45 protein-coding genes and 1 tRNA gene (2 of these 46 only partly in view) are annotated in these 57,671 nt (G+C 67.7%); 20 read left to right on the forward strand and 26 right to left on the reverse strand.

Annotated features, from left to right (window positions below):
• The 7 genes from BWQ92_RS03660 to BWQ92_RS03690 form a co-directional block, all read right to left on the reverse strand.
• A protein-coding gene (locus BWQ92_RS03660) for a LuxR C-terminal-related transcriptional regulator (RefSeq protein WP_083706207.1) crosses the window boundary here: on the reverse strand, window positions 1-2,306 show its 5' portion. It extends 418 nt beyond the left edge of the window; the window shows 2,306 of its 2,724 coding nt (coding positions 1-2,306); the start codon lies at window positions 2,304-2,306; its stop codon lies off the left edge, out of view.
• Window positions 2,284-5,022, reverse strand: a complete 2,739-nt coding sequence (locus BWQ92_RS03665) for a helix-turn-helix transcriptional regulator (RefSeq protein WP_076798339.1) — start codon at window positions 5,020-5,022, stop codon at window positions 2,284-2,286. The genes BWQ92_RS03660 and BWQ92_RS03665 overlap by 23 nt, the downstream gene beginning before the upstream one ends.
• A gap of 175 nt (window positions 5,023-5,197) precedes the next feature.
• Window positions 5,198-5,782, reverse strand: coding sequence for an aminoacyl-tRNA hydrolase (gene pth, locus BWQ92_RS03670; protein WP_076798340.1), 585 nt, complete (start codon window positions 5,780-5,782; stop codon window positions 5,198-5,200).
• Window positions 5,783-5,902: 120 nt separating this feature from the next.
• Window positions 5,903-6,517 carry a 50S ribosomal protein L25/general stress protein Ctc gene (locus tag BWQ92_RS03675; RefSeq protein WP_076798341.1) on the reverse strand — a complete coding sequence of 205 codons (615 nt, stop codon included), beginning with the start codon at window positions 6,515-6,517 and terminating at the stop codon, window positions 5,903-5,905.
• A gap of 350 nt (window positions 6,518-6,867) precedes the next feature.
• Window positions 6,868-7,848: a ribose-phosphate diphosphokinase gene (locus BWQ92_RS03680; protein ID WP_076798342.1), complete on the reverse strand. Its 981-nt coding sequence runs from the start codon at window positions 7,846-7,848 to the stop codon at window positions 6,868-6,870.
• A 5-nt stretch (window positions 7,849-7,853) separates the two neighbouring features.
• Complete coding sequence (gene glmU, locus BWQ92_RS03685; protein ID WP_076798343.1) at window positions 7,854-9,344, reverse strand: bifunctional UDP-N-acetylglucosamine diphosphorylase/glucosamine-1-phosphate N-acetyltransferase GlmU; 1,491 nt, start codon at window positions 9,342-9,344, stop codon at window positions 7,854-7,856.
• Window positions 9,345-9,466: 122 nt separating this feature from the next.
• Window positions 9,467-9,538: transfer RNA gene (locus tag BWQ92_RS03690), tRNA-Gln, on the reverse strand.
• Between the two features lie 246 nt (window positions 9,539-9,784).
• Between BWQ92_RS03690 and BWQ92_RS03695 the strand changes: the two genes are divergently transcribed.
• The gene (locus tag BWQ92_RS03695; protein ID WP_076798344.1) at window positions 9,785-10,384 is read left to right on the forward strand and encodes a TetR/AcrR family transcriptional regulator; all 600 of its coding nucleotides are present in this window, start codon (window positions 9,785-9,787) and stop codon (window positions 10,382-10,384) included.
• A gap of 86 nt (window positions 10,385-10,470) precedes the next feature.
• Here the strand turns inward: BWQ92_RS03695 and BWQ92_RS03700 are convergent, their stop codons facing one another.
• The 6 genes from BWQ92_RS03700 to BWQ92_RS03730 form a co-directional block, all read right to left on the reverse strand.
• A complete protein-coding gene (locus BWQ92_RS03700; RefSeq protein WP_076798345.1) occupies window positions 10,471-12,315 on the reverse strand; it encodes an ABC-F family ATP-binding cassette domain-containing protein in 1,845 nt (614 codons plus the stop codon).
• Between the two features lie 31 nt (window positions 12,316-12,346).
• Window positions 12,347-13,315: a 4-(cytidine 5'-diphospho)-2-C-methyl-D-erythritol kinase gene (locus BWQ92_RS03705; protein WP_076798346.1), complete on the reverse strand. Its 969-nt coding sequence runs from the start codon at window positions 13,313-13,315 to the stop codon at window positions 12,347-12,349.
• Window positions 13,315-14,202, reverse strand: a complete 888-nt coding sequence (rsmA, locus tag BWQ92_RS03710; RefSeq protein ID WP_076798347.1) for a 16S rRNA (adenine(1518)-N(6)/adenine(1519)-N(6))-dimethyltransferase RsmA — start codon at window positions 14,200-14,202, stop codon at window positions 13,315-13,317. The genes BWQ92_RS03705 and rsmA overlap by 1 nt, the downstream gene beginning before the upstream one ends.
• 193 nt (window positions 14,203-14,395) lie before the next feature.
• A protein-coding gene (locus BWQ92_RS23425) for an IS5 family transposase (protein WP_216639965.1) occupies window positions 14,396-15,293 on the reverse strand; the annotation gives its coding sequence in 2 pieces (ribosomal slippage) (window positions 14,396-14,941 and window positions 14,943-15,293; 897 coding nt in all).
• A 46-nt stretch (window positions 15,294-15,339) separates the two neighbouring features.
• Complete coding sequence (locus BWQ92_RS03725) at window positions 15,340-16,527, reverse strand: resuscitation-promoting factor (protein WP_236783095.1); 1,188 nt, start codon at window positions 16,525-16,527, stop codon at window positions 15,340-15,342.
• Between the two features lie 270 nt (window positions 16,528-16,797).
• Window positions 16,798-17,685 (reverse strand): TatD family hydrolase, encoded by an 888-nt coding sequence (locus BWQ92_RS03730; protein ID WP_076798350.1) that lies wholly within the window; start codon window positions 17,683-17,685, stop codon window positions 16,798-16,800.
• 327 nt (window positions 17,686-18,012) lie between these two features.
• Here BWQ92_RS03730 and BWQ92_RS03735 point away from each other — a divergent pair, with 327 nt between their 5' ends.
• The 4 genes from BWQ92_RS03735 to BWQ92_RS03750 all read left to right on the forward strand — a co-directional run bounded on the left by BWQ92_RS03735 (window position 18,013) and on the right by BWQ92_RS03750 (window position 24,769).
• Window positions 18,013-19,098 carry an AAA family ATPase gene (locus BWQ92_RS03735; RefSeq protein ID WP_377957219.1) on the forward strand — a complete coding sequence of 362 codons (1,086 nt, stop codon included), beginning with the start codon at window positions 18,013-18,015 and terminating at the stop codon, window positions 19,096-19,098.
• A 14-nt stretch (window positions 19,099-19,112) separates the two neighbouring features.
• Window positions 19,113-20,537: a DUF58 domain-containing protein gene (locus tag BWQ92_RS03740; protein ID WP_076798352.1), complete on the forward strand. Its 1,425-nt coding sequence runs from the start codon at window positions 19,113-19,115 to the stop codon at window positions 20,535-20,537.
• On the forward strand, window positions 20,534-23,101 hold the full coding sequence (locus BWQ92_RS03745) for a transglutaminase family protein (protein WP_076798353.1): 2,568 nt from the start codon (window positions 20,534-20,536) through the stop codon (window positions 23,099-23,101). The genes BWQ92_RS03740 and BWQ92_RS03745 overlap by 4 nt, the downstream gene beginning before the upstream one ends.
• Before the next feature lie 261 nt (window positions 23,102-23,362).
• Window positions 23,363-24,769, forward strand: coding sequence for an MFS transporter (locus BWQ92_RS03750; protein WP_157365091.1), 1,407 nt, complete (start codon window positions 23,363-23,365; stop codon window positions 24,767-24,769).
• A 146-nt stretch (window positions 24,770-24,915) separates the two neighbouring features.
• On the opposite strand, the gene BWQ92_RS03755 is transcribed toward BWQ92_RS03750, so the two are convergent.
• Both BWQ92_RS03755 and rsmI read right to left on the reverse strand, forming a co-directional pair.
• The gene (locus tag BWQ92_RS03755; RefSeq protein WP_076803492.1) at window positions 24,916-26,415 is read right to left on the reverse strand and encodes an NAD-dependent succinate-semialdehyde dehydrogenase; all 1,500 of its coding nucleotides are present in this window, start codon (window positions 26,413-26,415) and stop codon (window positions 24,916-24,918) included.
• Between the two features lie 230 nt (window positions 26,416-26,645).
• Window positions 26,646-27,467 carry a 16S rRNA (cytidine(1402)-2'-O)-methyltransferase gene (gene rsmI / locus BWQ92_RS03760; RefSeq protein ID WP_076803493.1) on the reverse strand — a complete coding sequence of 274 codons (822 nt, stop codon included), beginning with the start codon at window positions 27,465-27,467 and terminating at the stop codon, window positions 26,646-26,648.
• Between the two features lie 233 nt (window positions 27,468-27,700).
• Here rsmI and BWQ92_RS03765 point away from each other — a divergent pair, with 233 nt between their 5' ends.
• Together BWQ92_RS03765 and BWQ92_RS03770 are read left to right on the forward strand one after the other, a co-directional pair.
• Window positions 27,701-29,407 (forward strand): dolichyl-phosphate-mannose--protein mannosyltransferase, encoded by a 1,707-nt coding sequence (locus BWQ92_RS03765; protein ID WP_076798354.1) that lies wholly within the window; start codon window positions 27,701-27,703, stop codon window positions 29,405-29,407.
• Window positions 29,408-29,462: 55 nt separating this feature from the next.
• Entirely contained in the window at window positions 29,463-31,292 is a 1,830-nt protein-coding gene (locus BWQ92_RS03770) for an AMP-dependent synthetase/ligase (RefSeq protein ID WP_076798355.1), read from the forward strand.
• A gap of 38 nt (window positions 31,293-31,330) precedes the next feature.
• On the opposite strand, the gene BWQ92_RS03775 is transcribed toward BWQ92_RS03770, so the two are convergent.
• Both BWQ92_RS03775 and BWQ92_RS03780 read right to left on the reverse strand, forming a co-directional pair.
• Window positions 31,331-32,638: a TIGR01906 family membrane protein gene (locus BWQ92_RS03775; protein ID WP_076798356.1), complete on the reverse strand. Its 1,308-nt coding sequence runs from the start codon at window positions 32,636-32,638 to the stop codon at window positions 31,331-31,333.
• 156 nt (window positions 32,639-32,794) lie between these two features.
• Window positions 32,795-33,787 carry a stage II sporulation protein M gene (locus tag BWQ92_RS03780; RefSeq protein WP_216359120.1) on the reverse strand — a complete coding sequence of 331 codons (993 nt, stop codon included), beginning with the start codon at window positions 33,785-33,787 and terminating at the stop codon, window positions 32,795-32,797.
• A gap of 68 nt (window positions 33,788-33,855) precedes the next feature.
• On the opposite strand from BWQ92_RS03780, the gene BWQ92_RS03785 reads away from it, so the two are divergent.
• Entirely contained in the window at window positions 33,856-34,668 is an 813-nt protein-coding gene (locus BWQ92_RS03785) for an RDD family protein (RefSeq protein WP_076798358.1), read from the forward strand.
• Between the two features lie 48 nt (window positions 34,669-34,716).
• Here the strand turns inward: BWQ92_RS03785 and BWQ92_RS03790 are convergent, their stop codons facing one another.
• From BWQ92_RS03790 to BWQ92_RS03805, 4 genes are all read right to left on the reverse strand, one after another.
• On the reverse strand, window positions 34,717-35,949 hold the full coding sequence (locus BWQ92_RS03790; protein ID WP_076798359.1) for a L,D-transpeptidase: 1,233 nt from the start codon (window positions 35,947-35,949) through the stop codon (window positions 34,717-34,719).
• 163 nt (window positions 35,950-36,112) lie between these two features.
• Window positions 36,113-37,594: an adenosylhomocysteinase gene (gene ahcY, locus BWQ92_RS03795; RefSeq protein WP_076798360.1), complete on the reverse strand. Its 1,482-nt coding sequence runs from the start codon at window positions 37,592-37,594 to the stop codon at window positions 36,113-36,115.
• 52 nt (window positions 37,595-37,646) lie between these two features.
• Window positions 37,647-37,886 (reverse strand): Trm112 family protein, encoded by a 240-nt coding sequence (locus tag BWQ92_RS03800; protein WP_076798361.1) that lies wholly within the window; start codon window positions 37,884-37,886, stop codon window positions 37,647-37,649.
• 126 nt (window positions 37,887-38,012) lie between these two features.
• Window positions 38,013-38,396 (reverse strand): DUF3499 domain-containing protein, encoded by a 384-nt coding sequence (locus tag BWQ92_RS03805; protein ID WP_043417629.1) that lies wholly within the window; start codon window positions 38,394-38,396, stop codon window positions 38,013-38,015.
• Between the two features lie 144 nt (window positions 38,397-38,540).
• On the opposite strand from BWQ92_RS03805, the gene BWQ92_RS03810 reads away from it, so the two are divergent.
• Window positions 38,541-39,053 carry a metallopeptidase family protein gene (locus tag BWQ92_RS03810; RefSeq protein WP_076798362.1) on the forward strand — a complete coding sequence of 171 codons (513 nt, stop codon included), beginning with the start codon at window positions 38,541-38,543 and terminating at the stop codon, window positions 39,051-39,053.
• Between the two features lie 66 nt (window positions 39,054-39,119).
• Here BWQ92_RS03810 and BWQ92_RS03815 read toward each other — a convergent pair whose 3' ends face one another.
• The 3 genes from BWQ92_RS03815 to BWQ92_RS03825 are packed head-to-tail and all read right to left on the reverse strand — an operon-like array spanning window position 39,120 to window position 44,804.
• The gene (locus tag BWQ92_RS03815; protein ID WP_083706208.1) at window positions 39,120-40,877 is read right to left on the reverse strand and encodes a DUF5719 family protein; all 1,758 of its coding nucleotides are present in this window, start codon (window positions 40,875-40,877) and stop codon (window positions 39,120-39,122) included.
• Window positions 40,870-44,217 (reverse strand): glycosyltransferase family 2 protein, encoded by a 3,348-nt coding sequence (locus BWQ92_RS03820; protein WP_076798363.1) that lies wholly within the window; start codon window positions 44,215-44,217, stop codon window positions 40,870-40,872. Before BWQ92_RS03820 ends, BWQ92_RS03815 begins: the two co-directional genes overlap by 8 nt.
• Before the next feature lie 29 nt (window positions 44,218-44,246).
• Window positions 44,247-44,804, reverse strand: a complete 558-nt coding sequence (locus BWQ92_RS03825; RefSeq protein WP_076798364.1) for a WhiB family transcriptional regulator — start codon at window positions 44,802-44,804, stop codon at window positions 44,247-44,249.
• A gap of 350 nt (window positions 44,805-45,154) precedes the next feature.
• Here BWQ92_RS03825 and BWQ92_RS03830 point away from each other — a divergent pair, with 350 nt between their 5' ends.
• Window positions 45,155-45,853, forward strand: coding sequence for a TIGR03089 family protein (locus BWQ92_RS03830; RefSeq protein WP_076798365.1), 699 nt, complete (start codon window positions 45,155-45,157; stop codon window positions 45,851-45,853).
• Between the two features lie 4 nt (window positions 45,854-45,857).
• Here BWQ92_RS03830 and BWQ92_RS03835 read toward each other — a convergent pair whose 3' ends face one another.
• Complete coding sequence (locus BWQ92_RS03835) at window positions 45,858-46,424, reverse strand: GtrA family protein (RefSeq protein ID WP_076798366.1); 567 nt, start codon at window positions 46,422-46,424, stop codon at window positions 45,858-45,860.
• A gap of 198 nt (window positions 46,425-46,622) precedes the next feature.
• Between BWQ92_RS03835 and BWQ92_RS03840 the strand changes: the two genes are divergently transcribed.
• The 9 genes from BWQ92_RS03840 (at window position 46,623) to BWQ92_RS23810 (ending at window position 56,279) form a co-directional block, all read left to right on the forward strand.
• Window positions 46,623-47,816: a 5-(carboxyamino)imidazole ribonucleotide synthase gene (locus tag BWQ92_RS03840; RefSeq protein WP_076798367.1), complete on the forward strand. Its 1,194-nt coding sequence runs from the start codon at window positions 46,623-46,625 to the stop codon at window positions 47,814-47,816.
• A complete protein-coding gene (purE, locus tag BWQ92_RS03845) occupies window positions 47,813-48,400 on the forward strand; it encodes a 5-(carboxyamino)imidazole ribonucleotide mutase (protein ID WP_076798368.1) in 588 nt (195 codons plus the stop codon). Before BWQ92_RS03840 ends, purE begins: the two co-directional genes overlap by 4 nt.
• A gap of 9 nt (window positions 48,401-48,409) precedes the next feature.
• A complete protein-coding gene (locus BWQ92_RS03850; protein WP_076798369.1) occupies window positions 48,410-50,077 on the forward strand; it encodes an LCP family protein in 1,668 nt (555 codons plus the stop codon).
• A gap of 35 nt (window positions 50,078-50,112) precedes the next feature.
• The gene (gene manA, locus BWQ92_RS03855; RefSeq protein WP_076798370.1) at window positions 50,113-51,363 is read left to right on the forward strand and encodes a mannose-6-phosphate isomerase, class I; all 1,251 of its coding nucleotides are present in this window, start codon (window positions 50,113-50,115) and stop codon (window positions 51,361-51,363) included.
• Between the two features lie 6 nt (window positions 51,364-51,369).
• Window positions 51,370-52,332 (forward strand): lipid II:glycine glycyltransferase FemX, encoded by a 963-nt coding sequence (locus BWQ92_RS03860; protein WP_076798371.1) that lies wholly within the window; start codon window positions 51,370-51,372, stop codon window positions 52,330-52,332.
• A 598-nt stretch (window positions 52,333-52,930) separates the two neighbouring features.
• Complete coding sequence (locus BWQ92_RS23430) at window positions 52,931-53,068, forward strand: hypothetical protein (protein ID WP_157365092.1); 138 nt, start codon at window positions 52,931-52,933, stop codon at window positions 53,066-53,068.
• Between the two features lie 222 nt (window positions 53,069-53,290).
• A complete protein-coding gene (istA, locus tag BWQ92_RS03870; RefSeq protein ID WP_076797999.1) occupies window positions 53,291-54,844 on the forward strand; it encodes an IS21 family transposase in 1,554 nt (517 codons plus the stop codon).
• The gene (locus tag BWQ92_RS03875) at window positions 54,834-55,622 is read left to right on the forward strand and encodes an ATP-binding protein (protein ID WP_076797998.1); all 789 of its coding nucleotides are present in this window, start codon (window positions 54,834-54,836) and stop codon (window positions 55,620-55,622) included. Before istA ends, BWQ92_RS03875 begins: the two co-directional genes overlap by 11 nt.
• A gap of 324 nt (window positions 55,623-55,946) precedes the next feature.
• Entirely contained in the window at window positions 55,947-56,279 is a 333-nt protein-coding gene (locus BWQ92_RS23810; RefSeq protein ID WP_076798373.1) for an endonuclease domain-containing protein, read from the forward strand.
• Between the two features lie 80 nt (window positions 56,280-56,359).
• On the opposite strand, the gene glpX is transcribed toward BWQ92_RS23810, so the two are convergent.
• Window positions 56,360-57,382 (reverse strand): class II fructose-bisphosphatase, encoded by a 1,023-nt coding sequence (gene glpX, locus BWQ92_RS03885; protein WP_377958804.1) that lies wholly within the window; start codon window positions 57,380-57,382, stop codon window positions 56,360-56,362.
• Between the two features lie 192 nt (window positions 57,383-57,574).
• Between glpX and BWQ92_RS03890 the strand changes: the two genes are divergently transcribed.
• Window positions 57,575-57,671: the beginning of a DUF4245 domain-containing protein gene (locus tag BWQ92_RS03890; RefSeq protein WP_076798375.1), read on the forward strand. The gene runs 599 nt beyond the window's last position; the window shows 97 of its 696 coding nt (coding positions 1-97); it begins with the start codon at window positions 57,575-57,577; its stop codon lies off the right edge, out of view.

Consider the following 57,671-nt stretch of genomic DNA (forward strand, 5'->3'; position numbering starts at 1 on the left):
TGGCGCCAGCCGGCCGCCCAGCGGCCTTCCACGGTGGCTGCGAGGGAGGCGAGCTCCTTCGCCAGCGAGCGTTCGCCGAGGTCGGAGCAAAGGATCAGGCATTCCAGCCTGGTTCCGGGATGGTTCGCTACGAACTCGGACGCCGCGAGCTCGCGGAGCCTCTCCAGCCCGGTGCCCTTCCGGTCGAGGTATTCGGCCGCGGCGGCGGCATAGGCCTCCGCGACGGAGTCGCAGCCGGGGCCGCTGGCGTGCCGGGCCGAGATGAAGTCCTGTTCAAGCCGCTTTGCCTGTGCGGTGTCGCCCAGGCGGGCTGCGGCATAGAAGGCAAGCGACGAGCCGAACCTGAACTCCTGCAGCGGATCATTGATCCGGAGCGCCTCAACCGCGGGCAGGAGGACCTGGTACGCGCGCTCCAGCTGTCCCTGCCGCAGGAGCCCGAGGCCGCGCAGCGCCTGGATCCCGCCGCCGAAGGTCGAGACGCCTTCGGTGCGCTCCGCCGGATAGCCGGAAAGCTCATGCTCGGCGGACTCCCAGTTGCCGGCCGCGAGGGTGCTGAGTGCCAGCCGGGTCAGGACAAACTCGTTGAAGAAATACAGGCCGCCGTTGAGCGCAGGCAGGAAGGGTCCGGCGGCCGCGGCGGCGGTATGGGCCTGGTGTGACCGGCCGGCGGCAACCAGCGTCTGGGCAAGCAGCGCCTGCCCCACGGCGTGCTGGGTGGCCTCGACAGCCGATGCCGTGTCAGGATCCGGTGTCCCGAGCGAGGCGATGACAGCCGCAATGCCTTCGTGGTCGCCGCTGGCCGCCATCTCCAGCAGCCCGTGGATCCGGTCCTGCCAGGAGTCGTCCGGCGGGATCCCGGCCTCCTTGAGCTGGCGGCGTGACTCCTCCCTGAGCAGCGGCACGGACATTCCCAAAGCCATGTGGGACGACGCCCTGAGCATCAGCACCTGCGGGGCTTCCGGGTCCCCGGCCAAATCGAGCCAGCAGCCGTCAAGGAGTTCTGCGGCCTCGCGGTACTTGCCTTCGTTGAAGTGGGCCCGCGCGGTGATGGAGAGCGCCTTCGCCTGCAGCTCCGGGGCCCGCACGTGATCGGCCATGAGCCGTGCGCCGGCGTTGTTGAACGTGCCCGCGGCCAGCAGGCCGGCATTCAGCAGGTCCAGGTCGGGCACCTCCAGGCCGCATTCCAGCGACCATTCCACCAGCCGCAGCCTGCCCTCGGCACTGGCGCCCGCCGCCGCCAGGTGGGCGTCAAGCTTTTGCCGCAACTGCAGGCTCCGCGAGACCGACACCTGCCGCCGCGTTGATTCGCCCAGGATGGCGTACGCGAGCCGCAGCTCGGATTGCGTCGCGGCTGACTCGGCCACCACCTGGTTGTCCAGCAGGGAACGCACGACGCCGGCGCCGCAGACGTCCTCGATAAGGCGCCTGGGCACGGGCTCCGCCAGTGCGATCACCTTGAGCGCATCCTGCTCCTCCGGCGTTCTGCGGAGAAGATCCTTGACCACCAGGTCCGAAAGCTGAGGCCCGTCAGCCGGCAAGGGTCCGAGCAGCACCCAGATCCCGTTGCGCTGGACCAGGGTTCCGGCGGCCGTTGCGTCGTTCAGCAGGCAGGCGAGGAGCTGCGGGTTGCCGCCCGATGCAGACCACAGCGACTGGACGGTGCTGACGGGAACGGTCCCCTGGAGAGTGTGTTCCACCACTTCCCTGACCTGCTCGCCGTTGAGCGGGCGGAGGTCGATGCGTTCGGCCAGGCCGTCATACCAGAGCTGGTTCAGGGCCGCGGGCAGGCCCGGCCGCGGCCGCCCTGCTGCCAGCACCGTGGCCCAGCCGGCCGACGTCATGTCCACCACCATGCTGGCGGTGGCGTCATCAAGGTGGTGGGCGTCGTCCACCACCAGGAGCACGGGGGCGTCCGTGCCGCCCTTGAGGCCGCTGCTGCCCTTCAGCTCCTGGAAGTGAGCCCACACAGCCCGCAGCACCGCGACGGGTGAATCCGCTTCCTCGGGGGCGAGCCCGGAGGTGTAAGGCGCCAGCACCCCGTACGGGACTTTGGCCAGCGAGGAGCTGCCGTGGATCCGGAGCACGGTCATCTCCGCGGCCAGCTTCTCCCGCACCGCGTCCGTGACGGATGTCTTTCCGACGCCGGGTCCCGCCATCAGGTAGACGGCCTGGCTGGCGCGGCTGCGGATGACCGTACAGACATGCTCTATCGCTTCACGGCGCCCCGTGAGCTGCCGGCGTTCGGCTTCCGGCTTGGCGCTGCGGCCGTTGGGCGAGGAGCTGTTAGACGAGGCCAGGCAGATCACCTCTGGAAGTCACGCCGAGTTTGGTGAAGACCTGGTACAGGTGCCCTTCCACCGTCCGGACTGAAACGCCCATCTCCAGGGCGATGTCCCGGTTGGACACGCCCCTTCCCGCCAGCCGGGAGATCTGGCGTTCCCGCGCGGTGAGGAGCGGGCTCCCGCTGCTGGGAACAATCGGCAGGCTGGGCACGGTGGCGGTGAGGCTGTCCAGCCGGGCCTGCGCGATGCGGGCAGATGCGGAATCCCCGGAATGGCGGGCAAAATCGACGGCGAGCGCCACGCACCGGGCCTCCACCGCGTCGAGTTCCAGCTCCGCGCACAAATGAGCGCCTTCCAGGAGAACCTTGGCGTCCTTGGTGCGGGTGCCCACGGCGATGAGGCGGGAGATTTCGGCCAGGGTTCCCTGCCGGTGGCCCGCCACGTCCTCCATGAGGCGGAAGTCCTCATCGGTTCCGTTCACGGTCGCTCCGAGCAGGCTGATCCCGGCCAGCGTGTACCGGCCGGCCGCGATGTCACGGTGTGCCGCCGCGAGCAGCCGCTTCACGGCGTCGGTGTCCCCCAGCCAGCGCCCGGCCATGTCGGCGCAGAACTCCGTGACGAACAGGGTGCGGAAGTTGCAGTGGCCGCGGGCGCCGCGCAGCTTGTCGAGGTATTTGTGCGCCTGTCCGGCGTTGCCGATCTGGGCGTAGGCGAAGGCCGTGGCGGCGTAGGCGGCCTGGAGCATGTTCAGCACCGGGCGGAGTTCGAGCTGGGCGACGGCGGACAGCAGCGAGTCCAGCGCCACCGCGCCACGGCCGGAGAAAACGTAGGCGATGCCTGCCGCCAGTTCCGTGGCGGACGTGCGGTAGGCCAGCCGGCGTTCCGCCTGTCCCTTGGGCGGCCCCACGAGTTCCAGGCACCGCTTCCACTGGCCGGCCTGCAGCAGCACGTTGAAGGCCGTCAACGTGAACCGCTCCCGGAGGCCGGTCAGGGGCCCTGCGTCCGAAAGCTGTCCGCCGACGCGCCGCATCAGCTGGAGGGCGTCCATCTCCCGGCCGACGGCGGACAGGGCGTGCATCAGGAGCAGTGCGGCCTGGATCCTGAAGCCGGGGTCCTTGTTGACCGCCGGATCCACGGCTTCCTCCAGCTCCCCAACCATGGATGCATAGTCACCGATGAAGGACTTGTATTCGAACTCGGCCAGGGTGATGACGTTGGCTGCCGTGCCCAGCGGATCGGGCCAGCTGGATGCCACTCCGGCGGCAACGCCCAGCCGCTGGCGGGCGTCTGCCAGCTCGTCCGGAACCTTGTCGCACAGCTCCGGCAACCACACCATGACCCGGCTCTTGGCTGCCACCACGCGGGCGAAGGCCTCCTCCTCGAGCGCGTCCAGCTGCGCCTGGGAAATGTCCTCCAGCGCGGCCATGGCCTGCACCGGCAGGTCGAGCAGCAGGTAGGCGGTTGCCTTGTGCAGCTGCGCATCCACCCAGACGTCGTCGGTCTTCTTGATGCCTTCCACGCAGGAGATCGCGAACCGGGGATCAAAGAGGTGCACCGCCGCCTCCGCCGCGGCCACCGCCATGGCAGGGCTAAGGTCTGCCTGGCATTCCCTGGTCCACGCGGCGAACTCGATCCGCTCCTCCATGCTCATGGCGGACAGTTCGGGTTCGCGTCCGCCCAGCAACAGAGCGCGGAGTTCACGTCGGCGGGAGATGCTCAGCCACGAGCGCACGACGTCCCCAAGGTACTGTTCCCGCACCGAGACCCAGCGGTCCCCGGTGTCGGCGACCGTCAGCAGCCCGGCGTCCTCCATATCGGCCACTATTGCGGTCCCGTAGATTTCGGTCAGCCGGGCCAGCGGAATCCGCCGCGCACACGCGAGCATCTCGATGACCTCGCGCGTTTCCGGTTCTTCCCGGGACCATCGGGACCGGACAATGTCATCCAGCCCGGCGGCGCCGTCGAGCACCACCCTGTCACGCAGGGTCCAGACGGAATCCGACAGGACGAGGTTTCCTGACTGCTGCTGTTCCGTGACGAGTGCCTTGAGCAGCAGAGGGTTGCCGCCCACGATGGCGTGGTAAGTGCTCACGAGCGAGGCCGAGACGCGGTGGCCCAGCAGCGTCAGCAGCACCTGCCGGGTCTGGAGTTCGTTGAGGTTGTCCAGCCGGACTTCGGTGAGTCTGCGGTCGGTGAGCAGCCAGTGGAAGTCTGCCGGGAGGTCGCTGGTGCTGGGTGCGATGGCGATGACGCGGGCGGTGTGCGTCAGCATGATGTTCAGGATGACGCCGGCGCTCATGTCATCGATCGGGCCGGTGGTGTCCAGGGTGATGATGCAGTCCCGGCCTGCGGCGTCGGACCGGATCAGGGAGGTGATGCCCTGGAGGATGGCGGTTGGGGAGGCCAGGGCCGACTGCGGCAGCCGGGCCATGAGGAAGGCGAGGCAGGCGTAGGAGGTTTGTGAGCCGCTCAGGGGGCTGCGGAGCTGGAGCGACCAGACGTCCGGACCCAGCTCGGCAACGGCGGTGCGCGCCAGTGAGGATTTCCCCACGCCGCGGGCACCGGTGATAACAACGCCCAGGGACTCAGGATCTGTCAGCGCAGTGCGGATGGCTTCGAGGTCTGCGCTGCGCGCGGGAACCGACCATCGTTGTAGGTCCGTTCCGCCCGCGACGCCCGCCGGTCCCGCCAGCACGCCCGCCGTAGACCCACGTCCCCAGCTCAGTGGCTCAATTGACATGAACTTTTCCCTTACATCCCGCCCGGCAGGATAAAGGCCCCATCGCCTCCCCCGCTTAGAAAGTAGACTACCCCGTTACATAGCAGGGATACAGGGCACTGCGTTCACATTTCGCAGACCTTGAGGCGACCTTGAGGGTTCGCGATGTGAGGAGGAAAAGCTGTAGCCTGCGCGGTTAGACCTTGGCGGTGTGAAACTGCTGCTGTGCTGCGGTCAGGCCCTCGCGGATGAGGAGTTCGACGGCGTCGGCGGCGTCATCGAGCAGGAAGGGCAGTTCCTTCTTTTCCGCGGTGCCGAAGTCCCGGAGCACGTAGTCCGCGGTGTCCATCCGGCCCGGCGGCCGGCCGACTCCCACCCGGACGCGGAGGTAGTCCTTGGTGGCGAGGGCCTTGGAGATGTCCCGGAGGCCGTTGTGCCCGCCCTCGCCGCCGCCGATCTTCAGCTTCACAGTATTAAAGGGGATGTCGATCTCGTCGTGGACGGCGACCACCCGGGCCGGCTCGACGTCGTAAAACTTTGCGAGCGCCGACACGGGGCCGCCGGAGACGTTCATGTAGGTACCGGGCTTGGCCAGCACCACACGGGGGCCGCCGATGCCCAGCCGGCCTTCGAGGACCAGGGCCCTGGCCTTGTGCGACTTGAACTTCCCGCCGATCCGGCCGGCCAGCCCGTCCAGCACCATCTGGCCGACGTTGTGCCGGTTGCCGCTGTACTCGGGTCCGGGGTTGCCAAGGCCTACGATCAGCCAGGTGTCAGTCATGAAATCAATCCTAAGGCGGGGGTTTGCACGCATGCGGGGCAGGGACGGCAGTGGCCGGGCCCGCAAAGGACCCGGCCACCGGTCCGCGCGCTATGCGGCGCGGGAAGGGTTGTGCCCGAATTACTCGGCAGCAGCTTCTTCGGCCGGAGCCTCTTCTGCGGCGGCTTCCTCGGCTGCGCCTTCTTCTTCCTCAGCCGGAGCTGCGGCCTCGGAGATGTTGACCACGAGGGCCTCGGCGTCGGTCAGCAGGACGGCGCCCTTGGGGAGCACGAGGTCGCTGGCGTGGATGTGCTCGCCGGCAGCGCGGCCCTCGATGTTGACCTCGACGGCCTCGGGCAGGTGCGTGGCCTCGGCCTCGAGGGACACCACGGTCAGTTCCAGGTTGTGCACGGTGCCTGCGGCGGTCTCACCCACGGTGTGCACGGGAACGTCAACGGTGACCTTCTCGCCCTGGCGGACGGTCAGGAGGTCGATGTGCTCGATGATCTGCTTGATCGGGTCGCGCTGGACGTCCTTGACGAGGGCCAGGTGGCCTTCACCGTTGAGGTCCAGGGACAGCAGGGCGTTGGGAACGCGGACTGCCAGGGTGGTGGCCTTGGCCGGCAGGGTGATGTGGACGGGCTCGGCGCCGTGGCCGTAGATCACGGCGGGGATCTGGCCCGCGGCGCGGGCGCGGCGGGCGAAGCCCTTGCCGAATTCGGTGCGTGCTTCTGCTGCGAGCTTCTGCTCAGACATGTGCATCTCCTGGTGGATTGTTGGGTCAGCAAGGGCGGAGGTCTGGAGCGACCTTCAACGCCGGGCGGCCCGAAGGCGGCCCCACCAGAAGGGTGATTCAGACCCAGTCGATAACGGAGACCAGCTGTCCGGTGTACCGCAATTTTACGGATGTCCGGCGCTCTCCCTCGCCAAGGTATCGGGAAAAAGCTTACCAGCGCCCGGCCCGTTTACTGAAAACGGTCCCCACCGGCTCCCTCAGCTCGCAAGTCCGATCCGGCTCCCTGCCCTCGCCGGAGCGGCTCCACGCTCAGGGAACCCGGCCGGCGTGGGCCCAGGCTTGCCGGCATGGGCCCAGGCGCGCAGCGCCGTTAGGCGTTGCCGTCGAAGAGGCTGGTGACCGATCCGTCGTCGAACACTTCACGGATGGCGCGGGCAATGAGCGGCGCGATGGACAGCACGGTGAGTTCCGGGAACTGCTTCTCCGCGGGGATGGGCAGCGTGTTGGTGACCACCACTTCGCGGGCGCCGGACTCGGAGAGGCGCCGGGCAGCGGGATCGGAGAAGATCGCATGCGTGGCGGCGATGATGACATCCTTGGCGCCGGCGTTCTTGAGCACCTGCACGGCGCCGGAGATGGTTCCGCCGGTGTCGATCATGTCGTCGATGAGCACGCAGGTGCGGCCCTCGATCTGGCCTACCACGGTCTTGGAGACGGCCTGGTTGGGGACGGTGAGGTCGCGGCTCTTGTGGACGAATGCCAGCGGCGCGCCGCCGAGGCGTTCGGCCCACTGTTCGGCAACGCGGACACGGCCGGTATCCGGCGAGACCACCGTGATGTTGTCGGCGGCGACCCGGGTCCGGATGTAGTCGGCGAGCAGCGGGATGGCCATGAGGTGATCCACGGGGCCGTCGAAGAAGCCCTGGATCTGCGCGGTGTGCAAGTCCACGCTCATGATGCGGTTGGCGCCTGCGGTCCGGTACATGTCGGCGACGAGGCGGGCGGAGATGGGCTCGCGGCCGCGGCCCTTCTTGTCCTGGCGCGAGTACGGGTAGAACGGCGAAACCACCGTGATCCGCTTGGCGGAGGCACGCTTCAGGGAATCAATCATGATCAACTGTTCCATGAGCCAGTTGTTCAGCGGTGCCGGGTGCGCCTGGATGACGAAGGCATCGGTTCCGCGGACGCTCTCCCCGGCGCGCACGTAGATCTCGCCGTTGGCGAAGTCGTAGGCGTCCAGAGGCAGCAGTTCCGTGCCCAGCTCCTTGGCGATCTCCCGGGCAAGCTCGGGGTGTGAGCGCCCTGCGGCGAGCACCAGTTTCTTCTCGCCGTGAGCCGTAATTTCGGTCATGGTTGCTAGCCCTCTTCTGTAGATGCGGGGGAATTTGAGGAGTCAGTGTGGCCTTCGCGGGCCGCTGCGGCTTCTGCCAGTTCCGCGGACAGCGTGCCGGGACGGTTGGCAATGACCCAGCCCTCGGCGTTGCGCTGTGCTGCCATGGACAGCGCCAGGGCACCGGCCGGTACGTCCTTGCGGATCACGGCACCGGCGCCGCTGTAGGCACCGTCCCCCACCGTGACCGGAGCGACGAATACTGTGTTTGAGCCGGTGCGCACGCCCGAGCCGATCACCGTGCGGTGCTTCTTCTCGCCGTCGTAGTTCGCGGTGATGTTGCCGCACCCGATGTTGGTGTTCTCGCCGATCTCCGCGTCCCCGGCATAGCCCAGGTGGGACAGCTTGGAGCCGCGGCCGATCGTGACATTCTTGGTTTCGTAAAAGGCGCCGATTTTGCCGGTCTCGCCCAGCACCGTTCCCGGACGCAGGTAGGTGAAGGGGCCAACGCTGGCGCCCGCGCCGATCTGCGCACCGGAACCGTGGGTCCGGGTCACCTTCGCGCCCTCCCCGATGCTGACATCCGTCAGCGTGGAGTCGGGACCGACGACGGCGTCCCGCGCCACCGTGGTGGCGCCGTGCAGCTGCGTGTTGGGCAGGATCCGGACGTCCTCCGCCAGGGTTACCGTGGAGTCGATCCAGGTGGTGGCGGGGTCGACCACGGTGACACCGGCGCGCATCCACGCTTCCACGATCCGGCGGTTGTGCTCGGCGCCCAGGGCGGCGAGCTGCACGCGGTCGTTGGCCCCTTCCACCTGCCAGCGGTCGGCGGTGACGACGGCGGCCACGCGGCCGCCTGCCTCACGGGCCAGCCCGAGGACGTCGGTCAGGTATTTTTCGCCCTGCGAGTTGTCGGTCGTGACATGGCCGAGGGCATCCCGGAGGAAAGCCGCATCGAAGGCGTAGATGCCGGAGTTGATTTCGCGGATGGTCCGTTCGGCGTCGGTGGCGTCCTTGTGCTCGCGGATACCTGTCACCGTGCCGTCCTCGCCGCGCAGAATCCGGCCGTAGCCGGTGGCGTCGTCAAGGATGGCGGTGAGGACCGTGACCGCGTTGCCCTCGCGCTCGTGGGTGGAGACCAGTTCGGAGAGCATTTCACCAGTGAGCAGCGGGACGTCGCCGTAGGTCACCACGACGGTTCCGGCGACTGGCTCCTTGGCGTCCAGTGCTTCGAGGGCCACTTCGACGGCGCGTCCGGTGCCGGGAACTTCGTCCTGGTCCACGATCAGCGCGTCCGGATCGAGTTCGGTGAGGTGGGCGGCGACGCGGTCCCGCTCGTGGCGGACCACGAGGGCCAGGCGCTCAGGGTTGATGCTGCGGGCGGCGAGCAGGGCGTGGCCCACCATGGAACGGCCGCCGATTTCGTGGAGGATCTTGGGGGTACGGGATTTCATCCGGGTACCGGCACCTGCAGCTAGGACGATAACGGCGGCTGGGCCGGATTTCTCGGGGCTCACGTACGGGCTCTCCTTGCTCGGTTGCGCTGTACTGCATCCGCGGCTGCGTGCGCGGCGGTGTCCTGGCCTGTGTCCGGAACCGGCAGCAGGATTCATCCTACTGGACGCCTCTGATGCAGCTGTTCCGCCCATAGGATTCGAACCTATACTCCACGGCTCCAAAGGCCGGGGTGCTGCCGTTACACCAGAGCGGACCGTGCCCGGGGCTTCGCCTGGACACGAGAACCAATTCTGCCACGAACGTCGACGCTCGTGCGACCTCGGCGTCCAGGGCACTCCGGCGCCGGCTGGGACAGCACGCCGGGAACGGCCGCCACCCCTGCCCGCCGCTTGACATAAGGCATGATGGGACGGTGAGCAACAGCACAGGGACAACTGACGGTCCGGGGAACCTGCCGGCAAGACCCGACGCAGCGGCGGGGCGGATCCCCCGCTCGCGGATGACCGGACCCCAGCGGCGCTCCCAGCTCATCGAGGTAGGCCGGGCCCTGTTTGCTATGCGGGGATTGGACGGCACAACCATCGAGGAGATCGCCGCCTCAGCCGGCGTCTCCAAGCCCGTGATCTACGAGCACTTCGGCTCGAAGGAAGGCCTGTACACGCAGGTCGTCGAGTTCGAGTTCCGCATCCTGCTCGCCTCCATCAACGACGCCCTGGCGGACGAAGCCAAGCCGCGCGTCCTCGTGGAGCGCGCCGCCCTGGCCCTGCTCACCTACATCGAGGACCGCACTGACGGCTTCCGCATCCTCATGCGGGACGCTCCCCCGTCCCAGCCCGAGGGCGCCTTTTCCACCCTGCTGTCGCACGTGACAGCCCGGGTGGAACACATCCTGTCCGACGAATTCGCCCGCCGCGGTTTCAGCGCTGCGGACGGTGCCATGTACGCGCAGATGCTGGTCGGCATGGTGGCGATGACGGGCCAATGGTGGCAGGACGCCCGCGAACCCGACAAGCGCGCCGTCGCCGCCCACCTCGTCAACCTCGCCTGGAACGGCCTGACCGGCCTCAAGAAAGAACCCGAACTCCGCAGCGAGCCCTAGCCTCGTCCCCTCCGCTCGCCTTCCAAGGTGAGCGCAGGCACCCAGGCCGGGGACAGCATGAACCCTGCCTCGGACGTCGGGAAGGCTTATTCGCCGAGGACTTCTGAGGCCTCCAGCCATTCGAGCTCGAGGGCGTCCTTTTCTTCGGAGAGGTCCTTCAGCTGCTTGTTGAGCTCGCCGAGGCGTTCGAAGTCGCCGTCGTTGGTACTGGCGGCCATTTGGACGTGGATCTTCTCTTCCTGCTGGGCGAGCTTGTTGAGCTGGCGCTCCACGCGGTTGAGGGACTTACGGGCCTCGCGCTTTTCGGCTTCGGTGGGCCCGGCGGGGGCTGCTTCGGCCTGGCCCGCCTGGCCGGAGCCCGTGACGGGGTTCCCGCCGCCGGTGACGGTGGAGCCGGCGAGGGCAGCCTCGCGGAGTTCGAGGTACTGGTCGACGCCGCCGGGCAGGCCGCGGATCTTGCCGTCGCCCAGGAGGGCCATCTGGTGGTCGGTGACGCGTTCGAGCAGGTAGCGGTCGTGGCTGACCACCACGAGCGTGCCGGGCCAGCCGTCCAGGACGTCTTCAACGGCGGCGAGGGTGTCGGTGTCGAGGTCGTTAGTGGGCTCGTCCAGCATCAGCACGTTGGGCTCGCCCACCAGCAGCCGCAGGAGCTGCAGGCGGCGCCGCTCACCGCCGGACAGGTCCCGGACCGGGGTCCACTGCTTCTGGTTGGTGAAGCCGAGCTGCTCCACGAGCTGGCCGGCCGTGAACTCCCGGCCGCCCACATTGAACGACCGCTTTTCGCGTTCGATGACCTCGATGACGCGCAGGTCGGCGACGTCGTCGAGCTCCTTGACCTCCTGGGTGAGCACGGCGGTGACCACCGTCTTGCCCTTCTTGACCTTTCCGGCCGACGGCTGGATTTCACCGTTGAGCAGCTTGAGCAGGGTAGTCTTTCCCGCCCCGTTCACGCCCACGATCCCCAGCCGCTCCCCCGGCGCGAGCCGCAGCGTGATGTTGTTGAACAGCTTCCGGCCGGCGTCCGCTTCCGGGTCGCCGCCCTCGAAGTCGAGCGACACGTTCTCCAGGTCAAGCACGTCCTTGCCCAGCCGCGCCGTGGCCATCTTGTTCAGGGCCGTGGAGTCGCGCGGTTCCGGCACGTCCGCGATCAGGGCGTTCGCTGCCTCAATCCGGAACTTGGGCTTGGAGGTCCGGGCGGGTGCTCCGCGGCGCAGCCAGGCGAGTTCCTTCTTCACCAGCTGCTGGCGCTTGCTTTCGACGACGGCCGCCATGCGGTCGCGCTCGGCGCGGGCCAGCACATAGGCGGCATAGCCGCCGTCGAACGGGTCAACGATCCCGTCGTGGACCTCCCAGGTCTTGTTGCACACTTCATCGAGGAACCACCGGTCGTGGGTGACCACGAGAAAAGCGCCCTGGTTGGGCCGCCACCGGGTCTTCAGGTGCCGGGACAGCCAGGCCACGCCCTCGACGTCGAGGTGGTTGGTGGGCTCGTCGAGCATGATGACGTCGTGGTCTTCAATCAGGAGCTTGGCCAGCGCGACGCGCCGCTTCTGGCCGCCGGACAGGGCGTGCACATTGGCGTGCCAGTCGACGTCGGACACCAGGCCGCCCATGATCTCGCGGATCTGCGGGTTGGCTGCCCACTCGTGGTCCGCCTTATCGCCCACGATCGCGGTGCCCACCGTCAGGTCGGCGTCGAGGACGTCGCTCTGGTCCAGGTAGCCGATGTTGACGTCCCCGCGCTTGGTGACCCGGCCGGAGTCCGGCGTGGAGCGCAGCGCCAGCAGCCGCATCAGCGTGGACTTGCCGTCGCCGTTCCTGCCCACCATGCCGATCCGGTCGCCCTCTTCGAGCCCAAGGGTGATGCCGTCCAGAACGGTGCGGGTTGCGTACGAGACTTTCAGGTTCTCGCCGCCGAGCAGGTGTGCCACGGGGAACTGCTTTCTTCTGGGTTGGAGGGTATTAAAGGAGCGTATCGGAGATGATGCGGGCTCCCGGCACCGGGCCGTGGACGGCCAGTGCGTTGAGGCCCTTGTGCTGCAACTCCCCGGCGAGGTTCTCCGCCGCTTCGGGATTGTGCGCCAGCAGGGCCACGGTGGGTCCGGAGCCGGAAACGATCCCGGCGATGGCCCCGCAGGATTCGCCCAGGCCAAGGGTGTCCCGGAGCCCGGGGGCGAGTTCGATCGATGCCCTCTGGAGGTCGTTGACCAGAACCCTGCTCAAGGCGTCGGGATCGCCGCTGCGCAGGGCCTGCAGGATCTTCGGGTCGACCGCTGTGGGCTCCTCGGCCTCCAGGCCTTCTGCGTCCCGGAGCCGGTCCAGGGTCCGGAAGACCTCCGGGGTAGACAGCCCGAACTCGGCCGTCACCAGCACCCAGTCCATCTGCGCCTTTGCCAGCGCAGGCGACAAGTCATCACCGACGCCCAGCCCCACGGCCGTGCCGCCCAACAGGGCGAAGGGAACATCCGCCCCCAGCTCGGCGGCCAGGTGGGCGAGCTCGTCCTTGGACAGGCCGCTGTTCCAGAGCGCATCGCAGGCCAGGAGCGTCGCGGCGGCGTCCGCGGAGCCGCCGCCCATCCCGCCCGCCACAGGCACCCGCTTGGTGATTTCAAGGTGCACGCCGGTGGAGTGTTCCGACACGTCGGCCATCAGGGCCGCTGCCTTGTACGCGAGGTTCCGTCCGTCGAGCGGGATGTCCACGCCGTCGAGGTCCAGCGTGCTGTCGGGACTGATGCTGACGGTGATGCCACCGGAGGCCGTGGTGGTGGCGGCGACTTCCTCGTAGAGGGATACGGCCAGGTAAACACTGGCCACGGAGTGGTAGCCGTCGGGCCGCAGCGGCCCGACGTCCAGCGAGACGTTGACTTTGCCCGGGGCCTTGACCCGGACGGTCCTTGCTGCCGAGCGCCCTCTCAGGCCGTGGACCGCCATCAGGCGTCCGCGGCCCGGCGGGCTTCGGCGATCCTCGCGAAGGCGGCGATGTCGATCACTTCGCCCCGCGCGGTGGGGTCGACGCCGGCCGCCACCAGGCACCGTTCAGCCTCGGCGGCGCTGCCGGCCCACCCGGCCAGTGCTGCCCGGAGCGTTTTGCGGCGCTGGGCGAATGCCGCATCAATCACGGCGAAGACTTCCTCGCGGCTGGCGGTGGTGGCCGGGGGCTCACGCCGGGTAAAGGCCACAAGCCCCGACTGGATCTTTGGCGCCGGCCAGAACACGTTCATGCCGATGATGCCGGCTTTGCGCATGCTGCTGTACCAGGCCGCCTTAACCGAGGGCACGCCGTAGATCTTGGATCCGGGTTCGGCGGCGAGCCGGTCGGCGACTTCGTCCTGGACCATGACCAGGCCGTGCCGGATCGACGGGAAATGCTGCAGCAGGTGGAGCACCACGGGCACCGCGACGTTGTACGGCAGGTTGGCGACGAGGGCCGAGGGCTGGGCCGGGAGCTCCGTCACCTTCATGGCGTCGGCGAGGACCAGGTGGAAGTCGCCGGCGGAGTCGGGCCGCCATTCACGCACGGTTTCGGGCAGCTTTGCGGCCAGGACAGGATCAATTTCGACGGCGACCACCGCCTTGGCTGCGTCGAGGAGCCCCAGCGTCAGCGACCCGAGCCCGGGTCCGACTTCCAGGACGGTCTCGTCCGGCCCGATGCCGGCCGCGGCCACGATCCGGCGGATGGTGTTGCCGTCGATGACGAAATTCTGGCCAAGCGTCTTGGTGGGGCGGACGCCGATCTCCCCGGCCAGCCTGCGGATATCGGAGGCACCGAACAGTGGAGCGGGCGCAGTGCCGGAGGCGGAGGGGGTCGGGTCAGTCACCTAGGTATCCTATCCCGGCGCTCAGTAGTGGATGGGGCCCCGTGGCGGACGGGGTCCGTGTTGGGCGGGGCCGGTCAATGCCAGGCGGGGACGGCGAAGGCCGGGCCCGGAGGTACCGGGCCCGGCCTTCGCGGCCGCCGCGGCTGTGGTCAGCTGCCGCGGCGGCAGGAATCTTTTGTGGCTGTGTTGCCGGCTAGGGCGTGTCTCCTAAAGCTGTCAGCCAGATGCTGATTGCCCGGAGAACGGCTCCTCCGCGGTAGGTGAGTGCGAGTTTGTCGTAGCGGGTTGCCAGAGCCCGCCACTGCTTGAAGATGTTGAAGTTCCGTTCGACAACGTTTCGGCCTTTGTAGTCCTCTTTGTCGAAGGCCGGAGGTCGGCCGCCGGTGGAGCCGCGTCGTTTTCGGTGACCGATCTGGTCAGATGGTTGCGGGATGACAGCGACGATGCCGCGGTCGCTCAAGTGGGTCCGGATTGCCCGGGATGAGTAAGCTTTGTCGCCGCGGACACGGTCCGGGCGGGTTCGTGGCCTGCCCGGACCGGCGCGGTTGATCTTCAACTGGTTCATGAGGTGGGTGAACATCGGCGCGTCTCCGCCCTGCCCGGGGGCGACAAGCAGCACCAGCGGCCGGCCTTTGCCATCGACGAGGGCGTGGATCTTGGTGCTCAGTCCGCCGCGGGAACGGCCAATCGCATGATCGGCTGGTTCATCAAACAGATTCATGTAATTCGACGGGGCCCCCTGTGGTGCGGGGAAGGTTGGTGCCGTGCTGGTGGGCGCGGTTCACCGTCGAGTCGACCGAGATCGACCAGTCCACTTCGCCGCGGGCGTCCGCTTCCGTCAGCAGCCCGGCCAGCATCTTGTCCCAGGTTCCATCGCCACTGTAGCGGCGGTGACGCTTCCAAATGGTCTGCCACGGACCAAACTCGGCCGGCACATCCCGCCAGGCGATCCCGCACCGATACCGGTAAATGATGCCCTCCACCACCCGTCGATCGTCCCGGAAGGGACGACCACGGCGACCATCAGAGGACGGCAGCAGCGGCTGGATGCGGGCCCACTGCCCGTCAGTCAGAACAGAAGTACGAGACACCAATCAAGCATCCCGGACAACCCTCCCAGGATTTAGGAGACACGCCCTAGCTGCTGGCGGCCCAGCCGCAGCCCCACGGCTGCAGGCCGCGGTCGGCGTAGACGCGGTTGGCGATGTCGATCTGCTGCGCCTTGGTCGCCTGGCTGGCGTTCGGGGCGTAGGCGCCGCCGCCGGCGCCGATCCAGGTCTGGATATCGAACTGCAGGCCGCCGTAGTAGCCGTTGCCGCTGTTGATGGACCAGTTGCCGCCCGATTCGCACTGGGCGATCTTGTCCCACATGGCCACGTTCATCATGGCCGGGGCTGCCGCGCCGGTGTTGCCGCTTTCAGTCTCGGCGGCTGCGGGCTTGGGCGCTTCCTTGGTGCCGATGGTGATCTTCTCGGTCACCGGCTCGCGGGTGGTGGTCTTGGAGACGAGCGTCCGGGAGGCCTCACGGCCGTCGACCAGGACCAGCTTGTAGGTCAGGGTCGTGGCGCCGGGAACGCCTTCCTGGGTGACCTTCTCCTCACCCTTGGGGAGCGTGGCACTCTCCGTGGTGAGCGTCTGGAACTCCACTTCCTGGGTGACGGTGGCGGTCTTGCCGGTGTCAACACGGGACACCTTGATCACCATGTTGTTCACCACCGGCGCGTGCGCAGGCTGGGAGGACCGGTCCGCTGCGGCGAGCCGGATGCCGGCATCCTTGAGGACCTCGCCCACGTTGGCGGCAGTGGTGGTGGTCTTCCTGGCCTTGCCGTCGGCGATGATGCTGACCGTCTTCGGCGTCGAGATCGCCACGAACGAACCGTCCACGGCCAACTGCGCGTCCTTCGGGACGGAGAGCTCAGAGGAACTGGCAACGCCGAGCTGGGTCACTAGCCCGGCAACGTCCTGGGCGGTGGTGCTGACGGTCTTCTCTGCACCGTCCAGGCTGACCTTCACGGCCTTCGCCAGGTTCACGTTGATGACGGAGCCGTTCTCAATCCTGGCGTCCAGCGCGGGAGAGACACGGTCAGCCGGCTGGAGCTCGACATTCGCGCTCTTCACCACCTCCTCGACCGTGCCGCCGAAGGTCTGGACGGAGCTGACTTTCCCGTCGACGTTCAGGGTGACTGTCTTGTTGTTGCCCACAAAGGCAACGAGGCCCAGCACGAGGGCAGCGAGCACCACGATCTGCGTGCCGACCTTGATGAAACTGAACTTGCCGTCTGACGTGAAGAAGTTGACCACGATTGCCCGTAACTTTTGAGCCATCCGGGCACGGGGAAAAACGCACACGGGTACCCGCAGCGGTCACCTAAAAGGTGGCTCCGGACAGGCCGGAGCAGGCCGCAGCATGTGCGTCGCCACACTCACATGGCAGGGCATCCGAAGGCGCCCTGCCTGTCACGAAAAGTGAGTTACATCATCCGGAGGCCTTCCCCGACCCCGGCTAATTGTTCTTCACTGTAACCGGAGCGTTATAAACGTTCCAAAAATGTTGCGTACTAGGTATGTATTTTCCGAATCACAAGCGCCGGTCGGCTAGTCCCAGGATCCGTACGCCCGCACGGTATTTGCGCTCACCCGGGCACACAGCTCGGCGAGGTCTGTTCCTGTCAATTCCGCCATCGCCCGCACGGTGTACGGCACCATGTAACTGGCGTTGGGGCGGCCGCGGTGCGGGTGCGGGGTGAGGAACGGCGAATCCGTTTCAACCAGCACCAGCTCGGGATCGGCCACGGCGAGCGCCTCCCTGAGGTTGCTGGCGTTCTTGAACGTGAGCGTCCCCGCGAAGGACATGTACCAGCCCTCGCTGTTGCAGATCCGGGCAAGCTCCGCGTCCCCGGAAAAACAGTGGAAAACCACCCGCTCGGGGGTGGCCTCCTCGCGCAGGACCTGGACGACGTCGTCGTGGGCGTCCCGGTCGTGGATCTGCAGGGTCCGGTCCAGCCGCTTGGCGATGTCGATGTGGCGGCGGAAGGAGTAGCGCTGATGGGCCAGCCCCTCGCCTTCCGTGCGGAAGAAATCAAGGCCTGTCTCCCCGATGGCGCGCACTCGGGGATGGGCGGCCAGCTCCTCAATTTCCGCCAGGGCGTCCTCAAGCTCGCCGCGGACGGCGTAGTCCGGCGCGTCGTTCGGGTGCAGCGCCACCGCCCCCAAAAGGCGCGGATCCAGGTCGACGGCGTGGACAGTAAACCTGGAGGATTCCAGGTCACAGCCCACCTGCACGGCACCGCAGACACCCACGGCTTCGGCGGCGTCGAGGGCAGCCGCAATGCCTACCCGGACATCATCGGTTGGAAAGTCGAGGTGGGTGTGGTTGTCCATCACGGGAACGGGCAACGGTTCGGGAGCCGGCGGGAAACCGCGCTTGCCGGAACCGTCGCTGCCGGGCGCCCGGTAGGGCCGTGGAGTCAGGGAATGCCGCATTCCTCCAGCCTAGCCGCCCCCGGCTGTGCTTAAACACGGAAGCGCGAACGTACAGTTGTGGCCCAAAATCCGGATGAAAATGGGGCCACAACTGTACGTTCGCGCTGTGCCTTCCGCGCCACCCGCTGACGCCTTCCACCCTGCCTACTCACGCTTGGCATTCCCCGCGAATTATCGGGGAACTCTCTGTTAGCCGCGGCAGTTGTGTTAGTACGCTGGTACGGACGGATGTTAGCGCCCAACGAGGGCAACGGCACGCCTCCGCCGCTTCGTTCCGCTTCACTCCGGGCTGAAAGGTTGCCGATGGAACCGCACCGACGTATCAGGATGGACGAAGCACTCCCGGGCGGACAGGGCTTCACCGGCAGTGCTGCGCGCAACGTCAACCCCCTCAACGGACACAAGGCTGTTCCGTTGGAGGCCCCGGCTTTCCGGGCTGCGAGTGAACGGATCCTCTCGGCCATCAACACTGTCATCGACGGCAAGGCCGAGGCCGCCAAGCTGGCATTGACGGTTCTCCTCGCCCAGGGTCACCTGCTCCTGGAGGATGTTCCCGGGGTGGGCAAGACGATGCTGGCCAAGACGCTTGCGCGCACCATCGACTGTTCCGTCAGCCGGATCCAGTTCACACCGGACCTCCTCCCCTCCGACGTCACAGGCGTCTCCATCTACAACCAGTCCTCGCGCCAGTTCGAGTTCCGCCCGGGTGCCGTGTTCGCGAACATCGTGATCGGTGATGAGATCAACCGGGCATCCGCCAAGACCCAGTCAGCCCTGCTCGAATGCATGGAGGAGCACCAGGTCACGGTGGACGGACACTCATACAGGCTCAGCGAGCCGTTTATGGTGGTGGCCACCCAGAACCCCATCGAAATGGAGGGGACATATCCGCTCCCTGAGGCCCAGCGCGACCGCTTCATGGCGCGGATCTCCATGGGGTACCCGGACAAGGACTCCGAGATCGAAATGCTCGAGACCCACCAGGCCACGTCCCCCCTGGCCCGGGTCACGGCGGTGGTCACCGCAGCGGATGTCGCCGCGATGATCGCCACCGTGCAGCAGGTGTTCGTCTCCGAAGCTGTGAAGGAATACACCGTGGCGGTCGGACGTGCCACGCGTGACAGCGCCATGCTCCGCCTGGGGGCAAGCCCGCGGTCGCTGCTGCAGCTGCTCCGGGCGGCGAAGGCGACCGCGGCGCTGGATGGCCGTGACTTCGTGCTGCCGGACGACGTCGTCGCCGTCGCCGAGGCGGTGCTGGCGCACCGGATCATCCTGGACCGCAAGGCCGCCAGCACGGGCGAGACCGCGCAGGGCGTTATCCGCGGCATATTGTCCCGGATTCCCGTCAGCCAGGAAATGACGGAGACGGCAAGCACGAGGCGGACCACGCCTGAGCTCAGGCACAGCCGCTAGTCAGGACCATCACCGTGGCACTGCTGGACAGCCTTCCCCGACACCTCTTCAGCTCCCGAGGCTGGGGACTCCTGGCAGCCGGCGCAGTCTCCTTGCTGTGCGCCCAGATCATGGGGCGCCGCGATCTTCTGGCCCTTGGCGTCCTGCTGGTGGTGCTGCCGCTCGTTTCACTGGCCGGCATCCGGGTGGTGAAGCCGCGCTTCCGGGTATACCGGGAGTTCAGCCCCTCGACGGTTGAGACAGACTCCTTCACCACGGTGCGGCTCGCCATCGCCAGGACCGGCCTGGGCACAGGCCGCGTCATCATGGAGGAGCGGCTGCCGCCACGGTTCGGCGACTCCCCTGCGTTCCGTTTCCCGGCCAGGTCCGCCTCCGGCGGCACCAGCCGCTATGAGTACCACCTGCGGTCGGGAAAGCGCGGACAGTTCACCATCGGCCCGGTGACGGCGGAGTTCACCGATCCGTTTGGGCTGTCGCTGCACAGGCACTCGATCGACGACGGCGACACGCTCACCGTGACGCCGGCCGCCGTCGAACTTCCCTCCACCGGCCTTGCCGGCGCGCGCGGCAACGACGGCATCACGGCCACCCGTACCAGGGCCAATCCCAGCGACGACGACGTCATGACCCGCGAGTACCGGCATGGTGATCCGATGCGGCGGGTGCACTGGCCGGCCACCGCCCGGCACGGCGCCCTGATGGTCCGGCAGGAGGAATCCGTCACCACGCCCGAGGCCACGGTCATCCTCGATCACCGGTACGTGGCGCATTCCTCGGGTTACGGCGCGGTGTTCGGCAGTCCGGGCGACGACGGAAGCGACCTCGTCACCAGTGACACCTTTGAGTGGGCGGTCACGGCCGCCATGTCGGTGAGCGCCCACCTCGCCGAGCTCAATTATTCGCTGCGGTTCCTGGACGCCGCGGGCGAGCCTGCCTTCCGCCGCTCATCCTCGGCCCCCGAGCCTGACAACGACGAGTACAGCGGAGCAGCCGGCCTCCAGTCCATCGCCGAAAGCCTCGCCGCGATCCAACTGACGGGCCCGCATCACGGGCGCAGGGAACACGATGCCGCCCGCCGGGATCATGCGGCGGGCGCCGATCCGGCACAGTCCGTGTTTGACGACCAGCTCATGGACAAGCTCGCGGCGCACCGGATGCGCGGGCCGGTGCTGGCACTCCTGGGGAAGATGCCGCTCGCGGAGGCCAGGGCGCTCGCCCCCGCGGCCGGCTACGCTGCCAACGCGTTCGCCGTGGTGATCACGGACAAACCGGCGGAGTGCCATGACGTGCTCGAAGCTCTGCGCCGGGGCGGCTGGCGCGCTGTTGCCGTTGGGGCCTCCACGTCGCTGCCGGCAGCCTGGACGTATTTCGATGAGGGCGACGCCGCCATGTGGACGGCAGCGGCGGACGTCCGCCGCGGAGCGGAGGTAGGGCGATGACACTGACGTCGCAACGGCCGGCGGGGGCCCGGCCGCAGCCCGCTCCCGCCTCCCCCGGCAACGGGAGGTTCGGGGCCGGTGCATTTCCGTGGGTCATGTCCGGAGCAGTGGCCGTGTCCGTCCTGGGCGCGTCGCTGTCCCTTAACGGGGTCCTGCGGGGCTGGGCGTGGTTCCTGCCCGTCGTGACCGTGGTGGTGGTGGTCTCGCTGACCATGGCCCTGCTGCGCACATTCCGCACCCCGCCGTTGCTGGTGGCCGCGGGAGGTCTTGTCTCCCTGGCCTTCATCCTGACGTTCACCTTCTTCCGGCGCGACAGCATTGCCGGCTTCCTCCCGACACAGGCCACCCTCGACGCGCTGGGCAGGCACCTGCGCCGGGCCAGCGAAACGGTGCTGGCTGAGAGCTCGCCGGTAGCACCCAACGCCGGCATCGTCCTGGTGACGTGCGCCGCCCTGGGACTCGTCGTCATCCTCGTGGATGCGCTGGCCCTCCCCCTGGGCATGCCTGCCACGAGCGGACTTGGCCTGCTGGCGGTGCTGGTGGTGCCGGCCATGATTAAGCCGCAGAGTGTTGGGTGGCTGGGATTCGTGGTGACGGCAGCCGGCTACCTGGCCATCCTCGCGGCCAGCCAATGGTTCGCGCCCGATGCCCGCACCCAGGCGGACACGGCCCGCAACCCGGGCCAGATCAGGCGGGCCGCCCTCACGGGAGCCGTGGCGCTGGTGGTCACCCTGCTGCTGCAGGTTGTGGTTCCGGGCTTCGACCAGGGCACGTTCCCCCAGGGCTCACGGCTCAACCCCTGGGGTTCAGCCACCGGCCTGAACCCCATGATCAGCCTCGGCAACAGCCTGCGCACCCCGACGGGCGAGGGCAGGATCACCTACGCCACCAACGCCACCACGCCCCTCTACCTGCGCTCGGTTACGGTGGACCGCTTCGACGGCGAGTCCTGGTCCCCGGACGACCGGAACAACAGTCGCCGGGCAGGCACCGGACGGATGGACGTGGGCCATGAGGTCCTGGCACCCGAACAGACCCGGCAGGTGACAGTGGTCAACACCGGGGACTTCACCAGCCCTTACCTTCCCGTCCCGTACGCCCCTGAATCCGTCAACGGGCTGACCGGGCGGTGGAGCTGGGATCCTGCCACCCTGAGCATCAGAGGAACCGACACCAACTCCCGGGAACAGCAGTATCTGGTGCAATCGGCGGTGCCAAAGCTGACCACCGAGCTGCTGGACGCCTCCTCCGCCCCCGTCCGGGGCGTGCCGGAGGAGTTCATCCGGCCGCCGTCGAACGTTCCGGACATCGTCCGGAGCGCCGCGGAGTCCGTCACCGCAAACGGCCGGACGGCCTATGCCAAGGCGATGGCGATCCAGCGGTTCCTTCGCGGCCCCGAGTTCACATACTCCCTGGAGTCCCCCGTACAGGGCGGATATGACGGCAACGGGTTGTCAGTGCTCTCGGACTTCCTGGCCCAGAAGAGCGGCTACTGCATCCATTTCGCCTCCGCCATGGCGGTCATGGCCCGGCTCGAAGGCATTCCGAGCAGGATAGCTGTGGGCTACGCTCCGGGCAGGCTGACGGGGGCCACGGTGTCCGTGGCCGGCCAGGGAGCACTCCCGGAGTTCGAAGTCGACGCCCGTGACGCTCATGCCTGGCCGGAGCTGTACTTCCAGGGCCTCGGCTGGGTTCCGTTTGAGCCCACACCCTCACGCGGTGTAGTGCCGCCCTACGCACAGGACTCCGCGACCTCCGGCGGGGCCAGCACCAACGAACAGAACAACGATGGCCTGGTGCCGAGCAGCGGTGCCACGGCACCGTCAGCGCCGGCGCCGGCACCGCTCCCCGCTCCGGGGACCGGCACGGCCGACGGCGGGAACCAGCTGGCGCCCGTGCTTTACACCGCCGCCGGGGTACTGCTGCTGCTCCTGCTGGCCGCCTCACCCCGCCTGGTACGCGGAAGCCGCCGTGCACGGCGCCTCAGGGGGACGGGTGCCGACGGGAACCGGCTGGCGGAACCCCCGCTCGTCTGGTCCGAGCTCCAGGATCTGGCCACGGACTACGGCGTGCGCCCGGAACCGAGCGAGACCCCACGGACGTTCGCGGCCCGGTTGCGCGCTTCGCTCGCCGCGCGTCCGCAGGCCGAAGGAGGGCCGGGCGGCAGGCACGGTGCCAAGCCGGTTGATGCCGAAGCTGCCGGCGCCGAAACGGTGGCCGCCGAAGCGGTTGATGCCGGTACCGCCCATGCCGTGACGGTCCTGACGGATGCCTACGAAAGGCACCAGTACGGCCGGCCCTCTGGCCCGGATTCCGCGGGCGGCCTTCCGGAGCACGCAGCCATCGGGAACATCAGCCAGGTGCGGCAGGCGCTCCGCCGCAATGCCGGCACCGCAGGCCGGCTCCGTGCCGACTGGCTGCCGCCGTCGGTCCTTGCCCGCTGGAGCTCCGTGGCCGGGTGGCCCTTCCGGGTGCTCGGCTGGGCAGCGCTCCGGACGCGGCGCGCCGTCTCGGCGCTGTGGCGCAGGACCCGCACCGGACTCCGGCGCCTGCGGGAGGGCTAACCCCAACGGGAGGATTGACGTACAGCCCTCCCGGCAATTGGCATTTCCCATGTTTGACATGTGACCGGCGCCACCTTATCTTTGAGGAGCGGGAAAGCGCATTCCACAGGAACCTACCCGGCATCCAGTCGGTGGAAATCCCAACAATGTCCGCGGACTGCAGCAGCGGCGGCGGCGCGGGGCGCGACCTTCCCGCCGGATCCGATACCCGAGGACGGGGCGCATCCGGCGGGACAGACGATTTGTCCAAAGGAGGACGACATGAAGAGCGACACACACAAGCTGCGGACCTCTGCTGAATCGATTCAGACCGGCACGCGCCGGTCGAGCAGCAGGAAGGCTGCCGCCAGTGGCTGGGTGGGCAGCGCCCTGGAGTACTATGACTGGTTCATCTACGCCCAGGCCGCGGCCCTGGTCTTCCCCACCGTCTTCTTTCCGTCAGGAAACCCGACCGTCGCGCTGATCGCGTCGCTCGGCACGTATGCGGTGGGCTACGTCGCACGTCCCATCGGGGCCTTCGTCCTCGGCCAATGGGGCGACAAACACGGCCGCAAGAACGTCCTGGTCCTGGCCATGCTGCTGATGGGCGTCTCCACGTTTGCGGTGGCCCTGCTTCCCACCTACGACCAGGTGGGCATCCTGGCCCCGGTCCTGCTGCTGGTCCTTCGCCTCGTCCAGGGCTTCGCCGTTGCCGGGGAGCTGAGCGGGGCCAGTGCCATGATTGTGGAGCACGCCCCCTTCGGCCGCCGCGGCTTCTATGCCAGCTTCGCCCTGCAGGGCACCCAGGCCGGGCAGATCCTCGCCGCAGCCGTTTTCCTCCCGCTCTCGGCAGTGCTGTCCGCTGAGGACTTCCACGCCTGGGGCTGGCGGGTTCCGTTCCTCCTCAGCGCCTTGGTGGTGTTCGCCGGCTACATCATCCGGCGCCGCGTTGAAGAGACACCTGTCTTTGTGGAGGAGAAAGCCCACCGCGACGTTCCCAAGATGCCGGTGGTCCAGGTGCTGCGCGAAAGCGGACTGAACGTAGTGCGTGCGGTCTGCATGACCCTGGTCAACGTTGTGGGCGTCACCGTGGCGGTCTTCGGCGCGGCCTACGCCACGCAGCCCGGGTATGGCATCGGCATGAGCACCACCGTCTATCTCTGGATTCCGGTGCTGGCCAACGTCATCGCGCTCGCACTCATTCCCTGGTTCGGCGACCTTTCGGACCGCTTCGGCCGGCGCCCCCTGATGATCGTCGGTTCGCTCGGCTCCGGCGCGCTGGCCTACGGGTACCTCTACGCGGTCAGCCAGAACAACGTGCCGCTGACCATCGTTCTTGCGATCCTCATGTGGGGCACGCTGTACCAGGTCTGGAACGCCACTTTCGCCAGCTTCTTCCAGGAGCTCTTCCCCTCCCGCACCCGCGTCACGGGTTTCGCCATCTCACAGAACATCGGGCTCCTGATCACGTCCTTCCTGCCGAGCCTCTTCGCGGTGGTCGCCCCCCCGGGTTCGGCCAACGTTCCGCTCACCGTCGGGTCCATCTGCTTGGGCATCACGGTCGTCGGGGCAATCGCGGCCTGGTCCGCCAAGGAAACGCACCGGATTCCGCTCAGCGAGCTGGGGTCACCGGATGCCACCCCGGTGTCCCGTGAGGAATACGCGGCCGTCCGGGCCACGGCCCGCTGAACAACTGCCGTCAAAAGCCCGCCGCCGCCGTCAAAAGCTCAGCGCCGATGTACTGCTCGCGCAAAGCTGGCCGGTCTAACGCAAAGAAACGCACCTGCAGCAGGTTTCCTGCTGCAGGTGCGTTTCTTTCTTAGCCCGGGATAAACCTAGCCGGCGTAGGGGTCGGCGATGCCGATGTACTGCGTGTAGAGGTATTCCTCAATGCCTTCCAGGCCGCCTTCACGGCCCAGGCCGGACTGCTTGACGCCGCCGAACGGCGCTGCGGCGTTGGAGACGACGCCGGCGTTCAGGCCGAGCATGCCGGTCTCGAGCCGCTCGCCCATCCGGATGCCCCGGTTGAGGTCCTTCGTGAAGACGTAGGCCACCAGCCCGTATTCGGTGTTGTTGGCCAGGCGCACGGCCTCGTCCTCGGACGAGAACGTAATGATCGGGGCGACGGGGCCGAAGATCTCCTCGGCCAGGATCCGGGTCCCCTCGGTGACGCCCTTGAGGATGGTGGGCTGGTAGAAGTAGCCGGGCCCCTCGACCGGGGCGCCGCCGAGCACGGCGGTGGCGCCGGAGGAGACGGCGTCGGTGACCAGTTCGTGGACCTTGTCCCGGCTCTTCGCGTCAATGAGCGGGCCGACCTTGGACTCGGGCTCGGTGCCACGGGCGGTGGTCATTTCCTTCATCTTCGCGGCGAACTTCTCCGCGAACTCGTCCGCGACGGATTCGTGCACGATGAAGCGGTTCGCGGCGGTGCAGGCCTCGCCCATGTTCCGCAGCTTGGCCAGCATGGCACCGGCGACAGCGGCATCGACGTCGGCGTCCTCGAACACCACGAACGGGGCGTTGCCGCCGAGCTCCATCGAGGTGCGCAGCACCGTCTCCGAAGCATCGGACAGCAGGCGGCGGCCCACCTCGGTGGAGCCGGTGAAGGAGAGCTTGCGCAGGCGCTGGTCCTTGATCAGCGGGCCGGTGGTGGCGCCTGCACTGGTGGTGCTGATGACGTTCAGGACACCCGCCGGCAGGCCCGCTTCCTGCATCACGGCGGCGAAGAGGTGGGAGGTCAGGGGCGTCAGGTTGGCGGGCTTGAGCACCATGGTGCAGCCGGCCGCGACGGCAGGGGCGATCTTGCGCGTGGCCATGGCCAGCGGGAAATTCCACGGCGTGATCAGCAGGCACGGGCCCACCGGCTTCTTGGTCACCAGCAGGCGGGACTTGCCGTCCGGGGAGACGGAGTAGCGGCCGAACGCGCGGACGGCTTCCTCCGAGAACCAGCGCAGGAACTCGGCGCCGTAGGTGACTTCGCCGCGGGCTTCTGCGAGCGGCTTGCCCATTTCCAGGGTCATCAGCAGAGCGAAGTCCTCAGCCCGCTCGGTGACCAGTTCAAAGGCCCGGCGCAGGATCTCGCCGCGCTCCCGCGGCGGCACCTTCGCCCAGGACTCCTGGGCAGCGGAGGCGGCATCAAGTGCAGCAGCACCGTCCTCGGCGCCGGCATCGGCGATGCTCAGCAGCACCTTCCCGGTGGCGGGATCCTCGACGTCGAACGTCTTGCCCGACGCCGCGGGACGCCACTCGCCGTTGATGAGCAGGCCGGTGGGAACAGACGCGAGCAATTCGCTTTCGCGTTCTGCGGTAGCGGTGGACTGTGTAGTAACAGACACGGTGACTCCCTCGTCAGCAATCGGATTGCCGGTTATGTGCAGCTCCTGCACGCGGCTTGCCGCCGCCTGCCGCCCGCTGCTTGCTTGGCTGGATTAATGCCACGGTACTGCCCGCGTCTCGGCAGTGTCTACGCATCCCCGCACTGCCCGTCCGGCCATACGTTGTGCAGCTGCACAGCCGCTCTCCTCCCCGCCAGCGGCGGGCAAAGAGGCCCCGAAGGAGCTGTAAATCACCGGGCAGCGAGCACGGCGGAGTACAGTTCCCGTTTGCTTACCCGGGTCTCTTCGGCAACGGCGGCCACGGCTTCCTTAAGCCGGACGCCCTTGGCCACCAGTTCGTTGACGGCGGCGACGCCGTCCTCCGGGGATCCGGGCGCCCGCTCCGGCGCGCCCGCCACCACGACGGCGATTTCTCCGCGCACCTCATTGGCCTCTGCCCACTGCAGCATTTCCCGCAGTGAGCCGCGGAGGACTTCCTCGTAGGTCTTGGTCAGTTCCCGGCAGACCGCCGCACGCCGGTCCGGGCCGAAGCGCTCGTGCAGCGCCCGCAGCATGGCCTCGAGCCGGTGCGGTGCCTCGAAGAAGACCATGGTGCGGCGTTCGGCGTCGAGATCCGCAAGCCTGGCAGCCCGTTCGCCGGCCTTCCGCGGCAGGAACCCTTCGAAACAGAACCTGTCGGTGGGCAGGCCGGACAGAGCCAGGGCGGTAAGGACGGCTGACGGGCCGGGGACGGCCGTGACCGTGAGGCCGGCGGCCACGGCACCTTCGACCAGCCGGAAGCCGGGGTCGGAGACTGCGGGCATGCCGGCGTCGGTGACCATGACAAGTGTTTTTCCGGAGCGGACCTGTTCCAGGAGTTCGGCGGTCTTGGTGGCCTCGTTGTGCTCGTGGTAGCTGATGATGCGCCCGCTCACGGCGACATCCAGGCTCTGCACGAGGCGGTGCAGCCGCCGGGTGTCCTCGGCCGCCACGATGTCCGCCGTCGCCAGCAGCTCCACCAGCCGGGAGGAGGCGTCGCCCACGTTGCCGATGGGTGTTGCCGCCAGGACGATCCGCCCCGGGCCGCCGCCGCGAAGGTCCTGTTCCCTCCGTCCGGCTGTGCCCGCGGCCGGTTCTGAACTGCCGGAAGCGTTTGCGTTGCCGGACGGGTCGGAACTGCTGTCAGGGGCGGTGCTCGGTTCTTGGTCCACGGATCCAGCCTACTGCGGCCCGGCCAGCTCCCGGGCCGTTCCCCCAAACGGTTCCCCAAACCGGTCTGCCAAGCCGCAAACGGTAGCATGGGCTCGTGACGCAGACCTCCGTGCGGCCTGACGGGGCCGAACCAACAAGCACCCCGCCTTCTGCACCCCCCACGGAAGGCCGCGGTCCGCACGGGAAGCGCTGGATCAGCCGTCCCTCGGAAGCATTCACGGCAGATGCCCTCACCCGGCGCCTGATCGGCGGCATCCGGACCTGGCGGGACTACCCGCCGTCGCTCCGGCTGTGGTTCTGGCTGATTCCCGCCCTGACGGCAGCGGTGGGAGGGATCCTGAGATTCGTCCGGCTGGATGTCCCGCGCAGCCTCGTGTTCGACGAGACGTACTACGTCAAGGACGGCTATTCGCTGCTGGTGAGCGGCTATGAGCGCAGCTGGCCGGACAAGGCCAACGACGCCTTCATTGCCGGCAACCCCAACGTGCTGCTGGACACCCCCGAGTATGTGGTCCACCCGCCCGTCGGCAAATGGATGATTGCTGCAGGCATGTGGCTGTTCGGGGCGGACAACCCCTTCGGCTGGCGGTTCGCCGCCGCGCTGACCGGCACCCTGTCCGTCGCCCTTCTCGCGCTGATCGCCCAGAAACTCTTCGGCTCGCTGGTCCTTGGTGCGGCTGCCGGGCTGCTGCTCGCCGTCGACGGGCATCACCTCGTCCTGTCCCGCACGTCGCTGCTGGACATCTTCCTGATGTTCTGGCTCCTGGCGGCGTTCGGCGCCCTGCTGCTGGACCGCGACGACGGCCGGCGCCGGCTGGCTGCAAGGCTCGGCAGGCAGGCGGCGGCCTCGCCCACCGGCAGGCCATCCACGCTGCAGCTGCTGTCCGGGCCGTGGCTGGGCGTCCGCTGGTGGCGGGTCGTGGCGGGCATCTGCCTGGGCCTGGCCGTCGGCACGAAGTGGTCGGCACTGTTCTTCCTGGCCGGCTTCGGGCTCCTGACGGTGTTCTGGGACCTGAGCGCGCGCCGCATCGCCGGCATCCGAGGCTGGATCAGCGCCGGGATCATCAAGGACGGGCTCCTGGCCTTCGTCAGCATGGTGCCCGTGGCCGCCGTGACCTACGCCGCCAGCTGGACCGGATGGTTCCGCTCCACGGATGCCTACTACCGGCGGTGGGCGGAGACGAACCCCAGTGCGGAATGGGGCTGGCTGCCGGACCCGGTGCGGTCCCTGGCCCACTACCACCTTGAGGCCTACAAGTTCCATCAGGGGCTCAGCTCCGAGCATCCGTACGAGGCGAGTGCCTGGAGCTGGCTGGTGATGGGCAGGCCCACCTCGTTCTTCTACGAGTCCCCCAAGCAGGGCACCCCGGGCTGCGACTTCGCCACCTGCACTTCGGCCATCCTGTCCGTCGGCAACCCGCTGATCTGGTGGAGCGCCGCCATCTCACTCGTGGTCCTGCTGTTCTGGTGGGCCGGCAGGCGCGACTGGCGCGCCGGCGCCGTACTGGCCGCCGTCGCTTCCGGCTACCTGCCGTGGTTCATGTACCCGGAACGCACCATGTTCTTCTTCTACGCGGTGTCCTTCGAGCCTTTCCTGGTCCTGGCTCTCGTGTACTGCCTGGGCCTGGTGCTGGGGAAAAGCACCGATCCGCCGTGGCGCCGGCGCTCCGGACTGTACGGCGTTGCCCTGTTCCTGGTGGCCGCCGTGCTGGTTTCGGCCTTCTTCTACCCCGTCTGGACTGCCGAGATGATCACGTACCAGGACTGGCGGCTCAGAATGTGGATGCCTTCCTGGATCTGAGGCACGATTGCAGGTGGAACCCGGACGTGACGATCGACGAAATGGAGACCCGCCTGTGAGGGAAGCAAGCACGGAACTGATGGTTGCGCTGGAGGACAGCAGCAACGTCACCGACCTGCTCCTGGACTGCTACCGGAACAATCCTTCACACGCCGTCTACGCCCGCCGGGACGCCAGTGGCTGGCAGAACATCACAGCCGGGCATTTCCTGGACCAGGTCACCGCGCTGGCCAAAGGACTCATAGCCGGCGGTCTGGCACCCGGGGACACCGTCGCCGTCCTCTCCGCCACCCGTTATGAGTGGACGCTGGTGGATTTTGCCATCTGGTTTGCCGGGGGCGTGACCGTCCCCATCTACGAAACCTCCTCGGCGAGCCAGGTGGAGTGGATCCTGTCCGACTCCGGTGCCGGCCGTGTTTTCGTGGAGGACCGCCAGAAGGCGGGGCTGCTGGAGCAGGTCCTGGCGGCCTCCAGCGTCCTGGCCGGCCGCCTGGTGCCGGTGGTCCGGATGGATTACGACGGCGATGCCCCCAACCTTGCCAGCCTCGCCGCCGCGGGGGCCGGGGTGACGGACGCCGAACTGGAGCGGCACCGCTCGGCCGCTGCGCTCTCGGACGTGGCCTCCCTCGTCTACACCTCCGGCACCACCGGCCGGCCCAAGGGCTGCGAGATCACGCACGGGAACTTTGCCCTCGTGGCCAGGAACATCGTGGCCTTCCTTCCCGAGCTGCTGCAGCAGGAGAACGCCAGGACCCTGATGTTCCTGCCGCTGGCCCACGTGCTGGCCCGGGCGGTTCAGGTGGTCTGCCTCACGGCCGGAGTGACGCTCGGCCACACCTCGGGAAACGCGCAGCTCCTTGATGACCTGCGCACCTTCAAACCCACCTTCCTGCTGGCTGTGCCCCGCATCTTCGAGAAGATCCGCGCCGGGGCGGAACAGAAGGCGAAGGACGCCGGGAAGTCGCGGCTGTTCACTGCAGCCTCCCGGGTGGCGGTCCGGTACTCGGAAGCGCTGGATTCCGTTGCACGGGGCGAGGGCGGCGGCCCTGGCGTGGCCCTGCGGGCACAGCACGCGCTGTTCGACCGCCTCGTCTATCCCCGCTTGCGCCAGGTGTTCGGCGGCAGCATGAAGTACGCCGTTTCCGGGGCAAGCCCGCTGAATGCGCGCGACGCACACTTCTTCAGGGGTGCGGGGATCACCGTGCTCGAGGGCTACGGCCTGACAGAGACCACGGCGCCATGCACAGTGAACACCGCAGGCCTGACCCGGGTGGGCACGGTGGGCATCCCGGCGCCGGGCACAACCATCCGCATTGCCGAGGACGGCGAAGTCCTGGCCAGGGGCATCGGCGTGTTCAAGGGATACCACGCCAATGCGGCGGCTGACGCCGAGGCGTTCACCGATGGCTTCTTCCGCACCGGGGACCTCGGATCCCTCGACGCCGACGGGTTCCTCACCATCACCGGGCGCAAGAAGGACCTGCTGGTCACTGCCGCCGGCAAGAACGTCGCCCCCGGACCGCTCGAGGAGAAAATCCGCGAACACCGGCTCGTGGGCCACGCCGTGGTGGTGGGTGACGGAAAGCCGTTCGTCTCTGCCCTGGTCACCCTGGATCCGGAGGGCCTCGAGCACTGGTGCAGGGAGCGCGGCGTTCCCGTGCCAGGATCCGCCGAGGCCTGCGCCGATCCCGCCGTGCGCAGTGCCATCCAGGAAGCGGTGGACGGTGCCAACAGCCTCGTCTCCAAGGCAGAGTCCATCCGCAAGTTCCGGGTCCTGGACGCCGCCTTCTCCGTGGAGTCAGGCCACCTGACGCCCTCCCTCAAACTCAAGAGGGCCGCCGTCGTCAAGGATTTTGAGGCAGAAATCGGGCAGCTGTACGGCTAAACGCAGCTGTACGGCTAACAGGCGTCGCCGCGGGACCGCTACAGGTTGGCGGGCCGTACGGTGGCCGGCTCCGGAGAGTCATCGGCGCCGGCTTCATCCTCCGCTTTTTCCCCTTTGCGCCCCTTCCGGACGGGAGCCAGTCCGCGACGCCTGCGGGTGGGCCAGGTCAGGATCAGCGTCACCACGGCCGTAACCAGGACCAGCGCGGCGATGACCAGGCCGGCGTCAATCCAGAACTGGCCGGGGAAGAGCCGGATCAGCGTATCCTCCAGCGCAAATGTCCAGGAGCCGGCGGCGAAGAAGATGCGGTGGAACTCGGTGAAGAACTGCTGCCAGCCGAGGACGGCCAGCGTGCCCAGGCCGATGATGAGCACCAGCGTCACAATGGAGCCGGCAAACAGACCCCGGCGCACTCCCCCGGGGGTGCGGCGCCGCAGGTAGATGATGGCGATGATGCTGATCAGGATGAGCAGGGCACCGGCTCCAAACGCGGACAGGATGACGAGCTTCACGTCGGCCATGTGGCTGACCTCGCCGTCCTTGAACAGCTTTTCGCCGCTGCGGTTAACCAGTTCGCCCAGGTAGCGCGGACCGGACCAGTTGCTCAGGTAGTCCACGGCGTAGGAGCCGTAGGTCATGCGGTCGTCCGAGTTGAATCCGTAGCCGTCGCCGGGGAAACCGGGCCGGTGGTACTCGGCCCAGAGGAAGAGCGGGCTGGTCACGGCGCGCACGGCCAGGACCAGGAGGATTATGGGATAGAAAATGGCCAGCAGGACCTGGAGGAAACGGGGCAGCACCGGCTTGGCCCTGGCCGCCTGCTCGCGTTCGGCGTTCCGGCGTTCCACTTCCTCCTCGGGCGGGCGGACCTGGAGGGCGGACGTAGGCAGTGGTTCACTGAAAGGCTTTGGTTCGCTGTACGGCTTTGGTTCGCTGTACGGCTTTGGTTCACTGGTCGGCTTTGGTTCACTGGTCGGCTTTGGTTCGCTGAAGTGGGCGCCCGCGAGCGCGGATCCAGCCCGGGCCGGCCTGTCCGCCGCCGCGCTGCTGCCGGACCCGGTGTTCCGGTCTGCTGCCGCATCCTGGTCTTTTTCAGCGTTTTCGGCGGCCGCCGCCTCCGCAGCCTTGCGGTCGGCACGGCTTTCCGGCTGGGCTCCGGCTGAAGCTTCCTCCGGACGTGCTGCAGAGGGGCTGGCCCCGTCCCCCTCGGCGGCACGGGCTGCAGGGGCCGGCTTCATCCATTCAAACGCCGGCTCGTCGGTGTCCTCCGCGGGATCCAGCGCAGGGCTCGCCGCCGGATCCAGCCGCGGATCAAGGCGTCCGGACGGGGTCGGAGAATTGTCTTTCACTGCAGCTTCACTTCCGTAGGCGTCCACGCACTGTCGTACCGGGATAAACCGGGGCCAGGCAGCGCTTCGTATCTCCCCAAGAGCCTACCGTCAGCCACTCCGGCACCGCGATGTGCCACCCCGCCGCCTGCGGGAATTATCGGCCGGCAGTCATAATCATGCTGCAAGTTCTGTATGGCCGGCGTCCTGGCTGCCCAGGTCGCCCCGGGCTCCGCTGCGGTAGGCCCGTGCCCCGCAGACCAGCACATACAACCAGTATGCGGCCAGCACCGCCGCACCGATACTGATTTTCGCCCACACCGGCAAGGTGCTGGGCGTTACGAAGCCCTCCACGAGGCCGGAGACGAAGAGCACCAGGACCAGGCCAAGCGCCACCGTGATCATGGATCGTCCCTCTGCCGCGACGGCGCGGGACCTGGTCCGGGCGCCCGGCGACACCATGGCCCAAAAGATCCGCAATCCGGCAGCACAGGCCACGAACACCGCCGTCAGCTCCATCAGCCCGTGCGGCAGGATGTAGCTGAAAAACACGTCGGTCTTGCCCACCGCAGCAAACATCCCGGCGGCAACCCCCACCCCCTGGGCATTGGTGAACAGGATCATCGGCACCCAGAATCCGGTGATGCCCAGGGCCACCGCCTGGGCACTGATCCAGGCGTTGTTGGTCCAGACGGCCCCGGCAAACGACGCTGCAGGATTCTCCGAGTAATAGTCGATGAAGTCCTCTGTCACGTACCGCTGGACCTCCGCTTCCGAGGCGACAGCGCGCAGGGCCTCGGGCGAGGTGCCGATCCAGAGGGCGTAGGCGAAGCCAACAAGGCAGAACGCGGCGCCGCAGGCCACGGTCAGCCACCGGATCCGGTACAGGGCGGCCGGAAGCGCCAGAACGAAAAACTGCGCCAGGTCTTCCATGAAGTTCGACCGGGCACCGGTGAAGCGGGTCCGTGCCTGCGCCAGGGAGGCGGACAGGGACGCCGACAGCCCGCTCTCCGGCCCGGTGGAGCGCAGCAGGGAGAGGTGGGCGGAGGTCACCTGGTACAGGCGCAGCAGCTCATCGGCGTCGGCCCCGCTCAGGCGCCGCTTGTTCGCCAGGTCATGCAGGCGCGACCAGGTGTCCGAGTTGACGGCGGAGAAGGCGTCCATGTCCACGCTCCTACCCTAGCCTGCGGGGAATAGACTTTAGGCGACCGGTGGCCGATCAACGTACGGGGCAGGAATTGACTCCACTCATCACAGGCGAGGCAGTCGTCCTTGAGCTCCGCCCGGCGACTTTCGCTGCCCGCGCCCTCGGCCTGGTGCTCGACGTCGTGGTGCAGTCCGCGCTGCTGATAGGCATACTGACGGCGGTGGGCGCCGCCCGCGATGAGCTGGACGCCGCCGCTGCCGGGGCGCTCACCCTGGTCAGCGTGGTGTTGTGCTTCGTCATTGTTCCGGCCACCGTGGAGACCCTGACCCGCGGCCTCTCGCTGGGGAAACTGGCGGCCGGCCTGAGGATAGTACGTGACGACGGCGGGGCCATCCGGTTCCGCCACGCTGTCATCCGGGCGCTGATCGGCTTCCTGGAGATCTACCTGACCTTCGGCGGTGTTGCGATCGCCGTCGCCCTCTTCGACGGCAGGTCCCGCCGGCTGGGGGACATCGTGGCCGGCACCTACTCGCTGCGTCGCCGGGTTCCGGTGGAACCGGCCATCGTCCCCCTCGCCCCGCGGCACCTCGCTGCCTGGGCGGGAGCGGCGGACATCGGCCGGATTCCGGATGCACTGGGCCGCCGGGCCGCGCAGTTCATGCGCCAGGCTCCGCGGATGTCCCCGCTGTCCCGCAGCGGCATGGCGGCAGCCCTCGCCACCGAAATGTCCGGATATGTGGCCCCGTCCCCGCCGCCCGGTACCACTCCCGACGACTACCTCGCTGCCGTGCTGGCCGAACGGCGCACGCGCGAACTGCGCCGTCTTAGTGCGGCACGGGCGCAAAGCAACCGGATCGGTGAACGGCTTCACCGGCTGCCGTTCACAGCGGGGCGGGAGACCTGAAGCGCCCGGTCACCCCCGGCACAGCAGGCCAGCGTTTGGCGAAGAGCCCTAGCGCTTGGCGTACTGGGCCCAGGGAATGTTCCAGTCGCCGTAGCCCTCGAGCGGCTCGACCGGCGGGGCGCCCGTGTTCAGGACCTGGACGACGTCGCCGGACTTCATGTTGTTGAAGAACCAGGCAGCATCCGCGGGCAGCAGCCCGACACAGCCGTGGGAGACGTTCGCAACGCCCACCGAGCCCCACGCCGACTGGAGCGCCTGGTGGACATACACGCCGGAGGACGTGAGCCTGTTCGCGTACTCCACGGTCAGCGGCGGGTAGTAACCCTTGTCGCCCGGCTTCAGGCCGATGCTTCCCGCGTTGAACTTGGAATGCCGCTCCTGCTCCATGATCACGGCGTAGCCGGTCGGGGAAAGCCAGTCGGACCCGCCCAGGGTGACGGGGGCGGTCCTGACCAGTTTGCCGTCGAAGTAAACCTTCATGGTCTTGGTGTTGTCGTCCACCACGGCGAGGCGCTGCTGGCCCACCTTGAACTGCACCTTGGCGTTGAAGTTGCCGATCATGCCGTTGCCGAAGTCCACCCCGAAGAGCTTCATGTCCACGGTGACCTGGCTGTTGGACGCCCAGAACTTCTCGGGGCGGATGCGGGCCTTCTGGTCCGAGTACCAGTGCCAGGCGACGGGCTGCTTGGAGGAGACGCTGATCTTGACGGCCTTTTCCACCGCGGCCTTGTTGGTGACGGGCTCACTGAACACGATGTCGATCGGCTGCCCTGCGCCGACGGTGGAGCCGTTCTCGGGGTACACGGCGGCGTCCGCTTCATTGGCGGGCTCCACGGTGGTGAAGGTCTGGGCCTTCTTGGTCTCCCGGCCCGCCTCATCCACGATGGTGTAGCTGTAGCTGTAGGGTGTGTTGAACTGCAGCGGGTCCACGGCCGTCCACGTGCTGCCGTCGGCGCTCACAGTGCCTTGGACGGGCTCTCCCCCGGCGGCCGGCACCAGCACAACGTCCTGAACGCGGCCGTTGACGGCCTTCACTGAGGGCGCCACCGCGGGATTGACGCCCTTGGCGCCGTCGAGCGGAGTCACGCCCAGTTCCACAGCCTTGACCACCGGGCTGGCGAGGCCCGGTTCATTGCGGACCGGGCTGGAGGCCTCGGATTGGGGTGTGGGGTTTGCCCAGCCAGGGGCGGTGGCGACGCCGATTCCGCCGGCAGCAACCGCAGCGCAAATGGCGACGACGGCGATGATTTTGCCGGTTTTCCGGTTGTTCTTTTCCGTCATGACTGGTTTCTCCGTGTCCCACCGGGCTGCCGATCGGCATCCGTCCGTGTGCCCAGCGGTAACGCTGACCAGCCAATTTTATCGCACGGCAGTGCTGCGCCTGACCCGGCGGCCACGGCGCGCCGGGCTGCCAGGGTGGAGGGCGCGCCGTAGCCGGTGACTGTCAGTAGCGGTAGTGATCCGGTTTGAACGGGCCGGCCACGTCCACGTCCAGGTAGTCGGCCTGGTCCTTGGACAGCTCGGTCAGTTCAACGCCGAGGGCGTCGAGGTGAAGCCGCGCGACCTTCTCGTCCAGGATCTTGGGCAGTACGTAGACCTGCTTTTCGTATTCCCGCTCGCCTTCGGGCTGGTCCTTCTTGGTAAACAGTTCGATCTGGGCGATGGTCTGGTTGGCGAACGAGTTGCTCATCACGAACGACGGGTGGCCGGTGGCGTTGCCCAGGTTCAGCAGACGCCCTTCGGACAGGACGATGATGGACCGCGCGTCGTCTGCCGAGTCGCCGCCGAAGACCCATTCGTGGACCTGGGGCTTGATCTCGACCTTGCGGATCCCGGGGATCCGGGCGAGGCCGGCCATGTCGATCTCGTTGTCGAAGTGGCCGATGTTGCCCACGATGGCCTTGTTCTTCATGCCCGCCATGTGCTCGGCCATGATGACGTCCTTGTTGCCCGTGGTGGTGATGAAAATGTCGCCCTGGTCCAGGACACTCTCCAGCTTGGCCACCTGGTAGCCGTCCATGGCTGCCTGCAGCGCACAGATGGGGTCGATTTCGGTGACGATCACGCGGGCTCCCTGGCCGCGGAGTGCCTCGGCGGCGCCCTTGCCCACATCGCCGTAGCCGCAGACGACGGCGACCTTGCCGCCCATGAGGACGTCGGTGGCCCGGTTGAGGCCGTCCGGAAGGGAGTGCCGGATGCCGTACTTGTTGTCGAACTTGCTCTTCGTCACGGAGTCGTTGACGTTGATCGCCGGGAAGAGCAGCTTGCCCTGTTCGGCGAGCTGGTACAGGCGGTGCACGCCGGTGGTGGTCTCCTCGGTGACGCCGTGGATGCCGGCCGCGAGGCGGGTCCACTTCTTCGGGTCCTCGGCCAGGGTCCGGCGCAGGACGTCCAGGACGATCCCGTATTCCTCGGGGTCGTTGGCTGCCGGGGCGGGAACGGCGCCGGCAGCCTCGAATTCCACGCCGCGGTGCAGCAGCAGCGTGGCGTCGCCGCCGTCGTCGAGAATCATGTTGGGGCCCAGCTCAGGGTTCGCGTCGGCACCCGGCCAGGTGAGGATCTGCTCAGCCGTCCACCAGTATTCCTCCAGCGTTTCGCCCTTCCAGGCAAACACGGGAACGCCCTGCGGGTCTTCCACGGTGCCGGCGCCCACCACGACGGCGGCAGCGGCCTCGTCCTGCGTGGAGAAGATGTTGCAGGAGGCCCACCGGACCTCGGCACCGAGTGCGGTGAGGGTCTCGATGAGGACTGCGGTCTGCACGGTCATGTGCAGCGAACCGGCGATCCGGGCGCCCTTGAGGGGCTGGCTGGGTCCGAATTCCCGGCGCAGCGACATGAGGCCCGGCATCTCGTGCTCGGCGAGGCGGATCTGGTGGCGCCCGGCCTCGGCCAGGGAGATGTCGGCAACCTTGTAATCGAACGTCATGGGAATCCTTTGCTGTATCCGGCGTCTAGCCTTGTGCGGTGCTGGCTGGGTGTTAGGCGGTGGGGGCGGCCGCTGCGGGGCCGCCGTCGTGCTGGTCCGACCGGGCGGCCGTTGCGGCGGCGCGAAGCTCCGGCGGAAGCAGCAGCGGGATGCCGTCCTCGATGGCGTACCGGACCCGCTCGCCGGTCTCCGCCGCCGACGTTGAGACGAGTTCCTCGCCCTCCTGGGTCAGGGCCGATCCGGTGACCGGGCACCGCAGGACGGACAACAGTTCAGGACTGATCTTTGGCATGGTGGATGCTCCCTGCTGGGCACAAGCGCGATGGCTGACGGAATTCAGCTTCCAGCCTACCGCCAGTTCGGTACGAGGATGGTTTGCGAACGGCCGGGACGGCTCCCGGGGATGGTCCGCACGGAATCAGGAGGGTTCGCGCAGGATGCGCAGGTGGCCGCGGCGGGTGCCCTCCGTTGCGGCGGGCGCCTCCAGCGCCGAGTGGGCGGCGCGCTGACCCGGGGCCGGGGACGCCGGGCGGGATGCAGCCTCACGGACGGCGTCGGCCAGGGCCAGAAGGTCGTCTGGACCCGGCTGGGGCGGCTGCGAAGGCATGGCCAGGCGGAGCACTTCCCAGCCGCGCGGCACGGTCAGCGAACCGGCGTGCTGCTCGCAGAGGTCGTAGCAGTGCGGCTCCGCGTAGGTCGCCAGCGGGCCGAGGACGGCGGTGGAGTCCGCGTAGACGTACGTCAACGTGGCCACCGCGGACTGGCGGCAAGCTGATCTTGAACACTGACGTATTGCACCCACGAAAACACAGAATACTCCGCCCCAGGCAGATTTCCCGACATTGACGGCGGCCCGCGCCACGGCGGCGGGCCTGCCGGCGCCACGACGGCGGGGCTCCGGTCCGGTTATGTCGCGCAAATCATTTGGCGGGTCTAGAGTCTGTATATGCAGTCATCGCACCACTCTTCGGGTTTCACGGTCCGGTTGGCTGACCCGGATTCGCCCCGGGACGCTGCCGGGGTTCCTGCTGGCCGGAGCTTCGTCCAGCGCCGGCGCAACCGGCACGGCCGCGGCCTGCGGGGCGAACTGCTGCTGCCCACCCTCCCCGGTTACCGGAGCCGCTCGGACCGGTTCGATGAATTCGTGATGGACTCCGCCCAGCGGCTACACGACATCTGGGGCAAGCCCCTCGACGGCGTCCGGTTCGCCGTCGATGAGATCCCGCCAAACCTCGAACAGCTTCTGGCCGAGCGCTCACCCGCGCCGCTGGGCTGCTACACCCCTGCCACCGAGGATGAGGGGCCCATCATCACGTTGTACCGCCGCGTGGTTGAGCAGGCCTGCCCGGTCAAGGAGGAGCTCCAGGACCTGGTGCATGATGTGGTGGTGGAGCACACCGCCGAGATGCTCGGCGTGGCCCCGGAAACGCTGGACCCCGTCTACCGCCGGCGTTACTAGCGCGGCGCTACTGGCGGCCGGCCCGAAAACACCAGGGCCCGGTCCTGAAAACCGGGCGCACCTCAGCTAGTAGCCCAGCGTCACCGGTACTTTTTCCTGCCCCTCCGCGCCCGGGGTTATGGCCACCGTGGAGATGTCGTTCCGGCCCTCCCGCTCCAGCAGCACCGTGCCGTAGGCCGCACCGCCGGAAGCGGACACCAGGTAGCCGACGACGGCCGAGTTCCCGATCCGGTCGGCAGCCTTGAGGGCGGTGGTAGTGCCGGCGGCGATGTCCGCGGTGGCCGCGGTACGGAGTTTCCCGTCGGCCGTGACCGGCGTATAGGAAATGGTCGCCCTGTCATCAAGGGCTCCGAAAACCAGCAGCCGTTCCCCGCCCTGGGGAAGCGGGACCACGTGCTGGCTGCCCAGCTGGGCGGACGCGGGCGACCAGGCGAAATCCAGGCTCTGGCCGGCCTTCAGACCCCGGCTCACCCGGGCCGCGGCCACGATGCTGACATCGGAGGTGGCCGAGACCGTGTACTGGCCGGCGGGCACTCCGGCCAGTGGCACCTCCGTGACGGTGCCGGCTTTGGCGGTGACCACGCCTCCTCCCGGGAGTGCCTGCTGCCCGGCCCGGCCGAACAGCTTGACCTCCACCACGGCGTCCGACGGGCCTGGCACGGTGATCTGCAGCGACGGGCCGGCGTCGTCGAACCCGGATTCTCCGGTCAGCGACTTCACGTCCCCGGCGTCCTGGATGTCGATGCCCGTCATCACCTGGGAGGGACCCGCGGATATCCCGGGCGCAATAAAATCGACGCCGCCGGAGGTCAGCCCGCGCAGCACGCTCTGCTGGATGAAGCCGCTGACCGGACCGCCGGAGCTTCGGACGTGCACGCTGAGCCGTTCTTCACCGGGCGCGAGACCGGCCAGGACGATGGAGCGGGTCGTCTTGGGTCCCACGAGCAGGCCGCGGCTGCCTGAGGCCTTGATCTGGCCGGCCTTCCCGTAAAGCTCAAGGTTCACGGTTGCGGGCGTGGTGGAAGCGTTGGTGAGGTTGAGGACGCTGCTGCGGCCCAGGGCTGTGTTGGCGCCGCTAAGCCATAGGTCGTTCGACGGCGTCTGGCAGGCGGCCGCTGCAGAGCCCTGGAGGTCCCCGTCCGTCGCCGTATAGGCCATGAGTGCTGCCGCCGCAGGCTGCCGGTTGGCCAGGGCGTCCGCAGACAGGACGCTGACGTCTTCCACGGTTTCCCCTTCGAGGGCCGCGGCGAGCAATCCGGAGGAACCGGCCGGAGCCGTGGCCGAGCCGGGCGCCTTGGCAATCCGCTGCAGCTCCGACCCCTTCAGCGCGGAAAGCGCACTGCCGGGAAGACTGCCGCCCGCCGAGCTGACCACCAGGGCGGACACAGAGCTTTTGGCGGTGGCGGATTCGGGGCTGAACTGGGGGTCGGTCCCCACCGGGGTTCCCTCGAGGAGCCGCGCCGGGGCAGGGCAGACATCCTGGACGCTTCCGGCCGGAACGGCCGCTTCCGCCACGCCGAGCGGCCGGGCTGACGACGGCTGCGGCGCCAGGGCTGTTGCCGCAACCAGTCCCCCGCCGGCGGCAAGGATGACGGCGCCGGAGAGCAGCCCGGCCGCCACGCCGCGGCGGCCGCCTATGCGGCTGGCCCCGCCGGGCCGGCCACCGGACGCCTTGCTTTCGGCATCTTTGCTTCCGACATCTTTGCTTCCGGGATCTTTGCTTCCTGCGGCCCGGCTCCCGGACGCCTTGCTTTCGGTAGCCCCGGCTGCCGGGCTGATGCCCCGCTTAGCAGCCTTTCCGCCGTCGTTCTCTTCCTCATGCATTCTGGTATTCCTTACGCAGGGCGCCTTCGTCCCTGGACAGGCCGGTGTTGGGGCGCCGTGCCGGCATTGGCAGCGCCAGCAGGACCGTCAGGCCAATGACGGCGGCCTGGAGGATGCCGGACCAGAGGGCCCAGGGGCTTTCGTACCGGACTGTCACCTGGCCGGCCTGCGGAGGCAGCGTGAAGGCCTGTGACCAGCCGGAGGTGGTGGACGTCAGTCTGCGGCCGTCGAGCCAGGCGGTCCAGCCGGGATCCGCCCGCTCGGCGAGCACGAGCAGCCGGCCTTCAGGTCCTTTGGGGACCTCGGCCTGGGCGCCGGTCAGATCCGAGCGGACCAGCCCGATGGTGGCACCCTTGCTGTCGACGATGCGCACTCGGTGGGCGACGTCGGCGGGCTGCAGGACGGCGTCGTTCAGCGGTGTCACCCGCCAGAGCCAGCCGGAGTCAGTGGGCCCGACGGCCGTCAGCCCGGGAACAGCGTCCATCCGGCTGGCGGTCAGCTGAGCCGCCGTGTCCGCGGCGCGCAGGACGATGAATCCGACGCCGAGCCGCTCCAGTTCGGGCCGCGGGTCGACGCCGCGGGCAGCCACCAGCGTGGCCACGCTGGTGCGCAGCGCAGCGGTGACCTCGTCGTCGTCGCGGACCGCTTCCTGCCCGGGTGTGCCCAGGATGTCCCGGGCCGCCGCGATGGCTGAGAGGCTGTCCAGTGTGGTGCCGCGTCCGCGCATGAGGGTGGCGCTGTAGGTTCCGTCCTCGCCGGTGCTGATCAGCAGTGTCCGGGTCTGCTCCGGCCCCTCGCCGCGGTCCACCGCGGTGGCGGGCAGCACCCGCGGGTCCGTGGGACCCACGAGCCGTGGCGTTCCGAGGTGGGCGGTGCCGGCCTGCACCGTGGCATCGGCCGGCTGCACCACGTTCTGCGCGGTCCATGCCGCCAGCCCGGCCAGCGGTCCGGCGAGCAGGAGCACCAGGACCAGCACCGCAGTGACGCGGGCCGCGGTAGCGCCACGCGTTCCCCGGGCACGGAGTTGGCTGTCCGGACCGGAGCCGGCAAGCGTCAGCAGGCCGTCGCCTCCGATGACCGCTGCCGCGAGCAGCGCGAAAACGGCGGCGGAGACGGTCGGACCGGTGAACGGCACCACGAGGGCCTGCGCGCCGGCGCCGGTGGCGACATGGGCTGCCAGCCAGCCGCCGGCCAGCGCCAGCAGCGCCACGGCCCAGAGGACCCGGGCCACACGGCCCCGGCGGTCCGGGTGGACCCGGAGCGGAACGAAGAGCGCGGCAACAGCCAGCGCAAGCAGCGGCACCCCTACCAGGAGGGCCAGCAGGAGCGCCCACGGGACGGAGCCGCCAGAAAAGAACGCCAGCCCGGAAAGCCCGCCGGCGGGGTCGAAACTGAGCGGCTGGCCCAGGATCTGCTGCCACACCGGGGCGGCCTCGAAAGGCAGAGGCAGCCCGGGGTCAGCAAGCAGCGCCCTGGGCCGGTCCAGGGTGGACAGGGCAAACGGGACGAACAGTGCAGCACTCGGCAGCAGCGCCCACCAGAGCGTGCGTCCGCGTTTCCGGAGCAGCAGGCTCAGGAGGATGATGACGGCGGCGGCCGGCAGCAGGAGCGACGGTGCGGCGGCGGTGATGACCGCCAGCGCCAGCCCCGCAGCTGCGGCTGCCGTCCAGGACGGCGTGCCGTTGACCCCGGGCTTGGCCGGTGGCTGGTCAGCGAGGCTGCCGGCCGGCACCGGGGCGAAGCGGCCGCGTCCGACGGCGGAGCCGGTGGCCCGCAGCAGCGCGAGGACCAGCAGCGGCGTCATGAGGTGGACCAGCACCGCTCCGACGCGCCCCTGGTTGACGGCCACCTGCAGGGCCGGCGCCGCCGCCCAGACCAGCGCAGCGGCCAGCCGGAAGCGGCGGTAGGAGGTCAGGGCTCCGGAAGCGAACCAGGCAGTCAGTCCGGAGAGCGGCATGGCCAGCAGGAGCAGCCAGACGACGGCGCCGTTCGCGTTGCCGCCGCCCAGCAGGCCAAGGATCCACAGGACGTAGTCGAACGGGTCGCCGTGGCCGGGAAGTCCTGCGCCCAGTCCGATCCACCAGCTGGAGGCGTGGTGCCAGATGTCCTCCAACCGGGCAGAGACCGGCAGGAGCGCCCCGCCTCCAGCGGCGTCTGCCTGGAAAAGCGCGGCCAGGCCGGCGAAGGACGCCGCGGCGGCAATGATCACGGCGGCGACGGCCCCGTTGCCTACCCAGCCCCGCTCGCTCGTGGACAGGGCTGCAAAGTCGTCCGTCGAGTCGCCGCTGGGTTGTTGCTCCAGCGGGTCATTGCTGTCCTCGGTGGCCCGGGCGTCGTCCGCGCCGAGGGCTTCCATCAGGGAGCGCCGGTGGCCCCAGACTTCGCGCCGTTCGGTCTGCAGCGCCTTGACCACGGAGCGCCGGACACGGCGGGTGCGGCCAGCGTTGCGCCGCCCGCGGGCGAGGGCGGCGGGCCTGGCGAGGGCAGCGGCGGTGGCCAGGAGCTGCGAAAAGCCGTACCCGGGGTCCTTCACGGCGATGCTGAAGACCAGCCGGAGGAGGCTCCCAAGGAGCGCGCCCACAGCGTGCAGCGGCAGCGCCCAGAGCGGGGCGTGCTTGAGCCGCAGGTGCACCTGTGCCCGGCGCGCGGCGGAGGCGGTGCCAAGGGCGTGCGGCCGGTGCGAGACGTGGAACATTTTCGCGCTGGGAACCACCACCACGCGGTGCCCGGCCAGCCGGTTCCGCCAGCAGAAGTCGACGTCGTCGCCCGTGCCGGGAAGCGCCGGGTCAAAGCCTTTGAGATGTTCCCAGATATCCCGCCTGACCAGCATGCCGGCGGAGTTGACCGCGAACGTGTCGGAACGCCCGTCGTACTGCCCCTGGTCGAGTTCGTCCGCCTCGATCAGCGTGAGCCGCTCGGCCCAGCGGCTGGTGGAAAGCCCGACGTCGATCAGGCGCCGTTTGGCGTTCCAGTCCAGTTGCTTGCAGCCGGCAACCGTGACGGAGGGGGCACGCTCCACAGCGTGCAGCAGTTCGGCAAGGGCCTCGGGCGCTGGCGCCGCGTCATCGTGCAGCAGCCAGATCCATTCGGACCGGTCGCGCGTGCCCTGCGGTTTCCATGGGGCCAGGGCGGCCAGACCGGCCCGCACGGCGGTACCCATCCCCGCCCTGCCGGTATCGGCGGTGGTGACGTTGGCATCGCCGAGGGCGCGCTGCAGGAGCGCAGCCGAAGTGTCCTGTGAGCCGGTATCCACCCCGATCACGGTGTCCGCCGGCCGGGTCTGCGAGGCCAGCGCTGTAAGAGTCCTGGGCAAATAAGCACTGCCGTTGTGGGCTACCACAACGGCAGTGACATGTACTTCCTGAAGAATTAGACCGCTCGCTTCCTCAGCCGTCGGCGCTCACGCTCGGAGAGGCCACCCCAAATCCCGAACCGTTCGTCATTCGACAATGCATACTCCAGGCACTGCGACCGTACGCTGCATGCTCCGCAGACTTTCTTGGCGTCCCTGGTGGAACCGCCCTTTTCCGGAAAGAAGGCCTCCGGATCGGTCTGGGCGCACAGGGCATCGGTCTGCCACCCGAGCTCGCCTTCGTCGTCGAAATCCTGTCCCAGCGGCAATCCAATCCACACTGGCTGGGCCAGCGTGGTGGGCTCCGGGTTCCGGATCTCCATGGGGGGATCGAGATCGTCCTCGTCCTGCTCCGGCCGCCCGGCCAGGAGGGACTCATTCTGGAGCGCCTCGTGTTGGGCGAGGAAGGCCGTGGCCTGATCCTGCAAAGAGGCAGACGTGCCCACGTTGTACCGCTCTGCGGCGTCCGGGTCGGCCGGATCCACGTACCAGTCACTGGGCACCCCCCGAGACCGGTACTTTGCTGTGGCCTGGCCGGCCACTACAGCATCATCAATACGCTCCGCTTGCCCCATGGCGTCCCCTCCTGAGTAGTGCGGCCCCCGGCCCGACGATCAGGAGACTACTTGGTGTTCCTGAGTGTTCGCCGCGGCTTTTCAATACCTAATTACACGTGTGTAAGTAGTGGGGAGTCAAGCCGCGACGGAATAATAATCAATGCCCGGGCCGATCAGCAGGCGCGCCACGCCCGGGAATTTTTTTCGTCAGCAGGACGGAAGCCGCCCCGAATTTGACAGCAAGCTTAGTATCAGGTTCCGCGCGCGTGCAATTTCGCCAATTTTGCTGCCGCCCGGGACGTTAAGGCAAACGATGTTACAAAATGTTGTGCCGGAGATCACGCGATAAGGCATGGCAAGATGAAGCCATGAACATCCCGGCCACTGATCTGATGACGGCCCTGCGCTCGGGCCACTCCACCTCGCCCCGCCTGACCTGGTACGGGCCTGACGACGAGCGGGTGGAACTCTCCGGCCGAGTGCTGGACAACTGGGTCGCGAAGACCAGCAACCTGCTGCAGGACGAACTCGACGCCGAACCGGGAATGCGGCTGCGGCTGGATCTGCCCGCGCACTGGAAGTCGATTATCTGGGCCCTCGCCGCGTGGCAGCTGGGCATGGAGGTGGTGCTGGATTCCGGCGACGCCGACCTGCTCGCCACCTCCGAGCCGGACAGGGTGGAGGACAGGTTCGACGCCGTCGTTGCCGTTTCGCTGCCGGCCCTGGCGATGCGGTGGCCCGGTGATTTGCCCGCCGGGGTCCTCGACTACGCCGCGGAGGTCCGCTCACACGGTGACGTTTTCATGGCCCACAACGATCCCGATCCGGGCTCCTCCGCGGTCCGCAGCTCGAACGGTGGGGCCGTCCTGCACGAAGCCCTGCTGGCGGAGTTTGCGGCGGGTCACGAGCCCAGTGCGAGGCTCCTGGTGCGTGCCGCCGACGGCCTTGAGGCGGCGCTGGCCAACGCCCTCGGCGTGTGGAAAAACGATGGCTCGGTGGTCCTGGTCCACGGCGACGTGGAGCTGACAGAGAAGCTTCTCTCGGCCGAGCGCATCCACGGCGACTGAGCTGCTAGCTGGGCCTGACTGGCCGCTCGGGGTCGTTCATGCCAGGTTCCAGGACCGGCTCCGCCGGCTGGGCAGAGTGGTGGTGCACCTCGATGATCTCGTGGTCGTGTGAGAACTCCGGCTCCTGGTCCAGTTCCTGGTTAAACACGAGGAACCGGTAGGCAAAGAAGCGGACCACCGTGGCCACCAGAATGCCCACGACGCCTGCGGCAAAGAGCATGTTCTTGTCCGTGACGCCCAAGGAGTACTTCGCCAGCGCCGTGAACCCGGTGGAGATGCCGATCCCGATGCCGTTAATCAGGATGAACATCAGGAATTCACGCAGGACGTTGGCCTGGCGGCGGTGCCGGAACGTCCACAGGCGGTTGGCGATCCAGGAAAATACGGTGGCAACGCTGGCGCCCACGAAGCGGGCCTTGGCCTCGCTGTCCGTCATGGGTCCGTGCATCAGGTAGTACGTCAGCCCGTTGTCAATGACAAACGCCACACCGCCCACGGCACCGAACTTCGCCACCTCGCGCCAGAAAAGCGAGGCGAGTCCCCGGATGCGCTCTGCAAGTGTGTTAATCATGACCCTCCGTGGCCGTCTGAATAGTGGGGGCCGTTGGGGCCAAGCTCCCATTTTAGCCCCGTTTCCCGGGAGTATCCCCAAAAGCGGGCCCTCCCTGGCCCTCCCCATCAGCTGCTTCGCCGCCATAATGCGGCGGCTCAGGGAGCTTCATCGCCGTGAAAGACAGCAACAGCGCTCCTGTTCGGTAGGCTGGAACATGTGACTTTTCCAGTAATCGGCGTGGTTGGCGGCGGCCAGCTTGCGCGCATGATGGCCCCGGCCGCCACTGCCCTGGGCTTTGAACTCCGTATTTTGGTTGAAGGCGAAGACGTGTCCGCGGTCTCCGCTGTCCCCAATGCCCCCGTGGGCGACTACAAGGATCTCGATGCCCTGATGGAATTCTCCAGGGGCCTGGATGTGATGACCTTTGACCACGAGCACGTCCCGGGCGACCACCTCTATTCCCTGATTGAAGCCGGGGTGAACGTCCAGCCCCGCCCGGAGGCGCTGGTCAACGCCCAGGACAAACTGGTCATGCGCGCGGCCATCGACCGGCTCGAACTGCCCAACCCCGAGTGGGCCGCGGTGGACAACGTCGCCGCACTGGTCAGCTTCGGCGACCGGATCGGCTGGCCGGTGGTGCTCAAGACCCCGCGGGGCGGCTACGACGGTAAGGGGGTGCGCATCGTGGGCTCGCCTGAGGAAGCCGCAGAGACCGCCGACTGGTTCGAGGCGATGAGCCCGCTCCTCGCCGAAGCCAAGGTGGAGTTCAGCCGAGAGCTCTCCGCGCTGGTTGCCCGCACGCCGGACGGGGCGTCCCGCGCCTGGCCCGTGGTTCACACCATCCAGGTGGACGGCGTCTGCGACGAAGTGATCGCACCGGCACAGAACATCTCCGTTGAGGTCGCCGCGGCCGCCGAGGACGCTGCACTCCGGATCGCCAATGAACTCGGCGTCACGGGCGTCATGGCCGTGGAGATGTTCGAGACGCCCGGCAGCGGCGCCGGCTTCCTGATCAACGAACTGGCGATGCGGCCCCACAACACCGGCCACTGGACGCAGGACGGCTCCGTCACCAGCCAGTTCGAACAGCACCTCCGCGCGGTTCTGAACCTGCCGCTCGGTGCGACTGACGTGCTGGGCCAGGTCGCCGTGATGAAGAACTTCCTGGGCGGCGACAACCAGGACCTCTTCTCCGCTTTCCCGGCCGCCCTGGCGACGGAACCGGCCGCCAAGATCCACTGCTACGGCAAGTCCGTGCGGCCCGGCCGAAAGATCGGCCATGTCAACCTGGTGGGCGCATCCGCTGCGGATGTTGACTCCCTCCGGCAGCGCGCCACCACCGTGGCTAACATCATCCGTGACGGCAAACTGCCGGCCACGGCAACAGGCACCACCGAGGAGACCCCATGAGCCCCGAATCCGCTGCTGCACCGGAAGCCGGCGGCCCCTCCCCGCTTGTAGGCCTCGTCATGGGGTCGGACTCGGACTGGCCCGTCATGGAAGCCGCGGCTGACGCCCTGGCCGAGTTCGGCATTCCGTTCGAGGCGGATGTTGTCTCCGCCCACCGCATGCCCACCGAGATGATCCGGTACGGACAGACCGCGCACGAGCGCGGCCTGCGTGTGATCATTGCCGGCGCCGGCGGTGCCGCCCACCTGCCGGGCATGCTGGCGTCGGTCACTCCCCTGCCGGTGATCGGTGTTCCGGTGCCGCTCAAGACCCTGGACGGCATGGATTCCCTGCTCTCCATCGTGCAGATGCCGGCCGGCGTACCGGTGGCCACGGTCTCCATCGCGGGGGCACGGAACGCGGGCCTGCTCGCGGTCCGCATGCTGGCCTCCGGCACGGACGACCTCTCCGCCCGCCTCCGCACGCAGCTTCTGGAGTTTGCCCAGGAACTGAACGATGTGGCGAGCCGGAAGGGCGCCAACCTGCGCCAGAAAGTCAACGAGGTCTTCTCCGAGACAAACGTGGCTCTCCGGAGCAGCCGATAGGGATCTGCCATGTCCAACACCGAACTGCCGTCCCAGGGCCTCCTGACGGATCCCGTCCGCAACCCGTCGAGCGCTACTGAACCTGTCCGCACCAAGCGTGCGTTCCTGCTGATCCTGCTCACGCTGCTGGTGCCCGGCAGCGCCCAGATCGTGGCCGGGGACCGCAAGCTTGGCCGGACCGCCCTGCGCGTGACGCTCAGCGCCTGGCTGCTCGCCGTCCTGGCCCTGGTACTGCTGTTCATCAACCGGACCCTGCTGATCAACATCATCACCAATCCGGTGGCCTCGCTGCTCATCATCCTGGTCCTTACCGCCCTGGCGGTGGGCTGGCTGGTGCTGTTCATCAACACCCTGCGGCTCATCCGGCCGGTGCTGCTGCCCGCCCGGACGCGTCCCGCCGTCGTGATTGCGCTTGTCCTGGCCATGGTGGCCAGCAGCGGATCGCTGGGCTACGCCGCCTACCTGCTCAACGTGAGCCGAAACGCGATCGGAAGCATCTTCAACGCCGGACCGGCCATCGACCCGGTGGACGGGCGCTACAACTTCCTCATGATGGGCGGCGACGCCGGGGCGGACCGCACCGGGCGCCGGCCGGACAGCCTGTCCGTGCTGAGCGTTGATGCCGAAACCGGCCAGACGGCCATCATCTCCGTGCCGCGGAACCTGCAGAACGCGCGGTTCAGCGAGGGCTCGCCCATGCTGCAGGTCTATCCCGACGGCTACAACTGCGGGGACGAGTGCCTCATCAACGCCATCAACACCGAGGTCACCAACGAGCACAAGGACCTGTACCCGGGCATTGCAGACCCCGGCGCGCAGGCCACGCTGGAAGCGGTGTCCGGCACACTCGGCATCACCGTTCAGGCGTACGTGCTGGTGGACATGGACGGGTTCGCCAAGCTGATTGACGCGATGGGCGGCATCCGGATCAAGGCAGGCGGCTGGGTTCCCATCAGCGGCGACATGGTCGACGAGGCCAACGGCATCCACGGCATGCCCCTGGGCTGGATTCCCGCCGGCGAACAGAAGCTCGACGGCTACCACGCCCTCTGGTACGGCCGCTCCCGCGAATTCGTGGACGACTACGCCCGGATCCAGCGCCAGCAGTGCGTCCAGCAGGCCATGCTGAAGCAGCTTGACCCCGCCACCCTGCTGGCCAAGTTCGAGGACATCGCCAACGCCGGCACCAAGGTGGTTGACTCCAACATTTCCTCCAGTCAGCTCGGAAGTTTCGTGGACCTCGCCATGAAGGCCAAGGGCAAGGACATCAAGCGGCTCACCATCGGGCCGCCGGACTTCGACGCGTCCTTCTCCACGGTGCCTGACTTCGATATCATCCATGACCGGGTCCAGAAGCTCCTCGCTTCCGCCAGCTCCGAATCGTCGCCGGCCGCGGCACCGGCCGGTACGGTACCGGATGGCACCGCACCGGCCGACACCGTGCTGCAGCCGGGCTCGCTGCCCGGCAACGGGCTTTCCGCCGTGGGCCCCCTGGCGGGTCTTCCGGCCACCACCCCGGCGCCGGCACCGTCGTCGCCGTCGGACTTCACTCCGGTGACCACCACCCCGGAGGGCGAACCGATCACGGAAGAAATGCTGAACCAGTTCAAGCGTGAGGGCAACGAACAGGCCATCCGCGACCTGGTGGCCACGAACGGCCAGTGCGCACCGCTTTGAACAACACGTACAGCAAAAGAGGGGGAACACCAGGCATGTACCAGATAGAAAATATCCTGCGTCCGTATGCGTGGGGATCGACGACGGCGATCGCCGGCCTGCTGGGCCGGCCGGAGTCCGGCGGTCCGGAGGCCGAGCTGTGGATCGGGGCGCATCCTGACTCGCCGTCGGTGGCCACCCGGCCGGACGGCACAACGACGCCGCTGGACGCACTCATCGCTGAGGACCCGGAACACTTTCTGGGGGCAGCTTCGGTGGCCGAATTCGGTCCCCGGCTGCCGTTCCTGGCCAAGCTCCTCGCCTCGGCGAAGCCGCTGTCGCTGCAGGTCCACCCGAGCCTTGAGCAGGCCCGTGCCGGTTACGCCCGCGAAAACGCCGCCGGCATCCCGGCCAACGCAGCGAACCGGAACTACCACGACGACAACCACAAGCCCGAGATGATTTTCGCGCTGACACCATTCGAGTCGCTGTGCGGCTTTCGTGACCCGGAAAAGTCCCGGGACATCTTTCTGCACCTGGCCGGCTGCCTCGAGCTTCCGGGGGACGGCGTCCCGCAGGTGCTGAAGGCGGTGATTGACGACCTCTCGCAGCCCGACGAGGCCGCAGCGCTTCGTTCGGCGTTTGAACGGCTGATTGCGGGCGGTGAGGACGTCCGGGAGGCGACGTCGCGGGTGGTCGACGTGCTGGCCGCCGGGGCGCCCATGGCGCCCTATCAGCGGGAACTGTCCACGGTGCTAAGCCTTAACAGCGAGTACCCGGGCGATCCCGGCGTGCTAATCTCCCTGCTGCTCAACCGGCTGTCCCTGGAACCCGGGGAGGCCGCCTACCTGCCAGCAGGCAAGGTCCACGCCTATCTGCACGGGCTGGGCGTGGAGGTGATGGCGTCCTCGGACAACGTGCTCCGCGGCGGGCTGACGCCCAAGTTCATCGACGTTCCCGAGTTGCTTAACACGATCAGGTTCGAATCGGTGGACTTTCCCATGCTCCAGAGGGAGACGACCGAACTTGGGCAGGAGCTGTACCGTCCGCCGTTCCGGGAGTTCCAGCTCCAGCGGATCGAGCTGCAGCCGGACGGTTCGCCGGTTCCGCTGGCGCAGTCGGGCGCCGCGGTGATCATCGTCATCGCCGGTTCGGTGTATCTGGACTCGCCCAAGGGCGACCTGCAGCTGGACCGCGGGGCAAGTGCCTTCCTGCCGGCCTCGGACGAGCCTGTCAATGTCCACCCGGTGTCCGGGTCCACGGAGAACGCCGTGGCCTTCGCCGTGACCACATCCATGAGGACCTAAATTACTGTGGAGTACTTCCTGCAAACGAAAGCCTGGGAGGATTTCCAGAAGTCGCTGGGACGCCGGGTGCACCGGCAGTCCGGGCCCGGCTGGAGCTTCCTGGCGATCGAGGAAAAGAACCCGGCCGGCAAGGTGCTGTACGCGCCCTACGGGCCGGTGGCGGAGTCGGTGGCGGCCTTTGACGCGGCGCTGGCGGCCCTCCGCGGGCTGGCGAAGTCCTGCGGCGCCGTCTTTGTCCGGATCGAGCCGGCGACGGCCGGCCTCGATGCCGGCGGCGCCGCGGACCAGTTGCGGAGCCGGGGCCTGCAGCCTGCCCCGGTGAACCAGCAGCCCGAGCTGAGCTGGATCGTGGACCTGGACCGGGACTTCAAGGAGGTCCTGGCCGACATGAAGCCGGTCAACCGAAACCTGTACCGGAACATCCACAAGAAGGGCGTCACGTTCCGCGCCACGCAGGATCCGGCAGACATCCGGGTCCTCCTGAATTTCCTGCACATGACGGCGCGGCGAAACGGGTTCAAACCGCAAAGCGACGAGTACCTGACGCAGGTGGCCGAGTCCCTGATGCCGGCCGGCGCTGCGACCCTGTTCATCGCCGACCTCCACGGCGGCCCGGTGGCGGCAGCACTCGCGTACGACTCCGCGGACACCCGGACGTACGCCCACGCCGCGATGGACGACACCCACCGCAAGCTCAGCGCGGGCATTCCCCTCCTGGTGACCCTGATGGCCGATGCCCAGGAAAAGGGCCTCAAGCACGTGGACCTGTGGGGCGTGGCCCCGGCCGACCAGCCCGACCACAAATGGGCAGGTTTCACCGCGTTCAAAAAGTCGTTCGGGGGGCGCGAGATCGCGTACCCCGGAACATGGGACCTGCCCGTCAACCGGCCCCGCTACGCGGCCTACCAGCTGGCCCGCAAACTCCGCGACCGCATCAAGTCCCTCATCCGGCGCCCCTCTTCCTCCTGACCGCGCTGGGCGCGAACGTACACTTGTGGCCCCGCGCCGGAGCGCGAACGTACACTTGTGGCCCCTCGGTGGAGCGCGAACGTACACTTGTGGCCCCTCGCCGGAGCGCGAACGTACACTTGTGGCCCCTCGCCGGAGCGCGAACGTACACTTGTGGCCCCGATTTCCCGCCGAACTGGGGCCACAAGTGTACGTTCGCGTGCGCTCCCTGGTTTGTGCCTGTGGATAACCTCCCGAGACGCACCTGCCCGTTGGACACTGAAGCATGGGTCTCTCACCTCTGCCCCCGGACTTGGTCGCCGGATCATTCACATCCTCGGACGCTGCCGCGAGTGGTGTAACCCGGAAACGCCAGCGCCAGCCGGACTTGGCCATTCCTTCGCGCGGGATCCGGGTTCCACTCGGAGGAGAGGCCACCACAGCCGCTAACTTGCGCGCCTATTCCGCTCTCGATGACGCTTCCACCCTCACCCACCACTCCGGGGCGCGGATCTGGGGTTATGGCCTTCCGGCATGGATGCAGGAGGACTGGAGAATCCACGTCGCGCGCGAGAGAGATGCCAGCAAGCCGAGGCGGCGAAACGTCGTTGGTCACCGCATGACTTTCAAACCCGGCGAGGTGGTGATCCACGACGGCGTCCGGGTCACCTCGCCGGCAAGGACGTGGCTTGACCTCGCGGGCCTGCTCAACGTTGACGAACTGATCGCAGCGGGTGATTGTAAGCGGCAACTTTAAACTGACCGGAGACGGCAAATTTGATTGACCGTTCGCGGCAGTGGTTTTGACCAGTGGCGGCAAGCATTTTTGGACAGTAGCGGGCCACCCGTGGGTGGCTGGGCGTGCTGGGATTCCTCTTGTCCATCCCTCGTGTCGTTACGGGGAGAGCCCCTTCCTTCCGCGGTGAAATGGCGATGCCAATCGTGTATTTCACCCGTTGCGGGAAGGAGGGGGCTCGTTGTGAAGTCTCCAGGAGAGTTCATGGAAATATTAGCTGCTTACGATCTGACCCGGTCATACCGGGATGCCGCGAAAATCTGCGGCGTCTCACACAACACGGTGCGCTCTTACGTGAAAGCCCGTCAGGAAGGCGCGCAGGCGCCGGTGGCCCGGCAACGCGGCCGGATGACCGACCCGTTCCTGCCTCAGATGATCTCTTGGGTTGAGCAGTCCCGCGGAAAGATCCGCGGGGATGTCGTGCATGAGAAGCTCCGGGCTTTGGGGTTCACCGGGTGTGAGCGGACGACCAGGACCACTCTTGCTGAGTTGAAGGCGAAATACCGGGCCCGGAGCGTGCGGGTGCACCGGCCGTGGACGCCGGAGCCGGGTCTCTGGCTCGAGTATGACTACGGCGACGGGCCCGTCGTTGGTGGTGTGAAGACGGTTTTGTTCGTGGCCTGGCTGGCCTTCTCACGGTTCCGGGTCGTGATCGCGTTGCGGGATAAGACCATGCCGAGTGTGTTCGCCGCCCTCGACCGGACCTTCCGCCTGATCGGCGGGGTTCCGACCTACATTTTGACCGATAACGAGAAGACCGTCACGGTCGAGCACGTCGCCGGGATCCCTGTCCGCAACCACCAGATCGTGGCGTTCACCAGGCATTACTCGACGTCGTTGCAGACCTGCCTGCCGGCAGACCCTGCCTCCAAGGGCGGGGTGGAGAATGCGGTCAAGATCGCCAAGGCCGATCTCGTCCCCAAAGACACCAACCTGCTGCCCGAATACCGGTCGTTCGGCGAGCTGGAGGCTGCATGTGAGGCATTCATGGAGGAGGTGAACTCGCGGGTGCACCGGGCCACGTTGGAGATCCCGAAGGACATGCTGCAGGTGATCGAAGGCCCCAGGTTGCATCCGGTCCCGGCGACCCCGGTGACCGCGAGTTTCGGCCAGACCCGTCAGGTTCCGCCGAACACGCCCATGATCACCTTCGCCCAGTCCCGGTATTCGGTCCCGCACACCCTGATGGGGCAGATGGTGTGGGTGCGCGGCACCGACACCGAAGTGATCATCGTCCACGTAGATGCGACCGGACCGGTCGAGGTCGCACGCCACAAGCTCACCCGTCCCGGAACCCCCGCGATTATCGACGACCACTTCCCGCCCGCCCCCGCCGGCGCCCTGGAGCGGGTGATCCGCCCGACGAACACTGCCGAGGAAGAATTCCTGGCCCTCGGCGCCGGCGCCGCGCTTTGGCTCAAGGAAGCCGCCGCCGCCGGAACCCAGAAGATCAGGCACAAAATGGAACGCGCCGTCACCCTGGCCAAGGTCCTCGGCGCCGACGAGGTCGACAAAGGCCTCGGCGCGGCAGCAGTGCATCAGCGCTTCACCCACGAGGACCTGCTCTCCATCGTCAACACCGGCAGCGCGGCAGGCCACACAACCAGCACCACCCACACCGTCACAGACCAGGACCGGTGGTTGAGCCAGGGCACCAGCGCATGGGCCAGCTTCGGCACCACACCCATCGCCGCCACCAGTGACGAAGACCTTGAAGGAGCCATCGATGAGCACTAACACCATGACCCCGCCCCTGGCCGACACGTCCGTAGAGAACGTGATCGCGCTGATGCGCACCACCCGGATGCCGCACGCCCGCGCTGTCGTCGCCGACGTCCTGGCCACCGCGAAAGCCCAACGCTGGGACCCCACCGAAGTCGTGCGCGTCCTGCTCGAAGCCGAAGCCACCGGCCGGAACGCCTCGATGCTCGCCACCCGCCGCAAACGCGCCGGCTTCCCCACCGGGAAGACCTTCGACGTCTGGGACGAAGCCCTCTCCACCCTCCCGCCGGCAACAACATCGTTTCTGCGGACCCTGGAATGGGTCCGGCGGCGTGAAAACCTGATTGCCTGCGGGCCCTCCGGCACCGGCAAGACCCTGCTCCTGGAAGCGCTCGGCCAGCAAGCCATCGACCAAGGCATGTCCGTGTCCTGGCTCAGCATGGAAGACCTCGGCGCCCTTGTCCGCCGGCACCGCATCGATGACAGCGTCAACAAAGCCATCACCCGGGCCACCAACGTCGACCTGATCTGCATTGACGACATAGGCCTCTTGCCGGTTTCTGCCGACGCCGCCGAGGGCTTCTACCGCGTCGTCGAGGCCTCCTACGAGAAACGCTCCCTGGCGATCAGCTCGAACATCCACCCCTCCGGATTCGACGAGCTCATGCCCAAAACCATCGCCACCGCAACCGTGGACCGGCTCATGCACCACGCCCACCTCTGCCAAACCAGCGGCGAGTCCGTCCGGCTCATGCAAGCCCAAAACGGGAAAGGAACCCGCCCCATGAACTAACCCAAAACCGGTCAGGCGCCCCCACCAACCCGGCACGCCCGGGGCACCTGACGCTGTCCAAAAATACTTGCCGCCACCGGTCAATCACCTGCCGCCAACGGGCAAACCAACATGCCGCCACCGGTCATTTCTAGGCTGCCGTTGACAGGTGATTCGGCGGTGCTTGCCCACGGATCCGACTTCCCGGTACCGCGAACTCCCCTGACAACGATTTACGACCTGCACCGCATGGTGGCTTCGCATCCTGGCATGCGGGGAATTAAGACGGCGCGGCTCGCCCTTCCAGAAATACGCGTTGGAGCCGATTCACCCCAAGAGACCAAAATGAGGCTCATTCTTGCCCGCACCAAGCTCGGCGAGCCGGTTCTGAACCATGTCATCCGCAACTCCTGGGGTCAGCCTGCGGTCTGGCCGGACGCTGCCTATCCGGAACACCGTCTGGCGCTGCAATATGACGGCGGGCATCATTCGGATCCAGTACAGGCGGCACGTGACAGGAAACGCCAGGAAGTCACGGAGCGCCTGGGGTGGACCGAACTCCGAATTTTCAAGGACGATCTCGACGGCGATAAGCCGTTCGTCGTCGAAAAGGTCAGGGCAACATTGCAGGGGCTGCTGCGGCGCCAGGCATCAGGAACCTGGGGCTCCGCCCCGTGAGGAAAGCGCGAACGTACAGTTGTGGCCCCAAATCCGATTGGAAATGGGGCCACAACTGTACGTTCGCGCTGGAAGGGGGGCTAGCTCTTGCGGGCGTAGCCTTCCCACTTGCTGGCCTGGTGCTCGCCGTCCACGAAGCGGATGGTGCCGGACTTGGAGCGCATGACGATCGACTGCGTCATGACCTTCTCCTTGTTGTACCGGACGCCGCGGAGGAGGTCGCCGTCGGTGATGCCGGTGGCGGCGAAGTAGCAGTTGTCGCTGGTGACGAGGTCGTTGGTGGACAGGACCCGCTCGAGGTCGTGGCCGGCGTCGATCGCCTTCTGCTTCTCGTCGTCGCTCGTGGGCCACAGCCGGCCCTGGATCACGCCGCCGAGGGACTTGATGGCACAGGCCGCCACGATGCCTTCCGGGGTGCCGCCGATGCCCATGAGGGCGTCCACGCCGGTGCCGGAGCGGGCAGCCGCGATGGCACCTGCGACGTCGCCGTCCATGATGAACTTGGTGCGCGCGCCGGCTTCGCGGATCTCCTCCACCAGCGGGCGGTGGCGGTCACGGTCCAGGATCATGACGTTGAGCTGGTTGACCTTCACGCCCTTGGCCTTGGCGATCAGGTGCAGGTTCTGCTTGACCGGCAGGCGCAGGTCCACCATGTCTGCGGCCTCGGGACCGGTGACCAGCTTCTCCATGTAGAACACGGCGGAGGGGTCGAACATGGAGCCGCGCTCAGCGACGGCCAGGACTGCCAGCGCGTTGTTGATGCCGAGGGCGGTCAGGCGGGTTCCGTCGATGGGATCGACGGCGACATCGCACTCGGGGCCGGTGCCGTCACCCACCTGTTCGCCGTTGAACAGCATCGGGGCCTCGTCCTTTTCGCCTTCGCCGATGACCACGACGCCGTTGAAGTGCACCGTCTGAAGGAAGGAACGCATGGCGTCGACGGCGGCACCGTCCGCCTTGTTCTTGTCGCCGAATCCCACCCAGTGGCCACCGGCGATGGCGGCGGCTTCGGTAACGCGGACGAGTTCAAGGGCGAGGTTGCGGTCCGGCTCGTCGGTTCCGACGGCGAGCGACGGAGAAAGCGTTGAGTACTTCTGGCTGATGGACGCTGATGACACGTGAACCTCTTCTTCGAGTGGCGATCATTGAACCCGCGAGGCCTGAGTAGACCATCGCGGTGATTCCTCTGTAACTGATCATAGTCGTGGCGCGGGCTCTCCGGCGGCGGATGACCGCACCCCGTAACGGACGGCTGGCCTCACCCCCCGGGCTTCGAATGTGAGTTCGGACCCCGCATGCGCGACTATAGAAGGGTGAGTGATACGCAGGACCAGTCCACCCCCTCGAGCCAAGGTCAGGCTCCCAACCCCTCCCCGGCGCCGGCCAGCCAGC

The sequence above is a fragment of the Arthrobacter sp. QXT-31 genome (genome assembly GCF_001969265.1).
In the GTDB taxonomy this organism is placed as follows: domain Bacteria; phylum Actinomycetota; class Actinomycetes; order Actinomycetales; family Micrococcaceae; genus Arthrobacter.

What these genes read in the sequence shown, in the direction of transcription:
- BWQ92_RS03875 (WP_076797998.1), top strand. Translation starts at nt 54,834, where the DNA reads ATGAGCACTAACACCATGACCCCGCCCCTGGCCGACACGTCCGTAGAG.
- BWQ92_RS03850 (WP_076798369.1), top strand. Translation starts at nt 48,410, where the DNA reads ATGTCCAACACCGAACTGCCGTCCCAGGGCCTCCTGACGGATCCCGTC.
- BWQ92_RS03800 (WP_076798361.1), bottom strand. Translation starts at nt 37,886, where the DNA reads ATGCCAAAGATCAGTCCTGAACTGTTGTCCGTCCTGCGGTGCCCGGTC.
- pth (WP_076798340.1), bottom strand. Translation starts at nt 5,782, where the DNA reads ATGACTGACACCTGGCTGATCGTAGGCCTTGGCAACCCCGGACCCGAG.
- BWQ92_RS03725 (WP_236783095.1), bottom strand. Translation starts at nt 16,527, where the DNA reads ATGGCTCAAAAGTTACGGGCAATCGTGGTCAACTTCTTCACGTCAGAC.
- BWQ92_RS03705 (WP_076798346.1), bottom strand. Translation starts at nt 13,315, where the DNA reads ATGGCGGTCCACGGCCTGAGAGGGCGCTCGGCAGCAAGGACCGTCCGG.
- BWQ92_RS03665 (WP_076798339.1), bottom strand. Translation starts at nt 5,022, where the DNA reads ATGTCAATTGAGCCACTGAGCTGGGGACGTGGGTCTACGGCGGGCGTG.
- BWQ92_RS03810 (WP_076798362.1), top strand. Translation starts at nt 38,541, where the DNA reads ATGCAGTCATCGCACCACTCTTCGGGTTTCACGGTCCGGTTGGCTGAC.
- BWQ92_RS03835 (WP_076798366.1), bottom strand. Translation starts at nt 46,424, where the DNA reads ATGATTAACACACTTGCAGAGCGCATCCGGGGACTCGCCTCGCTTTTC.
- BWQ92_RS03680 (WP_076798342.1), bottom strand. Translation starts at nt 7,848, where the DNA reads ATGACCGAAATTACGGCTCACGGCGAGAAGAAACTGGTGCTCGCCGCA.
- BWQ92_RS03825 (WP_076798364.1), bottom strand. Translation starts at nt 44,804, where the DNA reads ATGGGGCAAGCGGAGCGTATTGATGATGCTGTAGTGGCCGGCCAGGCC.
- BWQ92_RS03730 (WP_076798350.1), bottom strand. Translation starts at nt 17,685, where the DNA reads ATGCGGCATTCCCTGACTCCACGGCCCTACCGGGCGCCCGGCAGCGAC.
- BWQ92_RS03815 (WP_083706208.1), bottom strand. Translation starts at nt 40,877, where the DNA reads ATGCATGAGGAAGAGAACGACGGCGGAAAGGCTGCTAAGCGGGGCATC.
- BWQ92_RS03745 (WP_076798353.1), top strand. Translation starts at nt 20,534, where the DNA reads ATGACACTGACGTCGCAACGGCCGGCGGGGGCCCGGCCGCAGCCCGCT.
- BWQ92_RS23430 (WP_157365092.1), top strand. Translation starts at nt 52,931, where the DNA reads ATGACTTTCAAACCCGGCGAGGTGGTGATCCACGACGGCGTCCGGGTC.
- BWQ92_RS03790 (WP_076798359.1), bottom strand. Translation starts at nt 35,949, where the DNA reads ATGACGGAAAAGAACAACCGGAAAACCGGCAAAATCATCGCCGTCGTC.
- manA (WP_076798370.1), top strand. Translation starts at nt 50,113, where the DNA reads ATGTACCAGATAGAAAATATCCTGCGTCCGTATGCGTGGGGATCGACG.
- BWQ92_RS03750 (WP_157365091.1), top strand. Translation starts at nt 23,363, where the DNA reads ATGAAGAGCGACACACACAAGCTGCGGACCTCTGCTGAATCGATTCAG.
- BWQ92_RS23810 (WP_076798373.1), top strand. Translation starts at nt 55,947, where the DNA reads ATGAGGCTCATTCTTGCCCGCACCAAGCTCGGCGAGCCGGTTCTGAAC.
- BWQ92_RS03695 (WP_076798344.1), top strand. Translation starts at nt 9,785, where the DNA reads ATGACCGGACCCCAGCGGCGCTCCCAGCTCATCGAGGTAGGCCGGGCC.
- BWQ92_RS03830 (WP_076798365.1), top strand. Translation starts at nt 45,155, where the DNA reads ATGAACATCCCGGCCACTGATCTGATGACGGCCCTGCGCTCGGGCCAC.
- BWQ92_RS03675 (WP_076798341.1), bottom strand. Translation starts at nt 6,517, where the DNA reads ATGTCTGAGCAGAAGCTCGCAGCAGAAGCACGCACCGAATTCGGCAAG.
- ahcY (WP_076798360.1), bottom strand. Translation starts at nt 37,594, where the DNA reads ATGACGTTCGATTACAAGGTTGCCGACATCTCCCTGGCCGAGGCCGGG.
- purE (WP_076798368.1), top strand. Translation starts at nt 47,813, where the DNA reads ATGAGCCCCGAATCCGCTGCTGCACCGGAAGCCGGCGGCCCCTCCCCG.
- BWQ92_RS03735 (WP_377957219.1), top strand. Translation starts at nt 18,013, where the DNA reads ATGGACGAAGCACTCCCGGGCGGACAGGGCTTCACCGGCAGTGCTGCG.